The sequence below is a fragment of the Paractinoplanes toevensis genome, from assembly GCF_018332695.1.
GTDB classification, from domain to species: domain Bacteria; phylum Actinomycetota; class Actinomycetes; order Mycobacteriales; family Micromonosporaceae; genus Actinoplanes; species Actinoplanes toevensis.
In genome coordinates this window covers 1-56990 of sequence record NZ_BOQN01000071.1, presented here as the reverse complement: position 1 = coordinate 56990, position 56990 = coordinate 1, and the positions used below count along the sequence as shown (strand labels likewise).

Below are 56990 nucleotides of genomic sequence, written 5' to 3'. Positions count from 1 at the left end.
GCCGGGGTCGCCAAGGCGTCCCTCTACAGCTCCTTCGGCAGCAAGGAGGAGCTGGTCCGGGCCTATCTGGAAAACCGGCACCAGCTGCGCCGCACCCGGCTGCTGGCCGGGCTCGAGCGGTTCGACAACCCCCGCGACCGGCTCCTCGGTGTCTTCGAAGTGCTCGCTGAGGTGGCCGCCACGCCCGGGTTCCGGGGCTGCGCCTTCTACAACGCCAGCGCCGAGTCGGTCGACGAGGGCGGCGCGGTCGAGCAGGTCACCAGCGCCAACCGAGCCTGGACCAGGGGCCTGTTCACCGAGCTGGCCCGGGATGCCGGCGTCGCGGACGCACCGGCCCTCGCCGCCCAGCTGGTGATCCTCTACGACGGCGCCTCGGTCGGCGGGCGGATGGACAAGCAGGCCGGCGCCGCCGTGCTGGCCCGCTCGATCGCCGAGCGCCTGCTCGACGCCGCCATCACTGCCGCCGCATAGAACGAGGCCCGGCGAACCGCCGGGCCTCGCTACGTGCTTGCCCATTGCTATGCCCGGTCCAACGGCTCCGAAACGCCGGTCGCCGGACTCAGTGGCTGCGCGTCGGACAGCTCGGCCTTGACCTCGGCCTCGTGCGCGACGAACTCCGCCGCGGGCGCCACCTTCCGGCTACGCAGCAGGGAGAGCAGCGCACCGGCCACGGCCATCGCGATCGCCATCCAGAAGACGATCACCAGGCCGTCGTGGAACGGTTCGGCGATCAGCCGCGGGAAGAACTGCAGGCCGGTCAGGTTGGCCGCGTTGGCGGCCGGCAGCGCGCCCAGCACGGCCGGGCCGAGCAGCTCGCCGATCGGGTTGAAGCCGAGGAACGCCGCGAACAGCGTGCCCACCGGCGGCAGCTGGGCGATCGTGTTGGCCGTGTCGACCGGCACGCCCTGCGAGGTCAGGCCGGTGCTGAGGGTGCCCGGCAGCGAGTCGGCCAGGCCGGCCACCATCAGCGAGAAGAAGACGCCGATGGAGAGCACCTGACCGGCGTTCTGGAAGGTGGCCCGCATGCCGGAGGCGGCACCGCGCATGTTGGCCGGCACGCTCGACATGATCAGCGACGTGTTCGGCGCCGCGAACAGGCCACCGCCCAGGCCGTTGATGAAGATCAGGGTCGCGAAGACCGCGTAGTTGAAGTCGCCCGGCAGCAACAGCAGTCCGACGAAGGACACGGCCATCACCAGCAGGCCGCCGGACGCGAACAACCGCGGCCCGAACTTGTCGGAGAGGTAACCGGCGAGCGGGCCGGCCGCCAGGAAGCCGATCGTCATCGGGACCAGATAGATGCCGGCCCACAGCGGGGTGGACTCGTAGTCGTACCCGTGCAGCGGCAGCCAGATGCCCTGCAACCAGATGATCAGCATGAACTGGAGGCCACCGCGGGCGATGCTGGCCAGCAGGTTCGCTGCGTTACCGCTGGTGAAGCCGATGTTCTTGAACAGGCCGAGCGGGAACATCGGCTCGGCCACCCGGGTCTCGATGACGCCGAACGCGACCAGCACGAGCGCGCCACCGATCAGGCCGGTCAGCACCCACGGATTCGACCAGCCCATGGTGTGGCCGCCGTACGGCTGGATCCCGTACGTGATGGCGGCCAGCACGGCCGTGAGGCCGACCGCGAAGGTCGCGTTGCCCCACCAGTCGATTTTCGCGGGCCGGCGGACGCCGGTGTCGTGCAGCGACCGGTACGCCCAGACGGTGCCGAGCACGCCCAGCGGGATGTTGACCCAGAAGATCGAGCGCCAGTCCCACTCGGCGAGCACGCCACCGAGCACCAGGCCGATGAACGAGCCGGCCAGGGCCGAGACGATGTTGACGCCGAGCGCCATGCCGCGCTGCTCGGCCGAGAACGCGTCGGTGATGATCGCGGCCGAGTTGGCCATCAGCATCGCGCCGCCGACCGCCTGCAGCACCCGCCAGCCGATCAGCCAGAGCGCGCCGCCACCGCCGTCGAACGGGTCGAGCGACAGGATGATGCTGGTGATCGTGAAGATCGCGAAGCCGGCGTTGTAGATCTTGACCCGGCCGTACATGTCGCCGAGCCGGCCCAGCGTCACCACCAGCACCGCGGTGACCAGCATGTAGCCCATCAGCATCCAGAGCAGATAGCTGACGTTGCCGGCGTCGAGCGGGTCGACGTGGATGCCCTTGAAGATCGCCGGAAGCGAGATCAGGACGATCGACGAGTTGATCGTGGCGAGCAGGTTGCCGAGCGTGGTGTTCGACAGCGCGACCCACTTGTACCGAGGGTGGTCGACCGTGATCAATCGAGTACCCCTTTCACTTTTCCGAGGGAGGCTGCTCGGCCATCAGGTCGCCGAGCCGCTCCAGCGCCGGCAGCACCGCGACGATGGCCGCGTGATCGGCGGCCGGGAGCTGCTCCAGCAGGGCGGACAGCGCCCGGGTGCGACCGTCCCGGCGGCGCGCCACCGCGGCCCGGCCGGCGTCGGTGATGGTGACGATCACGGCCCGGCCGTCGTCCGGGTCGCTGCCGCGCTTCGCCAGCCCTTCCTTCTCTAGCCGGGTGATCAGCTGCGTCATCGCGGGCTGGCTCACCCCTTCGGGCGCGTGCAGCTCGCAGAGCCGGTGCGGGCCCGACCGCTCGAGGCGGCGCAGGGTCGAGGCGGCGGTCAGGCTCAGCTCGGAACGCGGCGTCAGCCGGCGAAGCACCTCGTAGAAGCGCTCGAAACCGCCGGCGATGGCCAGGTCTTCGTCCGAAACGATGTCTGTATCCCGCACCCAATTTTTATATCACGCACTTATGAAAGCCCACCGACGAGGTGACCAAGGGCTCGTTACTCTCCGGTAGTCGCCCAGACGTGCCGAATTGTCCTGACTAGCGGAGCGTGCCCCGGGTGACAGCATGCCGTCATGGACGAGCAGACCTTCTGGGAACTGGTCGACCGGACCGGCCCCGACCCGGCCAACCTCGAACGCCTGGCCGACGAGCTCTCCGACCACGGCGCCGCAGACATCCGGGACTTCGCCGACCACCTGGCCCGCGCGCTGCACGCGCTGGACACCCCCGCGCACTATCGCGCGGTGGCGACCTCCGGCGCGTCGTTCCTGGGCGTACGCTGCGCGGCCGTCGCCGCCGGGAAGCGGGCCTACCGGAGGGTTCTCGGTGCCCCGGGGGTGCTCGCCTCCTACACCCGCTCCCCCGGCGCCCAACTGCTCCCGGTCGCCGAACGCGCCTACCGCACGTCCACCCGGGCCGACTGGAAGCACCAGACCGCGGTCAGCGTCCGCACTGGCTCCAACGTCGCGGCCTGGGGCGCCTCGTGGCTGCACCCGCACATGGGCACCACCACCGTCGAGCGCCACGCCCCGCAGGACTACATGATCGCGCTGCGGCACGTGGCGCTCACCCTGGACGCCGACCCGGCCTGGCGCTCCTGGTGGCGGCAGTCCGGGCTGACCGCCTGCGAACTGGGCATCGTCGCCGAGGGCAAGCTCGACCACCTGCGGCCCAGCGCCGACATCCGCCGCTGCTCCGACCGGCTGCGGGCCAACTTCACCTGCGCGTCGCCCGGCGGCGGCGCCGACCTCTCCGCCCGGGCGGTCGCCGAGGTGCGGTCCATGTTCGAGGTGATCCGGCAGGCGATGTCTCTGCCCGGTCTCCCGCCCACCCCGCCCGTGCCGACCCTGCCGGCCGACGTGCCCGAGGTGCCGGTCACCACCAAGCCGCTGGCCGCGATGCCGGCCGAGCTGGAACCGCAGGGCTACCTGACTCTCGCCCAGATCCAGGAGTTCTTCGGCTGACCGTTCACCCGCCGTACACCGGCGGCGTTTAGCGTGCCTCCACGATGGAAACGGTCGCCGGTTCGGATGCTCGAACGACGGTCATCCCCCGGCAACGGGCGGTTCCGCCCGCCGTGCCGCGATCTTCGTGGCTCACCTGGGTAGCGCCCGCGCTGGTCGCCGCGGTGCTCGGCGGGTGGCGGCTGACCGGGCCGGCACTCTGGGCCGACGAGCTGGCCACCTGGGGAGCCGTGCGGCTCAGCTGGGGGCAACTGCGGGAGCTGACCGGCACCGTCGACATCGTGCTCGCGCCCTACTACGCGGCCATGAAGGCGTACGCCTCGATCGCCGGCACCTCGACGGTCGCCCTGCGCCTCCCCGCCCTGCTCGCGATCGTCGCGACCACCCTGCTCACGACGGCGCTGGGGCGCCGGCTCGGCGGCCCCGCCGCCGGCCTGGTCGCCGGGCTGATCTTCGCGGTCCTGCCGGCCACCTCCCGGTACGGCCAGGAGGCGCGCTCCTACGCGTTCGCGATGCTCGCCGCCACGCTCGCCCTGTTATGCCTGATCCGGCTGCTGGACCGGCCCACCGTGCCGCGGGCGGCCGGCTATGCGGGCGCGTTGGTCGTGACCGGGCTGAGCCACCCGCTCAGCGCACTGCTGGTGCCGGCCGCGCACGCCGTGGCCGTGGCCTGGCGGCGCAGTCCGCGGATCGCGGCCTTCTGGACCCCCGCGGCCGCGCTCGGCGCGCTGCCCGCCCTCGTGCTCACCGCGCTCGGCGCCCGGCAGCGCGGCCAGCTCTCCTGGATCAAGGTCCTCACCGCCGACCTGCTCCAGGTGGTCCCGGAACGGATCTTCCTGTCCGGCGCGGTGGCCGGCATCGTCCTGGGCCTGGCCGTCCTCGGCGTACGCGGATCGGCGGAGTCGGTGAGCCTGGCCGCGGCCGGCTTCGGCCCGATCCTCCTGCTGCTGGCCGCGGGCCTGGTCGAACCCATCTGGAACGCCCGGTACGTGCTGGTGGCGCTGCCCGTCCTGGCCGTCCTGGCCGCCCTGGCCGCGGTGCGTTCCGGCGCCCGCCCCGCCGCCGTGGTCCTGCTGCTGCTCACCCTGATCGGCTGGCCCGCCCAACTCGCCGCCCGCGGCCCGGCCGGCCACTCCGAGGACTCGGCGAAGGTCGCCGCGGTGATCGCCCCGCTCTACCGCCCCGGCGACGTCGCGGTCTTCCCCGACACCCACCCGAGCATCCCGTGGGCGCCGCGCGACATCTACGAGCGCTACCTGCCGGCCCCGCGCCCGCCGGACGTGCTGCGCGTCGCACCACAGAGGACCGACGGCCACTTCCTGGCCACCGAATGCCCGGCGGCGGCGTGCCTGGGCTCCCCGCCACGGATCTGGGTGATCCGCGTTGACAACAGCGCCGACCCGTACGCCAATATGGATGCTCCCAAGCGGAAGCGCCTCGCCGACAGTTACCACCCGGTCCGTCGCTGGCAGTATTCGCTCCTCGGCATCACCCTCCTGGAACGGAACCCCAGCCGATGACCCCGGTCGACGCGCCGACCGCCCGGCCCCCACGTGAGTGGGAGGCGCGCACCTTCGCCCTGATCGCCGCCATCGCGGCCGCCACCCTGCTCGGCATCCTGCTGCTGGTGACCGATCTGGCCCTGCGCTCCTACCTGGTCGCCGAGGGCGCGGACGGCCTGTCACCCCTGGTCGCCTGGATGGTCGAGCACTGGGAAGCGATCAGCGTGCTGTTCCTACTCCTCGGGTTCGGCTACCTGGCCGGCTTCTACTGGTGGCGCAGCAGCACCCGGGCGATGCTGCGCTCGGCCGGCGACGAGACCGGGAAATCGGTCGTGCACTGGACGGTGGCGGCGTTCTACCTCGCGCTCACCGGGTCGTTCACGCTCGCCCTCGCCGGTGAGTCGACCGACGACCCGGTCGAGTTGCTGCAGTGGGACGCCGTACGGATGGGCCTCCGGCTCGTCGGGCTGGCCTTCCTGCTGACCGCCGTCTGGCAGATCCGCGACCAGGTGCGTACCCAGGTGGCCGGTTCCGGCATCATCCTGCGCCCCGCACGCCGCCGACTGGAACCGCTCAACCTGGCGGCCTCGGCCCCGGCCCTGGCCGCGGTGGCCCGGGCCGATCTGCCGTCCGCCGACGACGACTTCTGGCTGGGGGTCGCCGCGCTGGGTGACGGCGTCGCGGTGCTGGAGACCACCGACGCGGTGGCCCGGCGCTGGCTGCTCGTCGACGGCGACCTCGACGCCGTCCGCTCGGCCCTGCCCGCCGGAGCGGTCGTGACGGTCTTCCCCCAGCCGCCCGCCGCCACCGAGACCGAGGGCTTCACCCCGCCGCCCGCCGAGGAGTATTACGGCCTCCTCGAGGACGACGGTGCCCTCTGGTATCAAACCGTTCGGCCCAACCGGGTCGAGGCGTTCCTGGCCCGGGCCCGCCGGGCGCGGCGCTGGGCGCTCTACCCCACCGAGAGCCCCGACGCCCTGGTCGCCGAGGTCCGATGACCGGCGTCCTGGTCGTCGGGCTCGGCGGGACGATCGCGATGACCGGCGCGGCCGGTGTCGCGCCCGACCTGACCGCGCAGCAGGTGGTCGACTCCGTGCCCGGCCTGACCGGCGAGCTGGAGGTGCACGACTTCCGGAGCAAACCCGGCGGCTCGCTGACCCTGGCCGACCTGATCGACCTGGCCGAGCTGATCCGGCAGCGTTCCGCCGCCGGGGCGGTGGTCACCCAGGGGACCGACACCATCGAGGAGACCGCGTACGTCCTCGACCTGCTGCACACCGGCTCCGAGCCGATCGTGGTCACCGGCGCCATGCGCAACCCCACCCTCGCCGGTGCGGACGGCCCGGCCAACCTCCTGGCCGCCGTCACCGTCGCCGCCGACCCGGCCGCCCGCGACCTCGGCTGCCTGGTGGTGCTGGCCGACGAGATCCACGCCGCGGCCCGGGTGCGCAAGACCCACGCGACGCACGTAGCCGCTTTCACGTCGCCGAACGGCGGCCCCCTCGGCTACCTCGCCGAAGGCCGGCCCCGCATCGTCAACCGGCCGCCGCACCGCTATACGCTGCCGTCGCCGCCGACCCGGGAACCGGTGCGGGTGGGCCTCTGCACCGCCACCCTCGGCGACGACGGAACCCTGCTGGCGACCCTGTCCCAGCAGGTCGACGGCCTGGTCGTCGCCGCCTTCGGGGTCGGGCACGTGCCCGACTCGTGGGTGCCGCACCTGGCCGAGGCGGCGACCCGCATCCCGGTCGTGCTGGCCTCGCGCACCGGCGCCGGCTACGTCGGCACCGACACGTACGGCTTCCCCGGCTCCGAACGAGACCTCCTCGAGCGGGGCCTCATCCCGGCCGGCAGCCTGGACCCGTACAAGGCCCGCCTCCTGCTGCACCTGCTGCTGACCACCACCGCGAACCCGGCCCAGATCCGTGCCGAGATAATGGCCGCGGCCGCCGCTTGAACACGTGAGGAGCCGCTGGTGAACACCAACCTGGTGGTGGTGCGCGGCAACTCCGGCAGCGGGAAGACCACCGTGGGCGCTGTCCGAGCTGATCGGCACGCACGGTGGGCCGAGCTTCGTGTTCTACCTGGACGTGTCGTTCGAGGAGACGGTCCGGCGGCACGCGGGCCGGGCGGCGACCGCCGGGTTCGGCGAGCGGGAGATGCGCGACTGGTACCGGCGGCTGGACCTGCTCGGCGTCCCCGGTGAACAGGTCATCCCGGAGGCGTCCGCCCTGGACGACACGGTGGCGACGATCCTGCACGCCGGTGGCTTGTCGGGAGCGGTGCCGGGGACGCCGTGCCCGACGCGCTGCCCGCACTGCGCCGGGACTTCGGTCCCGCCGAATGTGCCTTGACCTCGAGCGAGGTTGAGGTTCTACGTTTCCGGCCATGAAGACCCTTTCCGATGCTGAGCTGGCCGCTCAGCCGGCTGCCTACTGGACCGGCGTCGCCTATGCGGCGCTGATCGCCTTCACCCGGGCCTGTCAGGCCGAGCTGGGTTTCACCCAGCCGCAGTTCTGGATCCTGCGTAACCTCTCGAAGAACGACCTGTCACCGGACGGCCAGGGCCGGTCGATCCCGGAACTCCGGCAGGCGATGACCTCCTATCTCCGGCCCGAGGACGATCTGGCGGCCGAGGCGGAGGTCCTGCTGGAGCGCGGCTGGCTGACCTGTGACGACGGCCTGTGCCGAATCACCGATGCCGGCGACGCGGCGCGGGCCTATCTGGCGTCGCACGCCCCGCGGATCCGGGCTCTGATTCACCGGGGTGTCGACGACGCGGACTATGTCGTCGCGCTGAAGGTGCTGCGGCAAATGATCGAAAATGTCGAGGGGGCGCAGGTCGAACTTGCTTAACCCGGTGACCACTAGTATCACTTAGGCCAGACATCCGGGTAGCGCTCACCTTCGGGGATTCTGGGTGGCACATCGACGCCTCGCAGTGATCATTGGAGTCAATGGGGTCGGCGTTCGAAGCTCAATGTCACCCCTTCGCTACGCCGAGCGAGATGCTGTCGCGGTTCACGATGTTCTGGGCGATGCGTACGAAATAACGTTGTTCGCCGGATCGCGGGTGCGGGCCGCCGAGATCAAGCGGACCCTTCGCCGCATCGCGCTCGAGTCCGACGAGTCCGATGTCCTCCTGGTCTATTACGCCGGCCAGGTGGTCGAGCCGTCCTGGAGTCGCGGCACGGAGTTCTATCTGGTGACGCCGGACCTCGATGAGTCGGCGCTGCCGGAGCGACCGGACGCGGGCTTGCGCATGACCTTCCTGAACCGGGACGTCCTGCCGCACTTCCGCGGGACGGCCGTGGCGATCCTGGACTGCTGCCGGGCCGACGATTCCGCCACGTTCCAGGGCACCGACCTGGTCAACGCCGGTGGCCGCGACGACCCGCGGCACGGCGTTCTGGTCGCCTGCGCGCCCGACGCGGATGCTCGCGAGGATGCGACGCTTCAGCACGGGGTCTTCACCCACCACGTCCTCGAGGCGTTGCGCGACGGCGCGTCCGTCGAGACGCTGAGCGGTCTCGACCCGCGGCACGCGGGCGCGGACCAGGTGTCGATCGTTCCGCTGGGCAACCCGCTCGACCGGCACGCACCCCAACTGACCCGGCTGATCCGGCGGCTGGCGCGCAACGGGCCGATGGTCGGCCACGTCGAGCGGGTGCGGTCGGCACTCGGGGCCGGTGCGGTGGCCTATCTCGGCAGCGGCGAGGACGGATACGTCGCGGTCGACGCCACCGACGGGTTCGACCTCGACGCCGTACGCCATCTGCTGCAGGCCGCCTGGCCCCGGGGATTCGGGCACACCGCGAGCGAGGGGCCGCGCCGGCTGTGGTGCGCCCCGCTCGGACCGGCGTCGAGCACGGCCCGCCTGCTGGCCGTGGTCGATCCGCCGGAGTGGCTGGTCGAGCTCGGCCAGACCGGCGCCAAGGTGCTGGAGACCATCTGGCACACCAACACCGCCGATTCGCCGCAGGAGTCGGAGCTCCACTTCCTCAGCGCCCTGCGTTCGGTATTCGGACGGCTCCCGGACGAGATGTTCGAGCGGGCCCTGGACCTCTACCGCGAGGTGCTCGAGTCGTTCCGCATCGTGTTCCAGCCGGTGGTCACGATCGGCGAGGCGTGGACCCAGGTGGGGGTGTACAGCTACGAGGCCCTGGCCCGTCGTTCCCTGGACGACCAGCGCGCGCCGGTCGCGATGCTGCAGCTCGCGCACACCTGGGGCGATCACTTCGTGGTCGAGCGGGACCGGTCGATCCTGGGCCGGGCGCTGACGGCGTACAAGCTGGCCCATGCCGACAGCCCGTGGAGCGCGGACGAGCCGAAGCCGGTCTCGGTGAACGTGTCGGTGCGCTCGCTGCTCGACGACTCCTACGTCGACACACTTCGCCAGTTGATCTCCGAGCTGGAGTTGGACGCGGGCGCCGTCACGCTGGAGATCTCCGAGCAGGACGCGATCGAGCCGTGGGCCGGCGAGCAGTGGGGCGAGGCTCCGCACGACTACTTCAACAAGCGGCTGGCGGCGATCGCCCAGGACGTCGGGGTCGCGTTCTCGCTCGACGACTTCGGGGTCGGGCACGCCTCGCTGGCCCGGATGGTCGACCTGCGGCTGACCCACATCAAGGTCGACCGCGCGATCCTGCAGCATGAGCTGGCGACGCGGGAGCTCGAACTGGTCGTGGCGGTGGCTCGCCAGACGATGGACGCTCCCCGCGCGGTGGTCGTCGAGGGAGTGGACGAGGAGTCCCTGGTCACCCTCCGGCAGATCTATCGCAGCGGCATCCGGCACGTGCAGGGCTACATCACCGGCGAGCGCGGCGCACCGGAGCTCCGGCCGCTGGCCGCCGAGGTCCGCAAGGAGATCGCGGCCCGGGTCCGCGGCGACGACGAGACCCGGCCTACCTCGATCCGGCCGGCTCTGCGCCGGAGTGCGTGACCTCAGGGCGAGTTCAGCTGGGTCTGGATGGCGTGGCGGTCGATCAGGGAGGACACGGCGGCTATCCGGCCGTCGCGGAAGTCGTAGAAGACGTGTTCGGCGAAGGTCAGGCGGCGGCCGTCCGGGGTGAAGCCGAGGAAGTCCCGCTGCGGCGTGCAGCTGAAGAGCAGGCGGCAGGCCACCCGGGTGTCGTCGGTGACGATGATGCGGGCGTCGTAGAACAGGTCGGGGACCGCCTCGATGTCGGCGGCGATCAGGTCTCGGTACTGCCCGCGGGTCATCGGCTCGCCGTTGTAGGTCAGCTCGTCGTGCACGAAGCGATTCAGGTCGTCCAGGCGTCGTTCGTTGAGCGCGGCGAGGTACTCGCGGTAGATGGACTCGAGCATTCCCCGACGTTAGGCCGGTCGCGGGTCAATCGCACTCGCCGGGCACGTCGATCGGGAACAGCAGGTCGTCGAAGTCGGAGCGGGTCAGCGGCTCGGCGAAGTAGTAGCCCTGGCCCAGTTCGCAGTTGCCGCCGGCCAGCGAGGTCAGTTGGCCGGCGTGTTCGATGCCCTCGGCGATCGTCGACAGGGAGAGGGCCCGGCCCAGCTGGATGATGCCGTGGGTCAGGGCGGCCGCGGTCGGCTCGTCGACGACGTCGTCCACGAAGGACTTGTCGATCTTGATGATGTCGACCGGGAACTGGCGCAGGTAGGCGAGCGACGAGTAACCCGTACCGAAATCGTCGATGGCCAGGCGTACGCCCAAGGCTTTGATGTCATGAAGGCGTTGCAGGGTCTCCGGGCGGTGGTCGACGAGCAGGCTCTCGGTGAGTTCGAGGGTCAGCCGGTCGGCACGCAAGCCGGACGCGTCCAGCGCCGACTGCACGATCTCGGGCAGCACGCTGTGTTCCAGCTGGACGGCGGAGATGTTCACGCTGACCGTCAGCGGGCGCCCGGAGCGGCGGGTGTTCCAGGCGGCCACCTGCTGGGTCGCCTCGCGCAGCACCCATTCGCCGATCGGCACGATCAGGCCGGTCTCCTCGGCGAGCGGGATGAACTCGACCGGCGGGACGACGCCGCGCTCGGGGTGCATCCAGCGGATCAGCGCCTCGACGCCGGTGATCTCGCCGGAGTTGAGCCGGACGATGGGCTGGTAGCGCAGTTCGAACTCGTGCCGGACGACCGCGCGGCGCAGGTCGCTCTCCATGTCGATGGTGGCCTGGAAGGCGACCCGCATGCCCGGCTCGAACATCTCGAATTTGTCCTTGCCGTGCTTCTTCGCCTGGTACATGGCGAGGTCGGCGTCGACCATCAGGTCCTGCGCGCTCGGCGGCTCGGGCGAGCCGGCCGGGCAGTACGCGATGCCGATGCTGGCGGTCACGTACGCCTCGGCGCCGTTGAGTTCGAAGGGTGCCCGCAGCTGTTCCAGCACGCGGTTCGCGATCGGCACCGCCTCCGCGGGTGAGCCGAGGCCGGGCAGCAGGACGGCGAACTCGTCGCCGCCGAGGCGGGCCGCGATGTCGTCGTCGCGCAGGCAGACCAGGATGCGCTCGGCGACCCCGGCCAGCAGCTGGTCGCCGGCGGCGTGGCCGAGCGAGTCGTTGACCATCTTGAAGCGGTCGAGGTCGATGAAGAGCACGGCGAGGCCGCCGTGGTCGGCGGCCAGGGTCTCCTCCATCCGGGTCTGGAAGAGCGAGCGGCTGGGCAGCCCGGTCAGCGAGTCCAGGAAGGCCTGGTTCATCGCTTCCAGGGTGCGCGCGTCGGTGATGGCCAGGCTGATGTGCTCGGCGAACGCCCGCAGCATCTCCTGGGCCGGCTTGTCCCACTCGCGGGCTTCGCTGTACATGCCGACGGTGAGGCTGCCGACGGCGTGCCCGTTCTCGTGCACGGGGGTGGCCATCACCGAGCGCAGCCGCGCTTTCATCATGGTCGGCATGGCGATCGGGGAGGCCTGGTAGTCCTCGACCATGACCAGTTCGTCGCCCAGGATGGCGAGGCCGGAGACACCCCCGGCGGCGAGCGGCATGCGGTCGACCTGCGCCACGACCTCTTCCGGTACGCCGGACGCGGCGGCCATGCTGCCGGTCGTGGGGTCGTCCCGGTCGACCAGGTTGAGACTGGCCATCTCGACGTTGAGCAGCTCGCGGGCCGAACTGGTGACGGTTGCCAGGATCTTGTCGAGCGGGGACCGGCGGGCGATGGCCCGCTGCACCTCGGTGAGCTTCTCGAAAAGGCGCTGCCGCTGCTGGAGCGAGTCGAGCAGGCGGTCGTTCTCCTCGGTGTAGCGGCGTTCGTTCGCGAACATCTGCACCGAGCTGAGGCTCAGCTGAAAGACCCGGGCCATGTTGCGTAGCAGGCAGACCTCGTCGACGGTGAACGCCCGGTCGTCCGGCCGACCCAGCACGAGTACGCCGTTGACCCCGCCGTCGAGCAGGGCGAACGTCACCGCGTAGCGGCGGCCGGCCAGGTCGAGGCTGTTGCGGTGCCCGGCGGCGACCTCCCCGAGCGCATAGACGGGTACGTCGTCGGCGTTCACCCCGACGGTGGCGGCCACGCCCTCGTCGATCAGCAGGACGGCCACGTCGGCGTGGAGGGCCCGAGCGGCGCAGCCCACGGCAGCATGCTGCACGGCCGGGCTGTCGGGCCGTTCGGCGACGACGGAGAGGAACTCCGTCAGTTGCTGAGTTGCTAGCACGCATCCCATGTCGGCCGGGACCTGTGGCACTTGAGGAAAGCCCGGGTTGCACACCTCGGGCAGGAACCGGTCACGCTTCTGGAACAAACGGTCAGATGATTTGCCGGATTTATACCCCAGAGGGGGCAATGTACCGCGAACTCATGATGGCCAAGCGGGCAAGTAAACAACTAACTTGCCTGAGTGGTGATGCGGACCACAAGTTTCTCCGGTGTTACAAATAGTCCACGGTTAATCGAGTCGAGGGGTGCGGATGAATGGGGACGAGCGACAGCATCAGATCGTCGCGCTGGCCCGCCGACACGGCGAGGTCAATGTCGCCAAACTCGCCGCCGAACTGAACGTCTCGGCCGAAACAATTCGCCGCGATCTGCGGCTGCTGGAAAAAAACGGCCTGATCCGTCGTACGCATGGCGGTGCGTACCCGGTGGAGACCGCTAAATTCGAAACCGATCTGGCGATCCGCACCACCCGCGGGGTGCCGGAGAAACGCCGGATCGCGGCCACCGCGGCCGGCCTCATCGGCGACGCCGAGACCATCTTCATCGATGAGGGCTTCACGCCGCAGCTGATCGCCGAGGCGCTCCCGACCGACCGGCCGCTCACCGTGGTCACCGCCTCCCTGAACACCGCGGCCTGGCTCGCCGCGAACTCGCCGGCCACGGTTCTCCTGCTCGGGGGCAGGGTCCGCGGTCGCACGCTGGCCACCGTCGACCACTGGGCGGCCGGGATGCTGTCCGGGTTCGTCATCGACCTGGCCTTCGTCGGCGCGAACGGCATCTCCCGGGAGGCGGGGCTCACCACCCCGGACCCGGCCGTCGCGGACATCAAGGCACATGCCGTCCGGGCCTCCCGCCGGCGCATTTTCGCCGGCTTGCACACCAAATTCGGCGTACGCACGTTCTGCCGTTTCGCCGAGATCTCTGATTTCGAGTCACTGATCACCGACACCGCCCTGCCGGTTTCCGAGGCCCACCGCTATTCCCGGCTCGGTCCGCAGGTAATTCGCGTCTGATTTTGCCAGAAAACCCCGAAGCCGTTTTCGAATAAAACGGAGGTTCCACTATGCCCAAAAAACTTGCCATAGCGGCGGCCGGCCTGTTGCTGCTGACCGCCGGCTGCTCCGGCGCCGGCTCGACCGGCGGCGACAGCGGCGACTCCGGTGCCACCACCATCACCGCGCTGATGGTCGGCAACCCGCAGATGGAAGACATCCAGAAGCTGACCGCCGACAACTTCACCAAGCAGACCGGGATCACCGTGAAGTTCACGATCCTCCCGGAGAACGAGCTTCGCGACAAAGTCACCCAGGACGTAGCAAACCAGGGCGGACAGTACGACGTGGCCACCGTCGGCGCGTACGAGGTGCCGATCTGGGCCAAGAACAACTGGCTGCACGAGCTGTCGACGCAGGCCCAGGCCGACTCCGCGTACGACTCCGGCGACCTGCTCAAGCCGATGGTCGAGTCGCTGACCGGCGAGGACGGCAAGATGTACGCCGCACCGTTCTACGGCGAGTCGTCGTTCCTCATGTACAACAAGGAACTCTTCGCGGCCAAGAACCTGACCATGCCCGAGCACCCGACCTGGGCGCAGGTCGCCGACTTCGCGGCCAAGCTCGACGACAAGAGCAAGGGCGTCGCCGGCATCTGCCTCCGCGGCCTGCCCGGCTGGGGTGAGCTGTTCGCGCCGCTCACCACCGTGGTCAACACCTACGGCGGCACCTGGTTCGAGAAGGACTGGACGCCCAAGGTCAACTCCCCGGAGTTCACCGCGGCCACCAACTTCTACGTCGACCTGGTCAAGAAGCACGGCGAGGCGGGCGCACCGCAGGCCGGCTTCACCGAGTGCCTGAACACGTTCGGCCAGGGCAAGGCCGCCATGTGGTACGACGCCACCTCGGCCGCCGGCACCCTGGAGGACAAGAACGCCAGCAAGGTCGCGGGCAAGGTCGGCTACGCGTACGCGCCGGTGAACAAGACCGAGTACTCGGGCTGGCTGTGGACCTGGGCGTGGGCGATGCCGAAGACCACCAAGAAGGCCGACGCCGCCTGGAAGTTCATCTCGTGGGCGACCAGCAAGGACTACGAGAAGCTGGTCGGCGAGAAGCTCGGCTGGTCCCGGGTGCCCTCGGGTAAGCGCACCTCGACCTACTCGATCCCGGAGTACAAGGCCTCGGCCGCCGCGTTCGCCGACATCACGCTCGGCTCGATCGAGCACGCCGACCCGACCAACCCGGGCGTGCAGCCCCGGCCCGCGCTGGGCGTGCAGTTCGTCGGCATCCCCGAGTTCGCCGACCTCGGCACCAAGGTGTCGCAGGAGGTGAGCGCTTCGATAGCCGGCAGCAACACGGTCGACAAGGCGCTCGCCGACGGTCAGAAGCAGGCCGAAGATGTGGCGAAGAAGTACAAGTAGATGACCACGATGGTGGCCCGGCGGGACGAGCGCACCCAGGCGCCCGTCCCGCCCACCAAGGGCGGAGCCAAGGATCGCTGGGTGCGCCGGGCACCGCTGCTGCCTGCGCTGATCTTCGCGCTGGTCGTCACGCAGGTGCCGTTCCTCTACACGCTCTACCTGTCCACGCTGAGCTGGAACGCGCTGCGCCCCGGTGACAAGCCGTTCGTCGGGCTGGACAACTACATCACCGTTTTCAACGACACCCGGCTGCGGTCGGCGCTGTTCAACACGGTCCTGCTGACGGCCGGGGCGGTGCTCTTCTCGATCATCCTCGGGCTGATGCTGGCCCTGCTGCTGGACCGGAAGTTCATCGGCCGCTCGATCGTGCGGACCCTGCTGATCACGCCGTTCCTGATCATGCCGGTGGCGGCCGCGCTGCTCTGGAAACATGCGATCTTCAACCCGGCGTACGGCCTGATCAACGGCATTTTCGGCGGGTCGACCGACTGGATCTCGTCGTACCCGAAGGCGGCCGTGATCGCCACGCTGGTCTGGCAGTGGACGCCGTTCATGATGCTGATCCTGCTGGCCGGCCTGCAGTCGCAGTCGACCGAAGTGCTCGAGGCGGCCCGCGTGGACGGCGCGAACGCCTGGCAGATCTTCCGCCGGATGACCCTCCCGCACCTGCGGCAGTACCTGGAGCTCGGCGCGCTGCTCGGTTCGATCTACCTGGTCAACACGTTCGACGCGATCTTCACGATCACCCAGGGCGGTCCGGGCACGGCGACCACCAACCTGCCGTACGAGATCTACCTGACCACGTTCCGCAAGTTCGAGTACGGCGAGGCATCGGCGGCCGGCGTGGTCGTGGTGATCCTGACGATCATCGTGGCGACGTTCGCGTTGCGGGTCATCTCCAGCCTCTTCCGGATGGAGGACAACCGATGAGGGCGAGGCTGCACAACACGATCTGGGGCACGGTCGCCTGGATCGCCGGAATCATCTTCGTCTTCCCGGTCATCTGGATGGTGCTCACCAGCTTCAAGCAGGAGCAGGCCGCCGCCAGCAACCCGCCGAGCTGGACCTTCACGCCCACGCTCGACCAGTACGCGCAGATCTTCGACCGCAACATCACGCCGTACCTGCTGAACTCGCTGATGGCCAGCATCTTCTCCACCCTGCTGGTCATCCTGCTGGCCACCCCGGCGGCGTACGCCCTTTCGCTGCGCCCGGTGGCGAAGTGGACCGACACGCTGTTCTTCTTCATCAGCACCAAGATGATGCCGGCCGTGGCCGCGCTGCTGCCGGTCTATCTGCTGGCCAAGCACCTCGGCATGCTCGACAACATCTGGACCATGGTCATCCTCTACACGTCGATGAACCTGCCGCTCGCGGTCTGGATGATGCGGTCCTTCCTCCTGGAGGTGCCGCGCGAGGTCCTCGAAGCCGGCGAGGTGGACGGCGCCGGCCTGATCACCTCGATCCGCAAAATCATCATGCCGATCGTCTCGCCCGGTCTCGCCGCCACCGCGCTGATCTGCTTCATCTTCGCCTGGAACGAGTTTTTCCTGGCGGTGAACCTGACCGCCACCGCGGCCGGCACCGCGCCGATCTTCCTGGTCGGTTTCATCTCGTCCGAGGGGCTCTTCCTGGCCCGGCTGTGCGCGGCCGCGACGCTGGTGTCGCTGCCGGTGCTCATCGCCGGATGGCTGGCGCAGAACAAGCTGGTCCGCGGCCTGTCGATGGGAGCCGTCAAGTGAGGGCTGCCGTCGTCGTCACGCCCGGGATCCTGGAGATCTCGGAGATCCCGGACCCGGCGCCCGGCCCGACCGACGTGGTGGTCAAGCCGGCCGCGGTCGGCATCTGCGGCACCGACCTGCACATCATGGACGGCGAGTTCGCCCCGTCGTTCCCGATCGTGCCCGGCCACGAGATGGCCGGCGAGATCGTCGCGGTGGGGTCGGCGGTCACCGGCTACCGGGTGGGCGACCAGGTGGCCGTCGACCCGTCGCTGTACTGCGGGTACTGCTACTACTGCAAGCGCGCCCGCGGTAACCAGTGCGAGAACTGGGCCGCGATCGGGGTGACGGTGGCCGGCGGCGCGGCCGAGTTCGTGGTCGCGCCGATGGCCAACCTGTTCGCCCTGCCGGCGCACCTGGCCGCGCGGGACGCCGCCCTGATCGAGCCGCTCTCGTGTGCGCTGCGCGGCTTCGACGTGCTGCCCCGGCAGATGGCCTCGTCCTACCTGATCTACGGCTCCGGAACGATGGGCCTGATGATGCTCGAGCTCGCGAAACGGGCGGGCGCCGAGTCGGTCTCGGTGGTCGATCTCAACCCGGAACGACTGGCCACGGCGTCCCGGCTCGGCTGCTCCGCAGCCGTCGCGTCCGCCGACGAGTTGGTCGCGCCCCGCGGATTCGACGTGGTCATCGACTGTACGGGCGTGGAGGCGGCGATCCGGGACGGGTTGCCCCGGGTCGGCCGGGGCGGGACGTTCCTCCAGTTCGGAGTGGCGAGTTACGACGCGCGGGTGGCGATCGAACCGTACGAGATCTATCGGCGGGAGATCACCATCACCGGTTCGATGGCCGTGCTGCACAGCTTCGACCGGGCCGGGCAGATGCTCGCCGCGGGGGTGCTGGATCCATCGATCTTCGTCTCTCATAGATTCCCGCTGACCTCGTACTCCACGGCTCTGGAACAGTTCCGCGCGGGCGTCGGTCGGAAAATTCTCATAGAACCCTGAGGTCAGGGCGGGTCTGTGCCAACCTACTGACCGAAAGTGAGTGAAACAACACGGGCTGTTGTCAGTTCGGGGCCGATCAGGCTCAATGGATCCGTGGGAACCCCCGAGGTTTTGCCGACCCTCGCCCCCAGCCGCATCGGCGCGGCCGCCGTCACGTTCTTCGCGCTTGCCGCGACTGCGCCGCTCGCCGTGTTGACCAGCGTCGTGCCCGCCGCCTACGCCCGAGGCGGCGGGCCTCTCATCCCACTGACCTTCGCCGCGATCGCGGTCGTCCTGCTCCTGTTCGCCGGCGCCTACGCGGCCATGGTGCACCGGGCGCCGTACGCCGGTGCGCTGTACACCTACGTCTCCCGAGGCCTGGGCCGCCCGGCCGGCCTGGCCGGCGCCTGGCTCGCGATCGCCTCCTACCTGGCCGTTCAGCTCGGGATCTACGGCGTCGCCGGGGTCGCGGCGGCACCTCTGCTGCACAGCTGGTTCGGCGTCGAGGCCGCCTGGTGGATGGTGGCCGGGGTCTGCTGGCTGCTGGTCACGGTGCTCAGCACGGTCCGGGTCGAGATCGCCAGTGGACTGCTCGCCCTGCTCGTGCTGGCCGAGCTCGCGGTCGCCGCCGGGTTCGCCACCGCCAACCTGCTCGACCCGGCCGGCGGCCGGCTCAGCGCCGACTCGATCCTGCCGTCGAGCGCCGTCGACCGGCCCGCCCTGGGCCTGCTGCTCGCGGTCGGCGTGCTGGCCTTCATCGGGTTCGAGACCGCCGGCACGTACGCCGAGGAGACCATGCGCCCGCGGCGGGAGGCGGGCTACGCCGCGTACGCATCGGTGGTGGTCCTGGCCTTGTTCCTGGGTGGGGTCTCCTGGTCGTTCAGTGCCGGGGCCGGCCCCGGCGAGATCACCGCCCTCGCCCGAGCCCGCGGCAGTGAGCTGGTCTTCGACCTGGCCGCGGCCCGGCTGGCGCCGTGGGCCGTCACCGCCGGCCGGATCGTGCTGCTCGCCGGCCTGATCGCCGCGATGCTCGCGCTGCACAACCCGATGTCCCGATATCTGTACGCGATGGGCAAGGAACACGCCCTGCCCCGGGCGTTCGCCCGCACCGCACCCCGCACCCACGTGCCGCGCACAGCCGCGCTGACCCTCTCGGCGGTGACCGCGATCGCGCTCGCCGCGGCCTACCTGGCCGGGGTGCGCACGCCGTCGATCCTCGCGCACCGGCTCGGCGTGATCGGCGGGCTCGGCATCCTGGTCGTCCTGCTGGCCACCGCGCTCGCCGCCCTGCTGCACCTCAACCGGGTGCCGAACGGCGAGGGCACGTGGGGCCGGTTCGTCGCCCCGATCCTGTCCACGGTGGCTCTCGGCACCCTCGGCTACCTGGCCTTCTGGAACATCCCGTCGCTGCTCGGGGTGCCGGCCGACTCCGCCCTGGTGTGGTCGGTGCCGGCCGCGTTCGTGGCGGTGGCCGGCATCGGCCTGATCCACGGCGCGGCGCTGCGCGGCAGTCGTCCGGTCATCTACGCGGGTGTCGGCCAGGGCGGATCGCCCGTGGTGGTCACCCCGATCCCGCCCACCGTGGCGCGCACCATCCCGCAGCAGCGGGAGCCCGGAGCACATCGACCAGAGCGAGTAAAGCGCTGACCAACCCGGAGGTGGCGGATGACGATCATGCTCTTGGACACGGATCGCATACGCGCGCTCGGGATGGATACGGCAACCGGCCGATATCGCCACAACGAGGCGATAACGGCTGTACGCATCGAAGCGGCGCTCGGGGTCAGGCTGACCCGAGCGCCGCGTTGGTCTCGGGCCGACTGGTTCGACCAGTTCGGCGTCTCCTACGACGCGGTGGGGCCGTTCTCGGCGTTCCGCTTCGAGCGACAGTGGCGGCGTTTCTCGGAACAGATCCTGCTGCACCTGAACAAGGCACAATTCGTGCCGGTGGACGTCTCGCTGTTCACCCCCACTCAGATCGAGGTCATCGAATTGTTCATCGCGGAACACCGGCTGTCCCCGCGCGTCTTCACCCTGGGGCACTGATGGCCGCGCTGATCATGGTCCGCCCCGGCCGGGACTGGCAGTCCTCCGGCGGCCTCTTCGACTGGACCCTGGAATACCTGATCCCCCGCCTCTCCGACGCCGCGACCGCCGAATGGCTGCGCACGGTGATCGAGGAGAACCTCGGCAGCCTGTGGATCCCCGACCTGCCGTCCGACACCCAGACGGAGATCTACGACTTGCTGCGAGCGGGACTGCTGCGAGCCGCCGAAAAGGAGCTGTCGCCGGTCGCGGTGGAAGAGCTTCGGGAGCTGATCGCGCTTACCTACTAGATGTGACCCACATCACGCGTTCCTGGTGTAGTAAAACCAGTCCTCGAACCGGTGTGGAGCATCCTCGAGGCCGGGGACGCGGGGCAGGGTGTCGGGCACCTGCGCCGCCTCGGGGCCGCCAGTGCACACGACGACATCGAGAAGCTCAATGACGAAGTGCTCGCCGAGGCCGCCGACGCCTACGGGCGACTGAACCTGGTTGCGCCGCCGGCGGGTGCGGTCTGGCGCGCGTTGAGCCGGCCCTCGGTGGCCCTGGTCCGATCGGTTGGCGCACAATCTCGGGACGCCACCGCGGCCACCCTGGAACCGACCGTCCGGCCGGCGATGCCGATGAGGCTGCTCGCCGGTCAGAACGACGTCAGCATCGTGCCTGCGCTCCGGGCGGTTCTGCGGCGATGGTGTGATCTTGTTCGGCACACCACCGGCGAACAGCGGGAGGTCGCCCGGCTCACCCTCGCCGCGGCCATGCTCGCTCGTGGAGCCGTGCTCGACGGCGACACCGACACCGTGGCCTGGTTCGTCGAACGCTGGCTTGGCCTCACGCCGACCGGCTATCGCGTCGATGGCACGAGCGCGGCCCTGCTCGAGGGCGGATGGGTTCGGCGGCGGGTGGACGAGGAGTTCTCCGCGGTCCGAGACGCGGTCACCAAACTGCGGACCGAGTCCCTCGACCAGCACCGCCTACATCGGCCCGTGTGGCACACGCAGCTTCGCGGTCGGCCGGTCGCCCTGCTCTACGACCCCATCGGCAGCAGCGCCGAACTGATTGACACCATCGGTGCGACCGACCAGGCGCTGCTGGCGATCGAGACCGCTGACGTCATGCGTCACATCGGCGGAATGGTCCTTGTTATCCATCTGGCCGGCCTTCCGGGCGCGGCGATCGTGGCCGGCGGCGAGGTGGCGGCCGTTGCCGCCCGCCGCCATCCGCGTCGCCGTCGACGGAATTAGGAGAGGCTCGGCAGGTCGCGGGCGCGGCTCGGCGTAGTGGTCATCGGAACCTCCGGTGCTCGGTGTGTCGTCACCGTCATCCGATCTGTCCGGAGTGGAGTCCGGCGAGCTTTTCGGTGGGATCCGGCCGGATCCGGATGCGATCTCTAGACTGTGACGGGTGTCGACCTTTCCCCGGCCGGACGAGACGGTCGATGTCGCCGGATTCGTCCGTGCGCTGCGTGACGCCAAGGTGTGGGGCGGCAATCCGTCGCTGGACGTGTTGCGCCGGCGCACCGGGGTGGCCACCAGCACGCTGTCCGACGCCTTCAACCTGAACCGGCGGCGGCTACCGTCGCTGGAGATCGTCCGGGCGGTCGTCATCGCCTGCGGTGCCCAGCCGGCCGACGTTGCCGCGTGGGAGCGGGCGTGGCGCGCGGTTTCCGCCACTTTCCTGCCGCCTGACCCGTCGCCTTTTCTGCCGCCGGAGCCTGCCGCCGAGCACGGCTGGACGCCGCGGCAGCTGCCGTCGGACGTGGCCGGTTTCGCCGGGCGGCGGGACGCACTCGACGCGTTGCTCGCCACGTCCGGGCAAGCGCCGGCTACCATCATCACCGGGACCGCCGGGGTCGGGAAGACCGCGCTGGCCGTGCACTGGGCGCACCGGATCACCGAGCGGTTCCCGGACGGTCAGCTCTACCTCGACCTCCGCGGACACTCCGGCGACCCGACCATCGCGCCGGTCGAGGCGCTGTCGCTGCTGTTGCAGTCGCTCGGGGTGCCGGGTGAGCGGATCCCGGCCGACCTGGCGCTGCAGACCGGCCTCTACCGGTCGATCCTGGCCGGCCGCCGGGTGCTCGTCGTGCTGGACAACGTCGTGGACACCGCGCACGTGCGCCCGCTGGTGCCCAGCGGGGCCGGCTGCCACGCGCTGATCACCAGCCGGGACGCCCTGACCGGTCTGGTGGTGCGCGAGGGCGCGGCCCGGGTCACGCTGGACACTCTCGCCGCGAGCGAGTCGATGAACCTGCTCGCCACCCACCTGGGCGAGGCCCGGGTCAGCGCGGAACCGGAGGCCGCCGCCGAGCTGGCCGGGCTGTGCGCGCACCTGCCGCTCGCGCTGCGCATCGTCGCCGCCAACCTGGCGGCCCGGCCCCACCACACCGTCGCGGCCGCCGTGCGTGAGCTGCGCGGCACCGACCTGCTCGGTCGGCTGCAGGTGGTCGGCGACCCGGAGAGCGCGGTCGCCGCCGCCTTCGACATCTCCTACCGGGCCCTGCCGGGCGAGGCGCAGCGCCTGTTCCGGCTGCTCGGCCTGGTCCCGGGGCCGGAGGTCAGCCGGGAGGCCGCCGCGGTGCTGCTGGACCGGGATCTGAGCGACCCGGTGCCGGAACTCGACGAACTCATCGCGGCCCACCTGGTCGCGGAACCCGCGCCGGACCGGTTCCGCAGCCACGACCTGCTGTCGCTGTACGCCCGGCGGCGGGCCGCCGGTGAGCCGCCGGAGGCTCTCCACCGGCTCTTCTCGTGGTACCTGCTCAGCGCCGACGCCGCGGTCGAGACGATCTTCCCCGGTCGGTGGATCGAGGACCGCAGCCCGCTGGGGATGACCGGCACACCGCACCGGTGCACCGGCCCCGAGGACGCCGGTGTCTGGATCGAGACCGAGCTTGCCAACCTGACCGCGGCCGTGGCCCACGCCGCCGAACACGGCCCGGCGCCGTTCTCCTGGCACATCGTGCAGAGCCTCGGCTACTTCCTCTACACCCGCGGCGCCGGCGTCGCGCAACTCGCCCTGGCCCGCACCGGGCTGCGCGCGGCCGAGGCCGCCGGCGACACCGTCGGCCGGGCCCAATGCCACATGTGCCTGGGCTTCGCGTGCATCAACCTGCGGCTGCTGGACGCGGCGGTCGACGAGTACGCCGCCGCCCGCGAACTCTTCCACCTGGCCGGGCACGCGCACGGCAGTCAGGTCGCCACCGGCAACCTGGGCGACGTCTCGATCCGGACCGGCGACATCAACCGCGCCCTGCGCCTCTTCGAGGACGTTCAGCCGGACGACATGATCCGCACCGCGGTCGAGGGCATCGCCTGCAGCAACCTGGCCATCATCCGGCGGATCCGCGGCGACCACGCCGAGGCGCTGCGGCTCGACGCCGCCAGCCACCGGTTCGCCGAGCGCACCGGTGATCCGATGCTGGTCGCGACCGCCCAGGTCGGCATGGCCCTGACCCACCTCGAACTGGGTGACCCGGCGGCCGCCGAACCGCTGCTGCTCAGCGCGCACGTCGCGGCCGGCGAGGCGGGCAGCGAACTCGACGTGTACGACGCGCTGTCCGGGCTGGTCCTGGTCTGCGCCCGCACCGGCCGGGCCACCGAGGCCGAATCCTGGGCGACGGCCCTGGAGGAGTTGCTGAGCCGGGGCATGTCCAGCTATACCGGCGACGATCTGGCGTACGCCGCGATCGTCGAGGCCCACCTGGCCGCCGGCCGCCCGGAGAAGGCCCTGGAGGTGGGTCTCGCGGCGCTGGCCGAGCACGAGAAGGCCGGTTACCGCCTGCCCGCGATGCGGCTGCGCATCCTGATCGGGCAGGCCCACGCCGCCCTCGGCCGGCTCGGTGCGGCCCGCGACCTGTGGGCGGAAGCCCTTCCGTACGCGATCGAGCAGGAACTTCCCGACCGCGCCCGACTCGAGACCCTGCTGGCATGAACTACGACGACGAGCTTCGGCGGCACAACGCCGTGCTGCACCGGGCCATCGGCGTCCGGCCGGGCGACCGCGTCCTCGACATCGGCTGCGGTGCCGGCGCGACGACCCGGCAGGTCGCGCAGACCGCCCGGAGTGTTCTCGGCGTCGACATCTCGGCGGCCGCGATCGAGCGCGCCCGCGCGGAGCCGCACCCTGACGTCACCTTCGAGCAGGCCGACGCGCAGCTGTACCCGTTTCCGCCGGCGCACTTCGACCTGGCGATCAGCCGGTTCGGCACGATGTTCTTCGCCGACCCGGTCGCCGCGTTCGTCAACATCCGGCGCGCGCTGCGACCGTCCGGACGGCTGGTGATGATGGTCTGGCAGGCCGCCGACCGCAACGAGTGGGCCGTCGAGATCCGCCGGGCGCTCGGCGCGGCCGGTGCCGGCGCGGGGCCGAACCCGTTCTCGCTGGCCGACCCGCCGACCGTGACCGGGATTCTGCAGGCGGCCGGCTTCACCGGCGTCACCTTCACCGAGGTCGACGAGCCGGTCTACTACGGCCCGGACGTGACCGCCGCCCTCGACTGGGTCCACGGCTGGGTCCCGACCACCGCGGACGACCATCTACGCCGGACATTCACCGCCCATCTGAGAGAGGACGGCGTCTGGCTCGATTCCCGTGCCTGGGTGGTCGAAGCCGCCCCGGACGGCGGTCCCGATCCTCAGCTCGGCGTTACTTGAGCCGGCGAACCTCCTGGGGCCAGCCACACGCTTCCGCGATCTTGCCGGCCCACATCCGGGCCGCCGCCTCGTCGGGCACGTCCACGATGGTCAGTCCGCCGAGGAACTCCTTGGTCTCGACGTAGGGCCCGTCGGTGAACAACACGGTGCCGCTCGTGGCGTCGGCGCTGAAGACCGGGCCGTCCTCCTCCAGACCTCCCGCGGCGACGAGCGCTCCGGCGTCCTTGATCTCGTCGACCACCGCCCGGGCGAGTGGCCCGCGGCCGCGGAACCACTCCTCGGTGTGGTCACCCACCCATTGCTGGTTGAAGTAGATGAGGTACTGGGGCATGGTCGCTCCCTCTGCTCGGCCGGACCCGGTGTCCGCCTTCGCCTAGGCTACGAACGGCGTCCGGCGGATCCGACACTCTCCGGCCGGAAAAATCATCAGGGTCGTTCGAGCACTCGCAGGACCATGTCGACCAGGGCGTCCACGTCGGCGGCGACCATCGGCTCGCCGGTCATGCCCATGCGGTGGATCAGGGTTCCGATGACGACGTCGATGAAGAACAGGACCCGGGTCTCCGGCTCGTCCAGCGCCTCCTGCAAGGCGATCCGATAGGGGTCCTGCAGCTGGGTGGAGAGAATCCGCCGCAGGTCGGGGTCGCTCACCGCGTCGGTGAAGACACCGGCGAAGGCTGCTCCGATGCCCGGTTCGGCGATCTTCGCCGCGGCCCAGCGGATGGCCGCCGCCAGGATCTCCGCGCGGTCGGCGCCGGTCAGCGGCACCGGGCCGAACGCGTCGACGAGGCATGCGGTGATCAGCGCGCCCTTGGACGGCCAGCGGCGGTAGATCGTGGTCTTCGCGACGCCGGCCGCGGCGGCGATGCGGTCGACCGTGGCGTTCGCATACCCGAGGTCGGTGACCGTGGTCAGGGTGGCGGCGAAGACCGTGGCGTCGATGCCGGCTCGCGGGCGGCCGGGTGGTCTGGCGGTGACGGGCATGGCCCCATTATGCTACCTCTAGTATCGATACCTTGAGTAGCGTAATGGGGAGGATCCATGAGTCACAGCATCGGCATCCGGCTGCTGCACGCTCTGCGCAAACAACCGGACTGGCTCGCCATGTCGGCCGCCGAGCTCGACGCCTACCGCGAGGCGGAGAACCGCAAGCGGGCCTCCCGCGCGATGCGGCTGGTCACCGGCTTTCCGCGGCGCGGGGTCACGATCGGCTGGCACCACGAGCTCCCGGTCCGGGTCTATCGTGACGCCGGCCCGAGCCTGGCCAAGCCACTGGTGCTCCACGTGCACGGCGGCGGGTTCGTGGGCACGGCGGCGCAGAGCGACTGGATCAACAGCCACCTGGCCGGCCGGCTGGGCGCGGTGGTGGTGTCGGTCGAGCACCGCCTCCTCGCCCCCGGCACCCCGCTGTCGGCGGCCGTCGACGACGGCTGGCAGACCCTGCGCCACGTGGTCGACCACGCGGCCGAGTGGGGAATCGACCCCGACCGGGTCGCGGTCCTCGGCGAGAGTGCCGGCGCGGTGGTCGCTGCCCTGGCCGCCATCCGGGCCCACGACTCCGGCCTGCGGCTGCGGGCTCAGGTGCTGGTCAATCCCTGTGTCGACGTGACCACCACGGCGTTCGACCATCCCTCGATGGCGGCCTACCCGGACGACCTGGCGCTGCTGGAACTGTTCTGCCGCCTGGCCGTTCCGGACGGTCACGATGCCCGCGCCGTCTCCCCGCTCTACGCCGACGACCTGGGCGGGCTGGCCCCGGCGCTGGTGGTGGTGCCGACCGCCGACCCGCTGGCCGACCACGGGCGCACTTACGCCGAGCGGCTGCGGGCGGCCGGCACGCCTGCGCGGGTCACCGAGCATCCGGGTGCACCGCACGCGTTCCTCAGCATGCCGGGCCTCGTGCCACGGCGGGCTCGGGCCGCCCGCGCCGAGATCGTCGAATTCCTGCGGGATCAGGCGGCCATCGGCGTACCCGCCAGCAGTTCGGAGAATTTCTCCGGCGACACCGGCCGCGCGAAGTAGAAACCCTGGGCCGACCGGTAGCCGAGGTCCTGGAGCCGGCTCGCCTGGTCGGGGGTCTCCACGCCTTCGGCCACGGCCGTCATGCCCAGGCTGTTCGCCAGGGTCAGCACCGTTGCCGCGGCCGGACTGCCGGCCTGGGTGAAGGAGCTGTCCAGCTTCAGTTCGTCGACCGGGCAGTCGGTGAGCATGGTCAGGGACGACGGGCCGGTTCCGAAGTCGTCGAGGGCCACCCGCACGCCCATCGAGCGCAGCGCCGCCACACTCGGCCAGGACTCACCGGGGTCGATCGAGGTGGCCTCGAGGGTGAGCCGGTGCGGGGCGATGCCGAACTCGGCCAGGACCGCGGCGACCGAGTCGGCGAAGTCGGGTTCGCGCAGGTCCCGCGCGGAGACGTTGATGCTGAGCGTCAGCGCGGTGTCGGTCCAGGTGGCCAGCCGGCTGACCGCCGCGCGCAGCACCCACTGGCTGAGCGGGACGATCAGGCCGGTGCGCTCGGCCAGCGGGATGAAGCTGTCCGGCGGCATCGTGCCGTGGGTCGGGTGCTGCCAGCGGACCAGCGCCTCGGCCCCGAGGACGCGGCGGTCCGGGAGCGCGACGATCGGCTGGTAGACCAGGTACAGCTGGCCGCCGTCGATCGCCTCACGCAGTTCCGCCCCCAGGTCGTGGTGGTCGGCGCCGGGCGTGAAGTGCAGGGCCGCGGTGCCGGGAATGCCCTTCGCGCGGTACATGGCGATGTCGGCCTGGCGCAGCAGCAGGCTGGCGTCGTCGCCGGAGTGGCCGTCGGCGATGCCGATGCTGGCCCGAATCGGGAGCTCGTGCCCGTCGGCCTGGACCGGCCGGCGGAGCGCCTCGATCATGCGCTGGGCGGCGAGGTCGGCGGCCTCCGGATCGGCACCGTCGAGGACCACCACGAACTCGTCGCCGCCCAGCCGGGCGACCGTGTCCTCGGCCCGGATGCAGGCGTCCAGGCGCTGGGCCACCGCGATCAGCAGCAGGTCGCCCACCTCGTGGCCGAGGGTGTCGTTGACCTCCTTGAAGTCGTCGAGGTCGATCAGCGCCACCGCGACCGGCCGCTCGCCCGGCATGCTCAGCGCCTTGAGCAGGCGCTCGTGGAACAGCACCCGGTTCGGCAGCTGGGTGAGCCCGTCGTGGGTGGCGCTGTGGTCGAGCCGGCGCAGGAGACGCCCGTTGTCGATGAACGCGGTCATCTGGCGGAGCACCACGAGGGCGGTCAGCGCGACCGCGCTGATCACCACCACCCGGCGGTCCGGCGCGCCGGCCGGCAGGGCGACAGCGAGCAGCAGGGCGTCGACCCCGGCCACGGCGACGTAGGGCAGCACGCTGAAGCTGCGGCGACGCGGTTCGCGTACGCCCCGGCGCGGGCTGTAGTCGGCCTCGCGTTGCCGCTCGGCGGCCCAGGACCCGAAGAAGAACAGCGCCGGCAGGGTGACCATGTCGGGGAACAGGTGCGGGTCGATCGGCTCGAGCACCGGTCGCAGGATCGGGCCGACCGCGCCGATCGCGACCGCTATCCCGATGAACCGCATGGCGCCGCGGTCCAGGAACGACGAGTTCGGGGTCAGCATTACCTTGGCGACGGCGAAGACGGCGAGCAGGGCCAGCACCGTGATGGCCAGCGTGCTGAAGACGACCCGCGGGTCGTCGGCGACGATGGCGTGTCTCGCCGAGAAATGCCAGACGAAGACGGCGCAGGCCAGCATGACGGTGCCGGCGTCGAGAACGACGCGGAACAGGTCGCCCCGGGTCTGTCGGCCGAACGGCAGCCGCAGCAGGGCGTAAATGATCATGATGACGGCGGTGCCGTCGAAGACGAGTTGGCCGTTGCTGATGTGCGCACCGGACAGGTCGGCGGCGGTGACGACGTCAGCGGTCTGCGCGATGGTGCCGAGGCCGACCAGCACGGTCACCACGAACAGATGCCGCCAGAACCGTAACGTCGGTGCCGGCAGGTGATCCGACCGGGAAGTTCGCCAGAAGTTCACCGCCAGCAGACCGGCGCCGGCGATACACGGGAGCCACAGCAGCAGCCAGGGCAGCACGGGGTGGATCGCATTGCCGACCAAAAGGGCGAAAGCCACCGCGGCGATCGCGGCTGAGGCGCGCAGCAAACGGCCTTCCGGCCGCCGGGACCAGGGCAACATCAGCCTCCTCGACTAGATCTGCCCGGCTTGGATCGGCCGGCCGACGGCCGAGATGAGGAATTGCCCTGTGGCGCAGGTTCCGGCCACCCGCGGTTTGCTGGGATTTCACGCGTGTAAACCAGCGTGGGTGGATGCCCGTTTCATTGAGCATTGTCGTACCGGTCTACGCGGTCGAGGGCTACCTGTACCAGTGCCTCGACTCCCTGCACGCCGGGCTGACCGCGGACGAACGCGCCCGCGTCGAGATCATCGCGGTCGACGACGCCTCCCCGGACCGCTGCGGCCGCATGCTCGACGACTATGCGAAAGACCATTCGGGCGTACGGGTTGAGCACCTCTCCGCCAATGTGGGCCTGGGCCTGGCGCGCAACGCGGGTCTCGCCGCCGCCACCGGCGACTACGTCTGGTTCGTGGACAGCGACGACTGGCTGCCGCCCGGTTCCGTGCGGGCGGTCCTGGCGGCACTGGCCGACGAGAAACCGGACGTGCTGCTCATCGACCACCTGCGGGTGCAGGACGGCCGGCCGAAGATGGACGCCAGCTCGCACCTGCTGGCCGGGGCGCCGACGCTGGACCGGATGCTCGGCGTGCAGCACACCGCCTGGAACCGGATCGTCGGCCGGGAGTTCCTGCTGCGCCACGGCCTGCGGTTCGGCTCGGGGTGGTACGAGGACGTCTCGTTCAGCCACCCGGTGCTGCTGGCCGCCGACCGGATCACCGCCCTGAACCGGGTCTGCTACCACTACCGCATCGGCCGCCCGGGCGCGATCACGTCGACCCGCAGCCACCGGCACTTCGAGGCGTTCGAGCAGTACGACCGCCTGCAGGAGTGGATGGACGAGCACGGCGTCGACCCGGCGATCCGCCGCCGGCTGTTCGTCCTGATGATCAACCACCTGCTGGTGGTGGCCGGCAACGACGGCCGGATGCACCCGGGCCACCGGCGGAACTTCTTCCGCCGGCTGGCCGCGCTGCACCGGCGGCACCGCCCGGCCGGTTATCGCCCGCACGGCGTCAAGCACCGGCTGGTGGCGGCCGGAGCGTACGGGCTGTACGCGCTGCTCCGGGCCGGTTACCGCCTGGCCGGGATACGGGCCGGCAACCCCGAACGGACACTCCCGGTTTCCGCGGACGTCGTTTCTCCGCCATACCGGGCACAGGCCGCGTCCATAATTTGAGGTTGTGCTTCGACCCGCGGCGTACGCCGAACGAGATCTGATCCTGCCCTGGCGCAACCATCCGTCGGTTCGTGCGGTCAGCATGACCACGCACGAGATCCGCCCGGAGGAACACGCGGCCTGGTGGGAGAAGAAGTGGGAGAACGTCCTCATTTACGAGGACGAGGGCGTCCCGGCCGGAGTAGTGATCTTCAATCGGGAGACCTGGTCGTTCTATCTCGACAGCCAGGGGCTCGGCCGGCGCATGCTGCCGGCCTGGATGCGCCTGGAGAAGGAAGCCATCGAGTACGCCTTCGGCACGCTCGATCTCGAGCGCCTCGACGGCGAGACCCTCGAGGAGAACAAGCAGGTCCTGGCATTGCACCGGCGCTTCGGCTTCCGGGAAGTCCGTCGATACGAGCGCTCCGTCGACGGCGTCATGAAGACCGTCGTGGTGACGGAGAGAGGCAAAGATGACTAAGTTCGGGCCCGACAAACGGCCATACATCGTTGCGGAGATGTCCGGCAACCACAACGGCTCGCTCGACCGGGCGCTGGCGCTGGTCGACGTGGCGGCGGAGGCCGGCGCGGATGCCATCAAGATCCAGACCTACACGGCCGAGACGATGACCGTGGACGTGAAACACCCCCGGTTCCAGATCTCCCAGGGCCACGAGCTCTGGGGCGGCGAGTACCTCTACCAGCTGTACGAGCGGGCGCACACGCCGTGGGACTGGCACCAGCCGATCTTCGAGCGGGCCCGCGAGCGCGGCATCGAGGCGTTCTCCAGCCCGTTCGACCGCACCGCGGTGGAACTGCTGGAGAAGCTGGACGCACCGATGTACAAGATCGCGTCCTCCGAGATCACCGACCTGCCGCTGATCCGGCTCTGCGCGAGCACCGGCAAGCCGGTGATCATCTCGACCGGCATGGCCTCGGTGCGCGAGATCGCGGCCGCGGTCGAGGCCGCCCAGGGTGCCGGCGCCACCGACGTGACCGTGCTGAGCTGCACGGCGTCCTACCCGGCCCCGCCCGAAGAGACCAACCTGCGCCGCATCCCGGTGCTGGCCCAGATGCTCGAGGTGCCGATCGGCCTCAGCGACCACACGCTCGGCATCGGCGTGCCGGTCGCGGCGGTCGCGTTCGGCGCCTGCCTGATCGAGAAGCACATCACGCTGGACCGCGAGGACGGCGGCGTCGACTCGGCGTTCTCGCTGAACCCGGCCGAGCTGAAACTGCTCCGCGAGGAGTCGGAGCGGGCCTGGCAGGCGCTCGGCACCACGCACATCGGCCCGACCGAGCACGAGAAGGAGGGCCTGCGGTTCCGCCGGTCGCTCTACGTGGTCGCGGACGTCAAGGCCGGCGACCGGGTCACCCCGGAGAACGTGCGCTCGATCCGCCCGACCGGCGGCCTGGAACCCGACGCGATCGGCCTGGCCCTCGGCCGCACCTTCACCACCGACGCACCCAAGGGCACCCCGCTGACCTGGGACCTCATCTAGCGGAGAGGAGGGGGCCACGGCCCCCTCCGACTAGTTGCCGGCCTTGCGCTCGCGGCGCTTGCGCAGGAGCTTCTTGCCGTCGCGGCCGACCACCCGGTACGCCTCCCGCGCCATCACGATGGCCTTGCCGGCCGGGCCGCTGCGGTAGAACTGGATCTCCCGGTCCATCCGGCTGAGTGCGTTGTCCCGGGACTGGATGATCTGCTCGGTCCATTCCATCAGCGCGAGCAGGTGACTGGCCTGGTAGCGCTGCCGCCACAGTGCCTCGGACAGCTCCCGGAAGCCCTCGATGTCGACCGGGGCGGTGCCCGGCGTCACGGCGAGCAGCTGCAGCGTGAGGGCCTGCTGGGCGGCCAGGCTCAGGTCGAGGTCGGCGGCCTCCCGCAGCACGTGCAGGTCGACGGCGGCACGGACCTCGGTGTCGGAGATGCCCCGCCCGACCATGCCGAGCATGGTCGCGGTCAGGTCGACGGCGCTCGAACTGATCGGCCAGGGGTGCGGCTGGGCTGAGGTGATCAGCTGGACCGCGAACTCCCAGAGCGCCCGGACCAGCGCGGTGTCCAGCGGCACCGGCTCGATCGGCTCCCACCGGGTGGGCAGCAGCGTCAGCCCGGACGGGGTGATGAACACGTCGGCCAGACCGGCCAGCGCGACCGGGCCGGACAGCGTGTCGTCGGCGGCCTGTCCCCGCAGCCACGACTCGAAGCGGGCCAGTTCGCCGCGCAACTCGGCCAGGCCGGCCGTCGCGCACAGGTGCAGCAGTCGCTCCTCCAGCACGTAACCGGTGTCGGCGCCGGGGGCGCTCGGCTGCGCGACGCGGCGCAGGCCGTCGCGCTCGGTCGGCTCCTCCAGGGAGGCGAGCACCTCGGTGCGGACCTTGCCGTCGTCGGCGGTGCTCACCGCGTACGCGAAGGTGCCGCGCACGTCGCCCACCAAGAGCTCATCTCCGGGGATGGGCGGGGCGGCGCTCGCGCCGGGCGCCCGCGCGATGACCAGCCACGACGGTGCGATCGTGCCCTCGGCACCGGCCCGCAGGGCCCGGTGGACCAGCCGGCGCGGGTCGCTGAGGACCGCGCGGCCGCGGTAGCCGAGGGCGAACGCCTGCGCGAGGGCGGTCCCCAGGCGCGGGCGCAGCGGCGAGCCGATGTTGCCGAGCAGCGCCGGTCCGACCAGGACGGTCGGCGCCGCCGGCTCGGGAAACGCGGCGTAGGTGACGTCGACGGTCAGGCCGGCGGCGGTCAGACGGTCGGTGAGCTGCTCGCTCGACGCCGGGCGGTGCGGGTCGTGGTCGTCCAGCGGGTACCACGCCGCGGTCTCCGCCTCGCGGGCGCCGGGCTGGAGCCGGACGGTGTGGTGCACGCCGAGGTGGTTGTCGTGCGCGAGCAGCAGCACGCCGTCGGGGCGGACCGCCTCGGCGAGCCGGTCGAGCAGCTCGCCGGCGGACATCTGGTCGCCCTCGGTCGAGTTCAGCCGCTCGACGCCGTCGGCCGCCACGACCAGGTCGAACTTCTCCTCGGGGTCGAGCTTGACGATGGTGCCGGCCAGCACGGTGACCTTCGGGTGCTCGCGGGCGGTGTTCTCGGCGTCGCCGAGCGAGCGGATCAGCCAGGAGACCGTCGCGCCGCCGTCGGTCAGCGCCGTGACGAGGTCGTCAGCGTGCGGACCGGCGACCAGCACGCGGCGGCCGGGGCCGGCGAACTGGGTGGCCAGGTGACGTAGGAGGGCACCGCGCACCGGGTTGTGGTCGGTCCAGGCGAACATCTCGCCGCCGATGCGCCGCAGGTTGGACACCGGTGGGGCCGCCAGGGCGGCGGCATAATCGGTGCCCTGGGTGGGGACCAGAGCAGCGGTGTCCGACATGCATCTGCCTCTCTGTCTTCAAGGGGCGAGAGCCCCACATAACAATTACGCTTCCGCCCCGAATGAAGCCCGTCAGGTCGACGCGGAAACGTACCACCCAAGGGTTAATTTTTGCCGAACTGCAGATTTAATGGCTTTTGTCGATTGCCGGATCTGTCGGTTTGCCCACCCACTTTCAGTGGACGTTCAGCAATATGAATAATCCTCGTAAGCGCCCGTGGACCGACCCTCCCCCAGGGCCGATCCGCGGTCGGATCGGGGTCAGCGCCGCCATGACTGCCCCGATCGCACCAAGCCGATCCGGTGCGAGATATGCCCCCATCTCGCACCGGATCGGTCCGTGCTGGTCAGACCCCCGCCAGCGCACGCTCCCGGTCCGGCGTGGCCGCCGGCGGCGGCTCGTGCGCGATCTGCGGCAGCCAGCCCAGCCACCGCGGCAACCACCAGTTGCGCTCGCCGAGCAGAGCCATCACGGCCGGCAGCAGCACCGCCCGGATGATCGTCGCGTCCAACAGGACCGCGGCGGCCAGGCCGATGCCCAGCTGCTTGGTCGAGGCCAGCGGAAGCGTCGCGAACAGCGAGAACACCGCCACCATCACCACCGCGGCGCTGGTGATGACGCCGGCCGTACGGCCGATGCCCTCACGCACCGCCTCCCGGGTGGACAGGCCCCGGTCGTGCCCCTCGCGGATCCGGCTCAGCACGAAGACGTGGTAGTCCATCGAAAGGCCGAACAGGATGATGAAAAGGAAGAGCGGCATCCAGTTGGTGATCCCCGGCGAGGCCTGGAACTGCAACTGCTTCTCGAAGTGCCCGTACTGGAAGACCCAGACCAGCATGCCGTAGGCGGCAGCCACCGAGAGCAGGTTGAGCACCACGCCGGTGATCGCCACGACCACCGAGCGGAACGACACCAGCAGGAGCAGGAAGGCCAGGCCGAGCACGAAGCCGAACACCCACGGCATGCTCGCGTCGAGCCGCGCGTTGAAATCGGCGTTCCCCGCCCTCTCCCCCGCGACCAGGGCATCCTTACCGAAGGTCGTCGGCACCACCTGCTTGCGCAACACGTCGAGCGCGTCGTCGCCGACCAGCCCGAGCGAGATCACGGTTACCGTCCCGGCCGGGTTGACCCTGGTCTCGACCGGGCCGGTGAGCTTCCCCCCGCTGTTCTCGACCGCCTTGGTGAACGTCGCCAACTGCTGCTTCGGTACCGCGGCCGGCACCACCACCTCGGCCGGTGACGTCTTGCTCGGGAAGGCCTCGTCCACCGCCTTGAACGCCTGCACGATCGACGCGTTCGGCGGGAGGTCCTCGATGCCCTCGGCCTTGGTGCGCAGGTCCAGCGCCGGAGCGGCGATCGCGGCCAGCGCGCCGACCGCCACGATCGTCGAGATCAGCGGCTTGGCCAGGACCAGGCCGAGGAACGCGTTCCAGAACCGGCCGTCGCTGCGGCGACGGTAGAGCCCGGGAATCTTGACGGCGTCGACCTTGTCGCCGAGCGCCGACAGCATGGCCGGCAGCACGGTGAGCGAACCCAGCACGGTCGTCGCGACCACCAGGATGGTGCCGATCGCGAAGCTCACGAAGGTGGTGTCGAAGGTCAGGAACATGCCGGCCATCGCCACGATCACGGTGAGACCGGAGATCCAGATCGACCGGCCCGAGGTCTGCGCGGCAATCAGCAGGGCGCGATGCGGATCGGCGCCGTTACGCCGCTCGTCCCGCTCCCGCCGGATGTAGAAGAGGCAGTAGTCGACCCCGACCGCCAGCCCGACCAGCAGCATCACGTGCATCGTGGTGTCGACCGTGGGCGCGAACCGGCTGGCCGCGGCGAGCAGGCCGACCGCCGCTACCACGGCCGTGATCGCCAGCGCGACCGGCAGCAGCGCCGCCACCACCGCGCCGAAGGCGATCAGCAGAATGCCCAGGGTCACCGGGATGGACAGCATCCCCAGCCGGGACAGACCCTCGTCGAGGTCGTCGCCGATCAGCTTGTCACCGCTCGCGTCGCCGCCCTCGGCGATGTAGAGATCCGGATGCGCGGTCTGCACCTTGGCCACGGTGTCCAGGGCCGGGGAAACCCGGTCCTTGGCGGTGTCGGGGTCGCCGGAGATGCTGAAGGTGATCAGCGACGACTTCTTGTCGGGCGACTCGATCGGTGCCTGCACGCCGGTCACGTTGCTGGTGACCTTCAGCTGCCTGGCGAGGTCGGTGAGCGCGGCGGCCCGGTCGCTGCCGGTCCGATTCTGCACGATCACCATCTCGCCGGCCGGCTGCACCGGGAAACCGGCCGCCGCCACGATCCGGTCGGCTTTGCCCGAGTCGCCGTGCCCCTGGTCGGCGTCGGTCGCCTGATGGGTGCCGATCTGCCCGCTGAGGACGGTCACGCCGATCACGAAAGCGATCCAGCCGAGGATCGCGAGCGCCCGGTGCCGGGCGCTCCACATCGCGGCCCGAGCCGCGATTCCCTTTACGTTCTCCCCCTGCGTCATGGGGAAAACGCTATGGATCGGGGAGACCAGTCTCGATGAAGCAGGCTGCCGTCTTCGTGGTGGTGCTAGCACTACCCCTGCAGGTAGGCCAGCACTGCCAGCACCCGGCGGTGCTGTTCCTCGTCCTGGTGCAGGTCGAGTTTGGTGAAGATGTTGCGGACGTGCTTCTCCACCGCGCCGTCGGTGACGACCATCTTGCGGGCGATCGCGGTGTTGGACATGCCCTCGGCCATCAGGCCCAGCACCTCGCGCTCGCGCGGGGTGAGGCTGGCCAGCGGGTCGTCCCGGCGACGGCGGACCAGCAGCTGGCCGACCACCTCGGGGTCGAGCACGGTGCCGCCGGTAGCCACCCGGCGCAGAGCGTCGAGGAACTCGGCGACCTGGGAAACCCGGTCCTTGAGCAGATAGCCGACCGCGCCCGCGCGGTCGGCCAGCAGGTCATCGGCGTACGAGACCTCGACGTATTGGGAAAGCACGAGAATCGGGCTGCCCGGGATCTTGGAGCGGGCCTCGACGGCGGCACGCAAGCCCTCGTCGGTGTGCGAGGGCGGCATCCGAACGTCCACGATGGACACGTCCGGCCGGTGCTCGAGGATCGCCGACACGAGGGCAGGCCCGTCGCCGACGGCCGACACCACGGTGTGGCCGTTCTCCTCGACGAGCCTGATCAGTCCCTCGCGCAACAGCACCGCGTCATCGGCAATAACCACTCGCATGCCGCCATGCTGTCAGATCGGCAGCGCCGCGGTGAGCCGTGTCCCTCCACCGATCGGGCTGTCCACGCCCAGGACGCCACCCGCGGCCATGACCCGGTCCTCCAGCCCGGCGAGGCCGTGCCCCTTGGCCAGGCTGGCGCCACCCACGCCGTTGTCGGCGACCTCCACCAGCAGGCCGGCGCTGGCCCGCTGCACGCTGACCTGCACCTCGGTGGCGTTGCTGTGCTTCGCCACGTTGGTCAGGGCCTCGGCGACCACGAAGTAGGCGGTCGACTCGACGGCCGGGTCGAGCCGCTCGAACTGCGGCGCGTCCAGATCGACCGGGATGGTGCAGCGGCCGGCCAGGGCGGTCAGGGCGGCCTGCAGACCACGGTCGACCAGGATCGGCGGGGCGATGCCGCGGGACAGGGCGCGCAGCTCGTCGAGGGTCTCCCGGGTCTGGGTCAGCGCCTCGGCGACCGTCGCGCGGGCCGCGTCGGGGTCGGTGGCGAACTGCTGCTCGGCTCGGCCCAGGTCCATGGCCAGCCGGACCAGGCGCTGCTGCGGCCCGTCGTGGATGTCGCGTTCGAGCCGGCGCAGCGCGGTGGCCTCGGCCGAGACGGCGGCGGCTTTCTGCTGCTGGGCGACCTCGCGGGCGGCGTTCGCCGCGGCGACCTGGTTACGCAGGTCGTTGACCCCACAGAGCAGACCCTTCGCGAAGTACGCCTCCAGCAGTGCCGCCGCGCGAACCACCCAATACAGCGTGCCGGCGAAGAAGACGCCCATGGCCAGGTAGAACGCGACCCGGGTGCCATAGCTGCCGTCGAAGCCGAGCAGCTCGGGCAGGTCCTGGTCGTCCGGTCCGTCCGGCAGCGACCATCCCCACAGGCCCCAGGAGAGGCCGCCGATCGCGCCCGACCACCAGGTGATCACGAAGACGAAGGCGATCGTGCTGGGGATGAACCGGAAGATGCCGTGCACCAGGTCGAGCCAGCTCTGCCCATCGGTGAGCGGGGTGAGCAGCTTGCCGATCGGGGTCGCGCCGGGCCGCTTCTTGTAATACGGATGCTGGATCTGCCGCTGGAAGATCGGGCCGATTCGGGCGCGTTCGAGCGTGGCCAGGCCACGCGCCACATACATGGTCGCCATCAGGATGGGCAGGCCGATCCAGATGATGCTGGTACCCACACCGAGCCAGAACAGCGGCATGCACAGCGAGATCGCGATGATGCCGAGCGGGAAGCCGAGCAGAACGTACTGGGTATCGAGGCCGATCTGGCGCAGGACCCCGGCGCGACGGACGGGCGCGGCAGCGGCTTCGGCGTAGGTCGTTGTCATGTCTTCGACGCTAGGCATCGGTGGCCTCCCATCCGATCCCGCTGCCTGCCGGATCCTCGGTAGGGCTAACCCTACGTTCGGGGGCCTGTTTTGCGGGGGCCCTCCTTCGGAGCGCTGCCCCGGACCCCGGCCGGGCGCTCGGAGATCCGCCTGCCGGAGGGCTTCCGGTCCGTTTGTGGCTGGGCTTTAGAGCGGGGCTTGGGGATCTCCTCGCGGGTGAGGCAGCGGGGGACCCCTGGGTCAGGCGATCGTGGTCAGGCGGGTGAACTCGTGGGGCAGGTCGTAGCCGTCCCAGATCGAGCCGAAGGTCAGGGCCTGGCCGAACGGGACGATTCGGTCGACTCCGCGCCCTCCCAGGGCCAGGGCGAACTCCCGCAGTTGGCTGGGGGTGAAGCCGAAGTGGCTGAACGTCTGGTCCTGCCGGTTCATCGCCGGCACCAGGTCGAGCAGCGAGCCGACCTCGGCGAACGGGAACGCGCCGGCGCCGATCCAGCGCCGCGGTGCGTCCGGCACCGCGGTCAGGGACATCTCGGTGACCGCGTTGGCCGGGAACGACATCGCCGAGATCGCGCCGGTGGCGGCCATCCCGTACGCGTTGACCCGCTTCTCCACCGCCATCGCCGCGTCGACCGCCCAGCCGCGCTGGTCGACCACCTCCAGCAGCAGCTCGACGAACTCGGCCCGCACGTCGCCGGTGTCGGTGCCGACCAGGAAGATCGTGCGCGGGGACGAGCAGGCGGCCTGGTCGAACCAGTAGGCGTCGTTGGAGAAGCCGACCACGGCGTCACGGCGGGCCGCGGGCGAGGCTGCCCGCCAGCCGTCGGCCGAGAGCGCGGCCCACGACGTACGGTCCGGGAAGGTGAGGTCGCGGGCCGACGGCCGCAGCGGGTGCTTGCGGATCGCCTCGACCGCGGTGTCGCCGCCCCAGATCACCCGTAGGTCGCACCACCGGCTCAGCGCCGCGGTGATCGCGTCGTCCCGGCCGTAGGTGATCATGCGCTGGGTGCGGCCGATCACCGGGTCGGCGTCGGTCAGCACCTCGTTGAGCGCTTCGAGGATGGTGTCGGCCGCGGTGGCCGAGCGTTCCGAGATGCGTACGACGTTGTGGTTGCCGGCCAGCGCGGACAGCGCCCATGAGTACACGAAGATGGTGTCGACGTTGGCCGGCGGCACGTGGAAGACGTTGCCGCGCGGGAAGGTGATCGCGTCGTCCCGCTGCATCCGGGCGATCGCCCGGTGCAGTTCGGCGGGGCGCAGGAAGTAGCCGAGCGAGCCCAGCTCGGGGTGCCGGCGGGCGACCGCGGGCGCGAGCAGCTTGCGGGCGACCTTGGCCAGGAAGTCGACGACCCGCTGGTCACCGACGGTGAGGCGGTCGTCGACCGGGGCGGTGAGGTCACCCTGAGCACCGAACCTGAACTTGATCACGCCGTCCTCCCTTCGGGAAAAACCGAAAGACCAAAACCGCGATCCTGACGCTCGCTTCGCTCGGTCATGCCGCCTCCCGGTACGTGTCGGAGCAGCCGCGCGCCTCGGCCCGGGGCAGTCGCCCGAGCACCGAGAAGCGTTTGCCGGGCCAGTCGCCGTCGTCGATGCCGTGCACCACGCCGAGGTCTTCGGTCAGCAGCACGTGCCCGGGGTACGAGGTGGGCAGCGTGCTCAGCACCTCGAGCAGGCCGGGCTCGCCGGGCGGGAGTTCCCGCCAGGTCTGCGGGTCGCGAACGACCACGTCGGCGAAGTCGGGGCAGTAGAGCGAGCCACCCGAGGGTCCTTCCAGGAAGACCGTGCCGATCTGCTCGACCATGCCGTAGTAGTTGTGCACGTTGGTCAGGCCTACCCCGGCCAGGCGCTCGCGAAATTCTGACGGTGAGACGGCCTGGTCGATCAGCTTCTTCCAGCCGCCGGAGTGGATCAGGATGCCGTTGCTCAGATCGAGCCCGTTGTCCCGGGCGACCTCGTAGAGGTGCAGCCAGACCAGGTAGGTGAAGCCGAAGATCAGGAACGGCTGGGCGCCGTGCTTCTCCAGGAAACCGCGGATGGCGTCGAGGTCGACCTGCCCGTCGTTGTCGAGCGCCCACACGTGGTCGCGCCCGAAGGTGGACATGCCGAGCACGCCGGCGCCGCGGGCCGAGAACGAGCGGCGGTCCTTGAGCATCGCTTTGGTGTCGACCAGCAGCATCGGCAGCCGTTTGGGGCCGAGCACGGTCTGCACGGTGGCGCCGAGCCGGCGGGTCTGTTCGGCGGCCGCGTGCTTGTCCAGGTAGATCTTGCTGACCTCGCCGGTGGTGCCGCTCGAGGTCAGCACCTTGAAGACCTCGTCGTCCGGGATGCTTTTGAGCTCGAGGTTCTTGAACAGCCGGACCGGCAGCCAGGGCAGGTCGGCGACCGTCTCCGCCTTCTCGAAGCCGGCGGCGGCCAGGATCCGGGCGTAGGGCTCGCAGGCCAGGCGGTGATGCTCGGTCAGGGCCGAAAGCTGCGACACCAGCGCCGCTTCCTTGGCCGCCTGCGGAAGGGTGAAGACACTCACAGCGACGCCTCCAGGGCGCGGTAATCGACCTTGCCGGTGGGGAGCAGCGGCAGCGATTCGATGCTACGTACGACCACGCCGGAGAAATGTGTCCCGAGCCACTCGGAGATCTTCGTGCGCAGGTCCCGGGCCTCGTCATCGGTGGCGCCGAGGGCGAAGACGGTGAGCTTGTCGTCGCCGGCCACCGCGGTGACCGGGAAGTTCTTCTCCACGTCGTCCAGGTTGATCCGGACGCCGAAGACCTTGCCCATCCGCTTGATCCGGCCGGTGATGAACAGGAAGCCCTCGTCGTCGAGCCGCCCGAGATCACCGGTGCGCAGCACGCCGTCCATCTCGTCGCCCTTGGCCAGATCGGCGGCGGTGTCGGCGTACCCCATCATGACGTTGGGGCCGTGATAGACGACCTCGCCGTCGGGCGCGATCGCGAAGCGGCCGCCCGGCAGCGCCAGCCCGACCGAGCCGAGCTTCTCGGCCAGGCGCGCGGGCGGCAGGGTGGCCATCCGCGGTGCGGCCTCGGTCTGGCCGTACATCACGTAGAGCGAACCGCCGACTGTCGCCATCCGGTCGGCGAAGTCGGTAACCAGCTCGGCGCGCAATCGCCCGCCGGCCTGGGTGAGCTTGCGCAGCGCCGGGTATTTCGCCGGGTCGAAGCGCAGCCGGCGCAGCATCTCGTACTGGTACGGCACGAAGGCCATCGACGTGACGTTGTGCTCGACCGCCGCGGTCCAGAAGTCGCGCTGCATGATGCCGGTGCGCTCGAGGATCACCGTGGCGCCGCGCAGCAGATGCGAATTCAGGACCGACATGCCGTACGAGTAGAAGAGCGGCAGCGTCGTGATCGCGACGTCGTCCGCGGTGATGTCGAGGACGTCGGCGATCTGGCGAGCGTTGGCCAGCACCGCGCCGGCGGAGAGCCGCACCAGCTTGGGGTTGCCGGTCGATCCACTGGTGGTGAGCAGCAGTGCGAGGTCGGGATGCACGTCGTCGGTGGCGAACCGCTCGGCCCAGTGCGTGTTGTCGCCATCGGGGTCGAGCAGCACGACCGGGCGCCCCACAAGCAACGCGGCCAGATAGCGCGCTATATCCGAAATGGTCGTCGAGAAGGGCAGGAAGACCGCGCCACCCGGCCCGAGTTCTTCAGCGGCGGCGTCAACCATCGAGGCCGTGAGCGTTTCGCCGGTCGCGGCGTCGATCACGCGCGCGCCAGGGTGGAGCAGGTTCACAGCGTCAATCCTCCGTCGACGCCCAGCACCTGGCCGGTCACGAACCGGGCCTGCTCGGAGAGGAGGAAAGCGATCACGTCGGCGACCTCGTCGGCCTCGCCGAGGCGGCCCAGCGCGGTGTCGCCGATCCGTTCCGCGCGCCCCTTCTCGTCGAGCGAGTCCAGCATGTCGGTGGCGATGAAACCCGGCTCGACGGCGTTGACCCGGATCCCCTGCGGGCCGAACTCCTTGGCGGCTGATTTGGCCAGGGCCGCCACGGCGGCCTTCGACGCGGCGTAGACGGCCTGGCCGGCGATGCCGCGCGTCGCGGTGATCGACGACACCAAAACCACTGCGGGGGTACGCCCACGGGCGAGCAGCCGGGCCGCGCCGCGCAGGGTGTACGCCGCTCCGGCCGAGTTGACCGCGAACAGCCGCTGGATGGTGGCGTCGTCGATCATGCCGAGCATCCCGGCGGCGTGCGTGCCGGCGTTGACCACGAGCGCGTCGAGCCGCTTGAAGTTGGTGAACGCCAGCTGCATGAGCGCCTTGCTGGTGGCCGGGTCGCCGATGTCACCGCTGCCGGTGAACACCGTCCCGCCGAATTTCCCGGCAAGCTCTTCACCTACCGCGACGACGGCGTCGCCGTGCCCGTGCAGCACGAGGTCGTAGCCGCGCTCGGCGAGCTTCGTCGCGGTGGCCCGGCCAATTCCGCGGGAGGCCCCGGTTACCAAGGCCACCCGATCATTCATTGCCATCTAGCCTTTCGAGGTTGGCCACCCCGTATTTACCGAGAATTCGCACAGCCTCCGCGAAGCTCGACAAGTTGATCACGTCATCGGTGTCAATCATGACGGAGAACTCATCCTCGATGGTCGCAATCAGCGACATGTGCGCGAGGGAATCCCACTTCTCGTTGTCCTGATACTGCAGGTCATCCACGGGCGCATCCGCCGGCAGATCCAGGGCGGCTCGGAAGGCTTCCCGCAGTCTCTGCAGCTCAGTCACAGGTTGCTCCAAGTCGGGGTCGATAGAGGCTTCCTACCTTCTTACAGCCTGATGATCCCCGTGACCAATCTCGTCTTAACTCGAGTTGAACGGTTGTTGTCCTTTTTAATCTGCCCTGGAAATGGCGCCGATCGTGGTTATGCTTCCGCCTCGTACTGCCTTATGGCCCACCCCCGGGAGCTCAATCGTGTCTGAAATCAGCGGGTCCTCGATCCTCATCACCGGTGGCACCGGATCGTTCGGGAAGGCGTTTCTCGACCACGCCCTCAACCACCTGGATCCGGCCCGCATCGTCGTCTTCTCCCGGGACGAGCTGAAGCAGTACGAGGTCCGCCAGATGTTCGGTGACGACCGTCGCCTCCGCTTCTTCCTCGGCGACATCCGCGACCGCGACCGCCTGGCCCGCGCCATGCACGGCGTCGACTACCTCGTGCACGCGGCCGCGCTCAAGCAGGTCGACACCGCCGAGTACAACCCGTCCGAGTTCGTGAACACGAACATCAACGGGTCGCAGAACGTGATCGACGCCGCGATCAACGCCGGCGTGAAGAAGGTCGTCGCGCTCTCCACCGACAAGGCGTCCAGCCCGATCAACCTGTACGGCGCCACCAAGCTGGTCGCCGACAAGCTGTTCATCGCCGGCAACCACTACGCCGCCACTCACCCGACCCGCCTGTCGGTGGTCCGCTACGGCAACGTGATGGGCAGCCGCGGCTCGGTCGTGCCGCTGTTCCGCAAGCTGGCCGCCAACAGCCAGAGCCTGCCGATCACCGACAAGCGGATGACCCGCTTCTGGATCACGCTGCCGGCCGCGGTGAAGTTCGTGGTCGACTCGTTCGACCGGATGGAGGGCGGCGAGCTGTTCGTGCCGCGCATCCCGAGCATGCGCATCATGGACCTGGTCGAGGCGGTCGCCCCCGGGTCACCCACGCACGAGACCGGCATCCGCCCCGGCGAGAAGCTGCACGAAGAGATGATCGCCTCCGACGACAGCCGCCGCACCCTTCGCTTCCCGGACCGTTATGTGGTGCAGCCGGTCGCCGCGAGCTGGGGCTACCGGGCCCCGGTCGGCGGCGACGAGGTCGCCGACGGCTTCAACTACCGGTCCGACAACAACGACCTGTGGCTCTCCGTCGACGACATGCGTGCGCTGATCGAGGCCGAGGAGAAGTGATGCTGCCGTACGGACGGCAGTCGATCGACCGGTCCGACGTCGAGGCGGTGCTCGCGGCTCTCGGCAGCGACTGGCTGACCACCGGCCCGCGGGTGGCCCAGTTCGAGGCGGACGTCGAGGCGGTGGCCGGTGCCCCGGCGGTGACGGTCACCAACGGCACGACGGCGCTGCACACGGCGTACGCGGCGGCCGGGGTCGGCCCCGGCGATGAGGTCGTCACCACCCCGATGACGTTCGTGGCCACCGCTTCCTGCGCCAACCTGCTCGGCGCCACGGTGATCTTCGCGGACGTCGAGGACGAGACCGCCAACCTGGACCCGGCCGCGGTCGAGGCGGTGGCCACGGCCCGCACCCGGGTGATCGCGGCGGTCGATTACGCCGGCCATCCGGCCGAGTACGACCCGCTCCGCAAGATCGCCGAGCGGGTGGACGCCGTGCTGGTCGGCGATGCCGCGCACGCGATCGGCTCGACCTACCACGGCCGTCCGGTCGGCACGCTCGCCGACCTGACCACCTTCTCGTTCTTCCCGACCAAGAACCTGACCACCGCCGAGGGCGGCGCGGTCGCCTCCACCCGGCCCGACCTGCTGGCCCGGGCCCGCACGTTCCGCAACATCGGCATGGTCCGCGAACCCGATCGGCTGCGGAACCCGGACGAGGGCGGCTGGTACTACGAGGTGCAGTCGTTCGGGCTGAACTTCCGGCTCCCCGACCTGCTCTGCGCGCTGGGCAGCTCGCAGCTGGCCCGGCTGGCCGACTTCAAGGCCGCCCGCCAGCGGCTGACCGCGCGCTACGACGAGCTGCTCGCCGACGTGCCGGGCCTGCGCCTGCCGGTGCAGCGCGACGGCGTCGACCCGATGCGCCACCTCTACCCGGTGCGCGTCCTCGACGGCCGGCGGCGCGAGGTGTACGACCGGCTGCGCGCGGCCGGGATCGGCGTGCAGGTCAACTACATTCCGGTCTACTGGCACCCGGTCTACCAGGACCTGGGCTACCGCCGCGGCATGTGCCCGGTGGCCGAGGCGTTCTACGCCGAGCAGCTGTCGCTGCCGCTCTTCGTCGATCTCACCGACGCCGACCAGGACCGCGTCGTGGAGTCCCTGCGTCACATCCTGGGGAGTTAGCGGAAATGACCACGCTCGGCATCGTTCAAGCCCGGATGGACTCCTCCCGTCTGCCCGGCAAGGTTCTCCTGAAGCTCGGCGAGCGCAGCGTGCTCGAGCGCTGCGTGCGCGGCGCCCAGCTGAGCGGCGTCCTCGACGAGGTGGTGGTGGCCACCACCGTCGAGGAGACCGACGACGTGATCGTCGAGGAGTGCGCCCGGATCGGGGTGCCCTGCCACCGCGGGCCGGTCGACGACGTGCTCGCCCGGTTCCTGGGCGTGCTCGACGAGTACGACAGCGACATCGTGCTGCGATTCACCGCGGACAACCCGCTCGTCGACCCGGCGCTGATCGCCCGCGCCTACCGGGTCTTCGTGGCGGCCGGGGCCGACTACCTGACCACGTCGATCGCGCACACCCTGCCGCGCGGGATGGACGTCGAGATGGTCCGCACGCCGGTGCTGCGGGCGATCGACCCGCTCGCCACCGACCATCACCGGGTGCACGTCACGTCGTACATCTACACGCACGCCGACGACTTCGACGTGATCGGCCTGACCGTCCAGCCCGACCTGTCCCACCTGCGGCTGACCGTGGACACCGAGGACGACTGGAAGGTGGTCTCGGCGATCGTCGACCGGTTCGGCGACGAGCCGGTCCCGCTGCGCACGATCACCAACTGGCTGACCACCCGGCCCGACCTGGTCGAGCTGAACGCGCACGTCCTGCAGAAGGCCCTCGTGCAGGCGTGACGATCGTCGGGATTCGCTGCGACGCCGGTCCCCGCACCGGCGTCGGGCATCTGGTCCGGTGCGTGGCGCTCGCCGAGGAACTGGTCGCCCGTGACGTCGGGGTCCGCTTCCTGTCCGACCTCGGCGGTGTCGCCTGGGCCGAGGCCCAGCTCACCCAGCGCGGGCTGCCCTGGCATCCACCGCCGTTCGACCCGGTCGGCCTGGTGGCGGCGGTCGAGCGACTCGAACTCGACGCGCTGGTGATCGACTCGTACACGCTGCCGCCGCTGCACAGCGTGGCCGTCCGGAAGGCCGGTCGGCCGGTGCTGGCCATCGTGGACGGGGCCTTCCGCGGCCAGTCCGCCGACATCTACGTCGACCAGAACCTGGACTCGGTGATCACGGCCGAGGGGGTGGTCGGGCTGGCCGGGATCGACTACGCCTTGCTGCGCGGCTCGGTGCGCCAGTTGCGGCCACTGTCCGCGCCGGTGCACAGCTCCGTCCGTACGCCCAAGGTGGTGGCCTTTTTCGGCGGAACCGACGCCTACCGGGCGGCGCCGCAGGCGGCCGCCCTGCTCGCCGCGACCGGCGTGCCCTTCGACGCGACGATCATCGGCGCGAACGAGGATCTGCGGGCCGAACTGCGGACCGTGGCGGCCGGGCCGGGCCAGCGCTTCGAGATCATTCCACCCACCGACGACCTGCCGAAACTCCTGGCCGGCGCCGACCTGGCGGTCAGCGCCAGCGGCACCTCGACCTGGGAACTGCTGTGCCTCGGCCTGCCGTCCGCGCTGGTCTGGGTGGTCGACAACCAAATTCTTGGGTACGAGCGGACGATGGCTCGCGGCTTTGCGGCCGGGCTCGGGCAGCTCGGCCACCTCGGTCCGCCGGCCGTGGAAACACTGCGGGCGCTGCTCACCGACGCCGGCCTGCGCACCGCCCTGGCCGCCCGGGCGTGGGCGGCCGTGGACGGGCGCGGCGTCGAGCGGGTGGCCGACGCGCTGTTGTCTAGGGTTCGGTCACCTCGATGACGACCTTGCCGATCGCGTTCTGCTCGACGGCCTCGTGCGCGTCGCTCACCCGCTCGAACGGGAACCGCAGGATCGGCAGCCCGGCGTCCTCGCCGACCTTGAACACACCGGCGTTGACCGCCTCGGCGACCGCCGCGACCGCGTTGTCCTTCTCCTCGGTCGAGGTCGTGTAGGTCAGCACGAAGTCGAGGCTGACATTCTTGAGCATCGCCTTGAAGCTCGGGATCGTCACCTCGCCGGCCACGTAGATGGCGATGTTGCCGCCCGGGGCGATCACGCTGAGGTCGATGCGCAGGTTTTCCGTGTTGACCTCGACGACCACCTGCACCCCACCCGGGGCCAGCTCCTTGATTCGCGCGACCGCGTCCTCCTCGCGGTAGTTGATCACCGCGTCGGCTCCGGCCGCGACCGCGAGGTCGGCCTTCTCCTTGGAGCTGACCGTGGTCAGCACGGTCGCGCCGGCCCACTTGGCCAGCTGGATGGACGCGTTGCCGACCGCACCCGCACCACCGGCCACCAGCACCGTCCGCCCGTCGAGGGCGCCCGGCTCGAGGCGGGCCGGCCCGTCGCTGGCCAGAGTGAGGCAGCGGTGCGCGGTGAGCGCCGGAATGCCCAGGTCGGCGCCGACCTCGAACGGCACGTCCTCGTTCATCCGGACCACCTGGCGGCGGGGCAGCACCACGAACTCCTGGGCGGTCCCGTTCTCCCGGGCGTAACTGGCGTCCCAGACCCAGACCCGGTCACCCGGTTCGAGCCCGTGGACCCCATCACCCACGGCGTCGACGACGCCGGCGCCATCCTGGTTGGGCACCCGGGGCGGGCTCACCCCGTCCGGGACGCCGCGCCCCGCGCGGGTGCCGGTATCGGTCGGGTTGACGGCGGACAGCACGATCCGGACGCGGACCTCACCGGTCCCGACCGGCGGCACCTCCCGCTCGACGATCTGCAGGACGGCGGCGGGCCCGGGTTCTTCGAAGACAGCAGCACGCATAGACCCCACCCTAGGCCAGGTTTTTCCGGCACCGGGCGGCATGATTCTCGACGGCGGCGGCCAGCCGCTCCGGCAGCGCGGATTTCAAGGCAGCGACCGGGGTCGCGCTCGCCGCCTCCCGGAACGCCGCCGGCAGCCGGGCGGCCAGCTCGTCGATCCGCGCGACGGTCCGGTCCAGATCGAGGCCGTTCTGGCTTGCGAAGGCCCGCCAGCGCCGCCCGGTGATCGTCTCCACCCGGTACTCCGACCCGATCCGCATGGCCAGCCGGAGCCGCGGCAGGTACATGTCGCCGTAGGGCAGGCTGCTCGCCACGTCGTACAGCGGAGCGAGCCGAATCTGCCCGCCGGCCAGCAGCAGGGAGTAGTTCTTGGCGGTCCTCGCCGACGTGGGTGAGCAGCGCGAACGGGTTTCCGGCCGACACCTGGAACTCGCGGGTCATCACTGGCCTCCGAGCGAGTCGAGGTAGGCATCGAGATCAACCGCCGGGGTGGGCTCGGGGCGGCAGTCGAGGTAAAGGCCCAGCGCACCGACGATCTTGAAGACCAGGCCGATCTCGGCGGTGGGCTTGCCCGACTCCAGGTCGGAGAGCCAGCGGCGGCTGACCGTCGCGCGGGTGGCCAGGTCGGCCTGACTCAGCCCGGCGGCCCGTCGGCGGTCGCGCACGTAGAGGCCGAGATCCCGGGCGTTGCTGACACGCATGGCACCTCCCGCTGTGCGCGTACGCGCACATCCTAGCCGTTGTGCACGTACGCGCACAATCGCCTTGGTGTGCACGTACGTGCGCATCAGGGGAAACGGCTCAGTGGTTTCGGGCGGGTTGCCGAACATCAGGATGTTCGAGCTTTCCGTTCCTGGAGGCCCTCGTGTCAACCGTGCTCATCGCCGACGACGACGCCGACCACCGCGAGCTGCTCACCCTCGCGCTGCGCCGGGCCGGGCACGAGGTCGTCGCCGCCGAGGACGCCGCCTCCGCGATGGCCGCGCTGCGCGGTGGCGGCATCGACGCCGCGCTGCTCGACGTGCGGATGCCCGGCGAGTCCGGCATCGAGCTGTGCCGCCGGTTGCGATCCGAGCCGGCCACCGCGCTCCTGCCGGTGATGCTGATCAGCGCCGACGTCAACGACCAGCGGATCCTCGCCGCCCTGGACGCCGGCGCCGACGACTACCTGACCAAGCCGTTCCAGCGCGCCGAGCTCTGCGCCCGCCTGGACGGCCTGATCCTGCGCAGGCCGTACCTGGCCGGCCAGGCGAGCGTGTCGGCGGCTGTGGCGAGCGCGGCCTTCCGGCCATCCACCCGAGCCGTACGCCCGACCGCCACCCACGCTTCGGAGCCGCGCAGCCACACCGTGGCCTGACCGCGCGTAGCCTCGGCGCATGGCCCAGGACGAGTTGATCAAATACCGCAGCGCAACCGGCCGCTGGGTCCTGCTGGCCACCGTGCTCGGCACCAGCCTGGCCTTCGTCGACGCCACGGTGGTGAACATCGCGCTGCCCGAGATCGGGCGCAGCCTGTCCGCCGAGGCGTCCGGCCTGCAGTGGACCGTCAACGGGTACGCGTTGAGCCTGGCCTCGCTGATCCTGCTGGGCGGGTCGCTGGGTGACCGGTTCGGCCGCAAGCGCGTCTTCATGATCGGCATCGCCTGGTTCGCCACCGCCTCGCTGCTGTGCGGGCTGGCGCCGAACATCGAGCTGCTGATCGGCGCCCGGGTGCTGCAGGGCATCGGCGGCGCCCTGCTCACCCCGGGAGCGCTGGCGATCCTGGAGGCGTCCTTCATCCGCGACGACCGGGCCCGGGCGATCGGCGCCTGGTCGGGGCTGGGCGGCATCGGCGGTGCGGCCGGGCCGTTCCTCGGCGGCTGGCTCGTCGAGGCCGGCAGCTGGCGCTACATCTTCCTGATCAACGTGCCGGTGGCCGCGTTCGTGCTGTGGGTCGCGGCCCGGCACGTACCGGAATCGCGTAACCCGTCGGCCGCTCGCCGGATCGACGTCGCCGGGGTGCTGACCGGCGCGGCCGGGCTGGGCGGGCTCACCTACGGTTTCACCGCGTGGCCGATGCGCGGCCCCGGCGATCCGGTGGTGCTGCTCGCGCTGGCCGTCGGGGTGGCCGGCCTGCTGGCGTTCGTGCTGGTCGAGCACCGGTCACCGGAGCCGATGGTGCCGCTGTCGATCTTCCGGACCACCGCGTTCGCGGGCGCCAACCTGGTGACCCTGCTGGTGTACGCGGCGAACGGCGGCGTCTTCTTCCTGGTCGTGATCAATCTGCAGGTGGTGGCCGGGTTCACGCCGCTGGCCGCCGGCATCGCGATGCTGCCGGCGACCGTGCTGATGCTGTTCCTGTCGTCCCGCTCGGGCGCGCTGGGGCAGCGGATCGGACCGCGGATCCCGATGACCGTCGGGCCGCTGGTGTGCGCGGTGGCGCTGGTGCTGATGTCGATGATCGGGCCGGGCACGTCCTACCTGACCGGCGTGCTGCCCGCGGTGATCATCTTCGGGCTGGGCCTGTCCCTGCTGGTCGCGCCGCTGACGTCGACGGCGCTGGGTTCGCTGGACGACGCGTACGCGGGAATCGCCTCCGGGGTGAACAACGCGGTGGCCCGCGCGGCCGGTCTGCTGTCGGTGGCGATCCTGCCGCTCGCGGCCGGTCTCGGGGCTGGCAGCCTGACCGTTTCCGACCAGCTGCACCCGGTCTACCGGCACGCGATGTTGATCTGCGCGGGGCTGATGGCGAGCGGCAGCGTGATCGCGTTCATCCTGATCCCGAGTCGGCTGGCCGCCCACGTGCCGGCCGACACGTTCTGCGACCCGTGCTCCCCGCCGCTGCGGCGGGCGGACGCCGTCAAAAGTGCGCGATGATCCGCCGGGCCGGGCCGTCGATGGTCATCCGGCCGCCGTACGGGAGGATCCACTGCGGGGCCGTGTGTCCGAAATCGACACCGAAGACGGCCATCGCCGACGGATGGTAGGCGGCTAGCGCGCGAATGACCGCTTCCCGCTGTTCGTCCCGATACCGGGCCCGCTCCGACTGCGGCGGCCGGTTGCCGATGTTGCTGGCCTTGGCGGTGGCGACGACGACCGCCGGGAACTGCTGCAACAGGCCACGCTCGCCGGCGTTGCGCAGCATCCGGAACACCTCGTCGGCCGGCGGCATCTCCTCCGAGGTCTCCAGCAGCAGGATCGAGCCGGCGTAGGAGTCGGACGGCCCGATCCACCGGTTCGCGGCCAGGTTCCAGTGCAGGATCTCCAGGTTGCCGCCCCAGGTCGGCCCGGTGACCACCCGGTCGGCCCGGTGCCACCCGAAGCCCGGGCTCGGGATCTTCGGCACCGAGGTGGTGAGCGACACCGGGTCGGCCCAGCTCATCTCCTCGTCGCTGAAGGCGGCGACCGGCGTGATCTCCAGATCGGTCGTCTCGAAGAGCGCGGCCCGCAGCGACGCCAGGTGCTCGGGGTCGACCGCGCCACCCCGCGCGAGGTGCACCATCGTGGAGCCGCCGTGGTAGCCGGCCACGCCGTGCCGCCACAGCCAGTTGAGCAGGTTGGTGTTGTCCGAGTAACCGAAGAAGGGCTTCGGGTCGGCCCGGAACGGCGCCGGGTCGAGGTGCGGCAGCACGGTGATCTGGTCGTCACCGCCGATCGTGGCGAAGACGGCCCGGATGCTCGGGTCGCGGTAGGCGGCCATGAGATCGGCCGCCCGCTCTTTCGGCTGGCCCTGCCGGCGAGTGGTGGGAAACTCCACCGGCTCGAGTTCGAGCAGGTCACGGATGCGGCTCAGGGCCAGGTCGTGGGTGGCCGGAAACGTGCCCGGCCCGGCCCACGACGGCGAGACGACGGCGACCCGGTCACCACGCTGAAGTTTTGGGGGGTTTTCCACCCCGGTATCAGATCATCCCGGCCCGCAGGGCGTAGGCCACCGCGTGCGAGCGGTTGCGCAGCTTCAGCCGGTGGGTCACGCCGTAGATGACGTTCTTGACGGTCCGCTCCGAGTAGCAGAGCTTCCCGGCAATCTCGTTGGTGTCGAAGCCGTCCGCCATCAGCCGCAGCACGTCGATCTCCCGCGGGGTCAGCCCCGACGCGTTCAGCCCGTTCGGCGCCAGCACGTCCCGCTGCATCCGCTCGACCTGCTTGAGCAGCTCGCCGACCAGGTTCGGGGGCATCACCCCGCCACCGGCCGCGGCGGCCCGCACGCTGTGCGCCAGCCGCTCGGCGGTGACCGCCGAGCGCGGCAGGATGCCCACCACCCGGCACTCCACCGCGGTCATCAGCTCGGCCTCGAGGATCTCCTGGCAGACCAGCACGATCGGCGCACTCACGTCGGCGCCGGTGCGGCGCAGGGCCGCCACCACGTCCGGGGTCAGCCGCTCGGCCGCCGCGACCAGCACGTCGGCATCGTGCCGCTGGTTGCTGCGCAGCACCACCATGTCGTTCCGGAACTGGAGCAGCGCGGCCAACCCGGCATGACTGACCGGATCCATCGCCTGCAACGCGACCTTCACCTGTTCCACGGCCCGCTCCTCCCACGAGTGCCCACGAGTTCCTCGAGGTGTGGGAGCAAGTGTCGGAAAAGGTTCTTCAGAGAACCTTCAGAGATTCTTCAGGGCGTGATAGAGGCCGATAGGCCAGTTCACCAGGGGGTCGTCGGGCGGGGAAGGGCTGTGCCGGAGGACTGCCCGTAAGGACGGTTTCTGTTATCCATTGACACCCGGCCCGTCTCCCTCGAAGTTGAGGACACCCGACCCGGGAGGACACGTGCCGGAAGTCTTGCGCGTCAGCGTGCTCGGGCCGGTCCGTGCCTGGATCGCCGACCGGGAGATCGAGCTGGGTGCGGCCCGGCAGCGCGCGGTGTTCGCGGTGCTCGCCGCGCACGCCGGCCGGCTCGTCGGCCGGGATGAGCTGATCACGGCGATCTGGGGCGACTCGCCGCCGGCCACCGCAGCCGGCAGCGTCTACACGTACGTGTCGGGCCTGCGCCGGGCCCTGCCGCCGGGCCTGCTGACCACCGCCTCGGGCGGTTACCTGCTCCGGGTCGAGCCGGCCGACCTGGACGCGGCCCGGTTCCAGCAGTTGCGGTCGGCCGCGGCGGAGCTGATGCACGCCGGTGACGACCGGGCCGCCGCCGAGCGACTGGACGAGGCGCTCGAACTGTGGCGCGGTGACGCGTACGCGACGCTGGCCGGCCCGTTCCTGGAGCTGGACCGGCAGCGCCTGGCCGAGCTGCGGCTGAGCACCGCCGAGCAGCGGGCCCGGCTCCTGCTCGACCGGGGCGGTGATGACGGCCTGATCGCCGAGCTCACCGGCCTGGTCAAAGACAACCCGCTGCACGAGCCGCTGCACGAGTTGCTGATGCGCGCGCTGCACCGGGCCGGCCGGCACGCCGAGGCCCTCGAGGTGTTCCGCGCGGCCCGCCGCACGCTGGTCGCCGAGCTGGGCATCGAGCCGGGCCCGGCTCTGCAGGAGTTGCAGCGGCAGGTGCTGGCCGGCTCGGCCGAGCAACCGGCCGCGCTGCCGGTGCCCGAGCCGCTGCGCACGGTGGTGCCGACCGCGGTGGCGAAGGCGTTGCGGGACGGCCTCACCAATCGGGGCTGGTTCGGTCGCGAGGCCGAGGTCGATCACCTGCGGGGTCTGGTGCGGCAGGTGGCGGCCGGTGCCGGCGGGTCGATCTGGATCGAGGGTGAGCCGGGCATCGGCAAGACCGAGCTGCTGACCCACGCGTTCGCCGACGCGGCCCGCTGCGGTTGCCGGGTGGCCTGGGGTGCGGCCGATCAGCTCGGCTCCCGCGTACCCCTGCAGGTGTTGTCCCGGGCCCTCGGCCTGGAATCCGCCTCCCGCCGCCCGCGCAGCCCGGTCGCCGAGCCGGAGGTGGCCGAGGACCAGATCGTCGCCTCGGTCCGGGCCGCCTGCGCCGCGACGCCGCTGATCCTGATCGTCGACGACATGCAGTGGGCCGACAGCGCCACGGTCCGGGTGTGGGAACGGCTGCAGGGCCTGGTCGGCCGGCTGCCGTTGCTGCTGGTCGCGGCCGCCCGCGCCACCGATCGCCCGCGGCACACGCCGGGCCTGCGGCTCGGCCCGCTCCCGGCCGCCGACCTCGACCGCCTGGTGGCGGCGCAGGTCGGTGCCCCGCCCGGCCCGAACCTGCGGGCGCTGGTGACCCGGTCGGGCGGCAACCCGCTGTTCGCCCGGGAACTCGTCGGCGCGCTGCGGCAGCGGGACGTCATCGAGGTCGCCGGGGGCCGCGCCGACATCGGCCCGGACGTCACCGTGGCACCGCCGCGCACCCTGCTCGCGGCCGTGCACTCCACTCTGGACCTGCTCTCCGGGCCGACCCGCGAGGTGCTGCGGCTGGCCGCGCTGCTCGGGGCCGAGTTCTCGGTGAGCGAGGTGGTCGCGGTGACCGGCCGGTCGGCGCTCGACCTGGTCGGCGCGCTGGAGGAGGCGCTGACCGCGAACGTGCTGGTGGACAGCGGCACCGACCTCGCGTTCCGGCACGGATACCTGCGGCAGGCGCTGGTCCAGAGCGTTCCGCCGGCGCTGCGGGCCGGGCTGCACCGGCACGCGGCCGAGGTGCTCGCGGCCGGCGGCAGCTCGGTCACCCGGGTCGCCGAGCAGCTCAACGCGGAGACCCCGGCGGTCGACACCTGGGTGCTGAATTGGCTGCTCGCACACCACGCCGAGGTGATCCGGCGTACCCCGCAGATCGCGGCCGACCTGATCCGCCGCGCGCTGCGCACCGACCTGCCGTCGGCGGCGCAGCGCGGCGTGCTGCTGGTCGCCCTGGTCCGTCTCGAGTTCCGCCGCGACCGTTACCCGATGACCGAGGCCGAGGAGGCGATGAGCCTCGCCACCGACCCGGCCGACCGGGCCGAGATGCGTCACCTGCTGGCGACCATGCGCTACCGGCGGGGCGAGTCGGCCGAGGCGGTGGCGATGCTGCGGGAGGCCGTCGACGACCCGCGGGTGCCGACGATCTGGCAGACCCGGCACCGGGTGCTGCTGGCCAACTTCCGCCGCGGCGACCTCGACGACCTGGATCAGGCCGAGAAGCGGGCGGAGGCGGTGCGCGCCGAGGCGGAGGCGGCCGGCCAGCCGTACGAGACGGCGTTCGCGCTCCAGACGATCTGGCTGACCAGCTCGATCCGCCGTGATCACGAACGCGCCCTGGACCACGTCGACCGCGCGCTGGCCGTGGTCAAGGGCCGCGACGACCTCACCGGGACGTACTTCGACCTGCTCGACAATCGGCTCTTCTCGCTGCAAAATCTGGACCGCCTGGACGAGGCGCAGCGCACCCTGCGGACCGCCGCCGAGTTCGCGGCCGCGCACCGCCTGGCGGCGAACATGCAGGTCGCGACGGCGGTGCAGGACTACTGGCTGGGCCGGTGGGACGACGCGCTGGCCGAGGTGTCGGCGGTGACCGAGGACGGCCCGGGCATCCTGTTCCACGGCCTGCGCGAGCCGGGCGCGGTGACCATGCTGATGCACGGGGTGGCCGCGCTGATCGCGCTGCACCGGGACGCCCGCGACCTGGCCGCCGCGCACCTGGACGCGGCCGACGCGGTGCCGGCCAGCGAGGCGGAACGGGAGAACTGCGACTTCCTGCTGGTGGCCCGCGCGCTCGCGGCCGAGCAGGAGGGCCGGCCGGCTCTCGAATTGCTGGCGCCGCTGCTCCAGCCGTCGTACGCGCCGATGATGCTGCGCCACCAGTGGCTGCCCGACGTGCTGCGGCTCGCCCTGCGGGAGTCCCGGATGGACATCGCCGAGCGGGCCGCCGAGATCTGCGCGACCGAGGCCGCCAAGGAGGTGCGGCCGGCCCGCGCGCACGCCGCCCACCTGCGTTGCCAGGCTCTGCGCACCGGTGATCCGGCCCCGGCTCGGGAGGCCGCCGAGCACTACCGACGGGTGGGCCGCCGCTTCGAGCTGGCCGCGGCTCTCGAGGACGCGGCCGTGCTCAGCGGCGAGCGGCCGGACGAGGCGCTGCGCCTTTACACCTCGATGTCGGCGCGCTGGGACATGGCGCGCACATCGAACGCCGTCGTTTAATCCTTCGCACGGGACGGTCGGCGCGTGCGTCCTTGACAGGAAAAGTTCGATAGTGCGTGAATGTGTTTCCAGGCGGTTACTCCCCGATGTCTCATCACCGCTAAGGAGCACAAAATCATGGGTCTTTTGCGCCCAGCGGCCGCTACTCTCGGTGCGGCCCTACTAATTCTCAGTGCCGGAGCCTGCGCGAAATCCGAGGACGACGGTTCCTCCACGGGCTCCGCGGCCCCGGCCTCGGCCGGCGCCCAGGTCGTCGCATCGGCCTCGGCCGGCGCCGCCACCTGCACGATCGACCAGTACGGCGGCACCAAACTGGACCTCAAGACGGCCAAGGTCGGCTTCTCCCAGTCGGAGAAGGAGGCCAACCCGTTCCGTATTGCCGAGACCCAGTCCATCAAGGACGAGGCGGCCAAACTCGGCATCACCAACCTCACGACAACGAACGCAAACTCCCAGTTCAACAAGCAGATCAGCGATGTCGAGCAGATGATCGACTCGGGTGTGCAGCTGCTGGTGATCGCGCCGCTCAACTCGGACGGCTGGGATTCGGTGTTCGCCAAGGCGTCGGCCAAGAAGGTCCCGATCATCACGATCGACCGGAAGATCAACGCCACGCCCTGCAAGGACTACCTGACCTTCATCGGGTCGGACTTCGCTGAGCAGGGCAAACGCGCCGCCGACGAGATGGCCAAGTCGCTGGGCAACAAGGGCAAGGTGGCGATCCTGCTCGGCGCGCCCGGCAACAACGTGACCACGCTGCGCACCAGCGGCTTCAAGGACGAGATCGCCAAGGTCGCCCCGGACATCAAGATCGTCTTTGAACAGACGGGCAACTTCGCCCGCGAGGACGGGCAGAAAGTCGCCGAGCAGCTACTGCAGTCCAACCCGGACATCAACGGGATCTACGGCGAGAACGACGAGATGGCGCTCGGCGCCATCACGGCACTGAAGAGCGCCGGCAAGAAGGCCGGCGAGGTGAAGGTGGTGTCCATCGACGGCACCAAGGGCGCTGTGCAGGCCATTGTGGACGGCTGGGCGTCGGCCGTCATCGAATCCAACCCGCGCTTCGGGCCACTCTCCTTCGCCACGGCGCAGAAGTTCTTCGGCGGTGAGCCGGTCGACCAGGACGTCATCATCTCCGACCGGCAGTACAGCGAGGACAACGCCAAGGCGGACCTCGCAAGCGCGTACTGAGATCTCGGCGGCGGTGCGCGGCTGCGCACCGCCGCCGGTAAATGTTCGT

Annotated in this window: 51 protein-coding genes and 1 pseudogene (1 of these 52 running past the window's edge); 31 read left to right on the top strand and 21 right to left on the bottom strand. The window is 70.6% G+C overall.

All coding sequences use genetic code 11. The features are described from left to right. Nucleotides 1-471, top strand: the 3' portion of a protein-coding gene (locus Ato02nite_RS28190) for a TetR/AcrR family transcriptional regulator (protein WP_213009661.1). Its footprint begins 126 nt before the window's first position; 471 of the gene's 597 nt are visible here — the last part of the coding sequence; its start codon lies off the left edge, out of view; its stop codon occupies nt 469-471. A 47-nt stretch (nt 472-518) separates the two neighbouring features. Here Ato02nite_RS28190 and Ato02nite_RS28185 read toward each other — a convergent pair whose 3' ends face one another. Together Ato02nite_RS28185 and Ato02nite_RS28180 are read right to left on the bottom strand one after the other, a co-directional pair. Next, the gene (locus Ato02nite_RS28185; protein ID WP_213009660.1) at nt 519-2282 is read right to left on the bottom strand and encodes an MFS transporter; all 1764 of its coding nucleotides are present in this window, start codon (nt 2280-2282) and stop codon (nt 519-521) included. A 13-nt stretch (nt 2283-2295) separates the two neighbouring features. Further along, entirely contained in the window at nt 2296-2754 is a 459-nt protein-coding gene (locus tag Ato02nite_RS28180; protein WP_213009659.1) for a MarR family winged helix-turn-helix transcriptional regulator, read from the bottom strand. 132 nt (nt 2755-2886) lie between these two features. On the opposite strand from Ato02nite_RS28180, the gene Ato02nite_RS28175 reads away from it, so the two are divergent. The 7 genes from Ato02nite_RS28175 to Ato02nite_RS28145 all read left to right on the top strand — a co-directional run bounded on the left by Ato02nite_RS28175 (nt 2887) and on the right by Ato02nite_RS28145 (nt 10221). Next, complete coding sequence (locus tag Ato02nite_RS28175; protein WP_213009658.1) at nt 2887-3777, top strand: DUF4240 domain-containing protein; 891 nt, start codon at nt 2887-2889, stop codon at nt 3775-3777. A gap of 113 nt (nt 3778-3890) precedes the next feature. After that, a complete protein-coding gene (locus Ato02nite_RS28170; protein ID WP_213009657.1) occupies nt 3891-5297 on the top strand; it encodes a glycosyltransferase family 39 protein in 1407 nt (468 codons plus the stop codon). Continuing rightward, the gene (locus Ato02nite_RS28165) at nt 5294-6277 is read left to right on the top strand and encodes a hypothetical protein (RefSeq protein ID WP_213009656.1); all 984 of its coding nucleotides are present in this window, start codon (nt 5294-5296) and stop codon (nt 6275-6277) included. The genes Ato02nite_RS28170 and Ato02nite_RS28165 overlap by 4 nt, the downstream gene beginning before the upstream one ends. Next, nucleotides 6274-7236, top strand: a complete 963-nt coding sequence (locus Ato02nite_RS28160) for an asparaginase (RefSeq protein WP_213009655.1) — start codon at nt 6274-6276, stop codon at nt 7234-7236. The genes Ato02nite_RS28165 and Ato02nite_RS28160 overlap by 4 nt, the downstream gene beginning before the upstream one ends. 118 nt (nt 7237-7354) lie before the next feature. Beyond that, nucleotides 7355-7633 carry a P-loop NTPase family protein gene (locus Ato02nite_RS28155; protein ID WP_213009654.1) on the top strand — a complete coding sequence of 93 codons (279 nt, stop codon included), beginning with the start codon at nt 7355-7357 and terminating at the stop codon, nt 7631-7633. A 34-nt stretch (nt 7634-7667) separates the two neighbouring features. Continuing rightward, complete coding sequence (locus Ato02nite_RS28150) at nt 7668-8135, top strand: MarR family transcriptional regulator (RefSeq protein ID WP_213009653.1); 468 nt, start codon at nt 7668-7670, stop codon at nt 8133-8135. 64 nt (nt 8136-8199) lie between these two features. After that, nucleotides 8200-10221, top strand: coding sequence for an EAL domain-containing protein (locus tag Ato02nite_RS28145; protein WP_307854016.1), 2022 nt, complete (start codon nt 8200-8202; stop codon nt 10219-10221). A 2-nt stretch (nt 10222-10223) separates the two neighbouring features. Here Ato02nite_RS28145 and Ato02nite_RS28140 read toward each other — a convergent pair whose 3' ends face one another. Next, nucleotides 10224-10607, bottom strand: a complete 384-nt coding sequence (locus tag Ato02nite_RS28140; RefSeq protein WP_213009652.1) for an ester cyclase — start codon at nt 10605-10607, stop codon at nt 10224-10226. A gap of 25 nt (nt 10608-10632) precedes the next feature. Further along, on the bottom strand, nt 10633-12909 hold the full coding sequence (locus Ato02nite_RS28135) for a putative bifunctional diguanylate cyclase/phosphodiesterase (protein WP_213009651.1): 2277 nt from the start codon (nt 12907-12909) through the stop codon (nt 10633-10635). 244 nt (nt 12910-13153) lie between these two features. On the opposite strand from Ato02nite_RS28135, the gene Ato02nite_RS28130 reads away from it, so the two are divergent. From Ato02nite_RS28130 to Ato02nite_RS28080, 11 genes are all read left to right on the top strand, one after another. Beyond that, the gene (locus Ato02nite_RS28130) at nt 13154-13915 is read left to right on the top strand and encodes a DeoR/GlpR family DNA-binding transcription regulator (protein WP_213009650.1); all 762 of its coding nucleotides are present in this window, start codon (nt 13154-13156) and stop codon (nt 13913-13915) included. 50 nt (nt 13916-13965) lie between these two features. Next, on the top strand, nt 13966-15315 hold the full coding sequence (locus Ato02nite_RS28125) for an ABC transporter substrate-binding protein (protein ID WP_213009649.1): 1350 nt from the start codon (nt 13966-13968) through the stop codon (nt 15313-15315). Beyond that, nucleotides 15316-16245 carry a carbohydrate ABC transporter permease gene (locus tag Ato02nite_RS28120; RefSeq protein WP_213009648.1) on the top strand — a complete coding sequence of 310 codons (930 nt, stop codon included), beginning with the start codon at nt 15316-15318 and terminating at the stop codon, nt 16243-16245. It begins immediately after the preceding gene. After that, entirely contained in the window at nt 16242-17057 is an 816-nt protein-coding gene (locus Ato02nite_RS28115; RefSeq protein WP_203804106.1) for a carbohydrate ABC transporter permease, read from the top strand. The genes Ato02nite_RS28120 and Ato02nite_RS28115 overlap by 4 nt, the downstream gene beginning before the upstream one ends. After that, nucleotides 17054-18043, top strand: coding sequence for a zinc-dependent alcohol dehydrogenase family protein (locus Ato02nite_RS28110; RefSeq protein ID WP_213009647.1), 990 nt, complete (start codon nt 17054-17056; stop codon nt 18041-18043). The genes Ato02nite_RS28115 and Ato02nite_RS28110 overlap by 4 nt, the downstream gene beginning before the upstream one ends. A gap of 93 nt (nt 18044-18136) precedes the next feature. Continuing rightward, nucleotides 18137-19669: an APC family permease gene (locus tag Ato02nite_RS28105; protein WP_246607485.1), complete on the top strand. Its 1533-nt coding sequence runs from the start codon at nt 18137-18139 to the stop codon at nt 19667-19669. Between the two features lie 18 nt (nt 19670-19687). Further along, nucleotides 19688-20068 (top strand): hypothetical protein, encoded by a 381-nt coding sequence (locus Ato02nite_RS28100; protein ID WP_213009646.1) that lies wholly within the window; start codon nt 19688-19690, stop codon nt 20066-20068. Continuing rightward, complete coding sequence (locus Ato02nite_RS28095; RefSeq protein ID WP_213009645.1) at nt 20068-20358, top strand: hypothetical protein; 291 nt, start codon at nt 20068-20070, stop codon at nt 20356-20358. Before Ato02nite_RS28100 ends, Ato02nite_RS28095 begins: the two co-directional genes overlap by 1 nt. A gap of 51 nt (nt 20359-20409) precedes the next feature. After that, nucleotides 20410-21309, top strand: coding sequence for a hypothetical protein (locus Ato02nite_RS28090; RefSeq protein ID WP_213009644.1), 900 nt, complete (start codon nt 20410-20412; stop codon nt 21307-21309). Between the two features lie 160 nt (nt 21310-21469). Next, nucleotides 21470-23998 (top strand): ATP-binding protein, encoded by a 2529-nt coding sequence (locus Ato02nite_RS28085; protein ID WP_213009643.1) that lies wholly within the window; start codon nt 21470-21472, stop codon nt 23996-23998. Next, nucleotides 23995-24720 (top strand): class I SAM-dependent methyltransferase, encoded by a 726-nt coding sequence (locus tag Ato02nite_RS28080; protein WP_213009642.1) that lies wholly within the window; start codon nt 23995-23997, stop codon nt 24718-24720. The genes Ato02nite_RS28085 and Ato02nite_RS28080 overlap by 4 nt, the downstream gene beginning before the upstream one ends. Here Ato02nite_RS28080 and Ato02nite_RS28075 read toward each other — a convergent pair. Next, nucleotides 24713-25051, bottom strand: coding sequence for a YciI family protein (locus Ato02nite_RS28075; RefSeq protein ID WP_213009641.1), 339 nt, complete (start codon nt 25049-25051; stop codon nt 24713-24715). The two genes, Ato02nite_RS28080 and Ato02nite_RS28075, sit on opposite strands and share 8 nt — an antisense overlap. 95 nt (nt 25052-25146) lie before the next feature. Beyond that, nucleotides 25147-25704, bottom strand: a complete 558-nt coding sequence (locus Ato02nite_RS28070; RefSeq protein WP_213009640.1) for a TetR/AcrR family transcriptional regulator — start codon at nt 25702-25704, stop codon at nt 25147-25149. A 57-nt stretch (nt 25705-25761) separates the two neighbouring features. Between Ato02nite_RS28070 and Ato02nite_RS28065 the strand changes: the two genes are divergently transcribed. Beyond that, nucleotides 25762-26742: an alpha/beta hydrolase gene (locus Ato02nite_RS28065; protein WP_246607484.1), complete on the top strand. Its 981-nt coding sequence runs from the start codon at nt 25762-25764 to the stop codon at nt 26740-26742. Here the strand turns inward: Ato02nite_RS28065 and Ato02nite_RS28060 are convergent. Then, on the bottom strand, nt 26673-28904 hold the full coding sequence (locus tag Ato02nite_RS28060; protein ID WP_213009639.1) for a putative bifunctional diguanylate cyclase/phosphodiesterase: 2232 nt from the start codon (nt 28902-28904) through the stop codon (nt 26673-26675). The genes Ato02nite_RS28065 and Ato02nite_RS28060 overlap by 70 nt on opposite strands. 131 nt (nt 28905-29035) lie before the next feature. Between Ato02nite_RS28060 and Ato02nite_RS28055 the strand changes: the two genes are divergently transcribed. From Ato02nite_RS28055 to pseI, 3 genes are read left to right on the top strand one after another with little or no spacing between them, the layout of a single operon-like run. Continuing rightward, nucleotides 29036-30082, top strand: a complete 1047-nt coding sequence (locus tag Ato02nite_RS28055) for a glycosyltransferase family 2 protein (RefSeq protein ID WP_213009638.1) — start codon at nt 29036-29038, stop codon at nt 30080-30082. Nucleotides 30083-30086: 4 nt separating this feature from the next. Beyond that, nucleotides 30087-30542, top strand: coding sequence for a GNAT family N-acetyltransferase (locus Ato02nite_RS28050; protein ID WP_213009637.1), 456 nt, complete (start codon nt 30087-30089; stop codon nt 30540-30542). Next, nucleotides 30535-31563, top strand: coding sequence for a pseudaminic acid synthase (gene pseI / locus Ato02nite_RS28045; RefSeq protein WP_213009636.1), 1029 nt, complete (start codon nt 30535-30537; stop codon nt 31561-31563). Before Ato02nite_RS28050 ends, pseI begins: the two co-directional genes overlap by 8 nt. A gap of 30 nt (nt 31564-31593) precedes the next feature. On the opposite strand, the gene Ato02nite_RS28040 is transcribed toward pseI, so the two are convergent. The 9 genes from Ato02nite_RS28040 to Ato02nite_RS28000 all read right to left on the bottom strand — a co-directional run bounded on the left by Ato02nite_RS28040 (nt 31594) and on the right by Ato02nite_RS28000 (nt 42682). Beyond that, the gene (locus Ato02nite_RS28040; RefSeq protein ID WP_213009635.1) at nt 31594-33423 is read right to left on the bottom strand and encodes a hypothetical protein; all 1830 of its coding nucleotides are present in this window, start codon (nt 33421-33423) and stop codon (nt 31594-31596) included. A 347-nt stretch (nt 33424-33770) separates the two neighbouring features. Next, a complete protein-coding gene (locus Ato02nite_RS28035; RefSeq protein WP_213009634.1) occupies nt 33771-35915 on the bottom strand; it encodes an MMPL family transporter in 2145 nt (714 codons plus the stop codon). A 71-nt stretch (nt 35916-35986) separates the two neighbouring features. Next, nucleotides 35987-36631, bottom strand: a complete 645-nt coding sequence (locus Ato02nite_RS28030; protein WP_213009633.1) for a LuxR C-terminal-related transcriptional regulator — start codon at nt 36629-36631, stop codon at nt 35987-35989. Between the two features lie 12 nt (nt 36632-36643). Then, nucleotides 36644-37948 carry a sensor histidine kinase gene (locus tag Ato02nite_RS28025; protein WP_213009632.1) on the bottom strand — a complete coding sequence of 435 codons (1305 nt, stop codon included), beginning with the start codon at nt 37946-37948 and terminating at the stop codon, nt 36644-36646. Between the two features lie 240 nt (nt 37949-38188). Beyond that, the gene (locus Ato02nite_RS28020) at nt 38189-39373 is read right to left on the bottom strand and encodes an acyl-CoA reductase (protein ID WP_213009631.1); all 1185 of its coding nucleotides are present in this window, start codon (nt 39371-39373) and stop codon (nt 38189-38191) included. 64 nt (nt 39374-39437) lie between these two features. Further along, on the bottom strand, nt 39438-40472 hold the full coding sequence (locus Ato02nite_RS28015; protein ID WP_213009630.1) for a LuxE/PaaK family acyltransferase: 1035 nt from the start codon (nt 40470-40472) through the stop codon (nt 39438-39440). Further along, entirely contained in the window at nt 40469-41695 is a 1227-nt protein-coding gene (locus Ato02nite_RS28010; protein ID WP_246607483.1) for an AMP-binding protein, read from the bottom strand. The genes Ato02nite_RS28015 and Ato02nite_RS28010 overlap by 4 nt, the downstream gene beginning before the upstream one ends. Next, a complete protein-coding gene (locus tag Ato02nite_RS28005; protein WP_213009629.1) occupies nt 41692-42426 on the bottom strand; it encodes an SDR family NAD(P)-dependent oxidoreductase in 735 nt (244 codons plus the stop codon). The genes Ato02nite_RS28010 and Ato02nite_RS28005 overlap by 4 nt, the downstream gene beginning before the upstream one ends. Beyond that, complete coding sequence (locus Ato02nite_RS28000; protein WP_213009628.1) at nt 42419-42682, bottom strand: acyl carrier protein; 264 nt, start codon at nt 42680-42682, stop codon at nt 42419-42421. Before Ato02nite_RS28000 ends, Ato02nite_RS28005 begins: the two co-directional genes overlap by 8 nt. 187 nt (nt 42683-42869) lie before the next feature. Here Ato02nite_RS28000 and pseB point away from each other — a divergent pair, with 187 nt between their 5' ends. From pseB to Ato02nite_RS27980, 4 genes are read left to right on the top strand one after another with little or no spacing between them, the layout of a single operon-like run. Then, a complete protein-coding gene (pseB, locus tag Ato02nite_RS27995) occupies nt 42870-43856 on the top strand; it encodes a UDP-N-acetylglucosamine 4,6-dehydratase (inverting) (protein WP_246607482.1) in 987 nt (328 codons plus the stop codon). After that, the gene (locus tag Ato02nite_RS27990) at nt 43856-44980 is read left to right on the top strand and encodes a DegT/DnrJ/EryC1/StrS family aminotransferase (protein ID WP_213009626.1); all 1125 of its coding nucleotides are present in this window, start codon (nt 43856-43858) and stop codon (nt 44978-44980) included. The genes pseB and Ato02nite_RS27990 overlap by 1 nt, the downstream gene beginning before the upstream one ends. Nucleotides 44981-44985: 5 nt before the next feature. Next, the gene (locus Ato02nite_RS27985) at nt 44986-45711 is read left to right on the top strand and encodes a cytidylyltransferase domain-containing protein (RefSeq protein ID WP_213009625.1); all 726 of its coding nucleotides are present in this window, start codon (nt 44986-44988) and stop codon (nt 45709-45711) included. Then, on the top strand, nt 45708-46721 hold the full coding sequence (locus Ato02nite_RS27980) for a PseG/SpsG family protein (protein WP_213009624.1): 1014 nt from the start codon (nt 45708-45710) through the stop codon (nt 46719-46721). Before Ato02nite_RS27985 ends, Ato02nite_RS27980 begins: the two co-directional genes overlap by 4 nt. Here Ato02nite_RS27980 and Ato02nite_RS27975 read toward each other — a convergent pair. From Ato02nite_RS27975 to Ato02nite_RS27965, 3 genes and pseudogenes are all read right to left on the bottom strand, one after another. Continuing rightward, nucleotides 46699-47712, bottom strand: a complete 1014-nt coding sequence (locus Ato02nite_RS27975; protein ID WP_213009623.1) for an NADPH:quinone reductase — start codon at nt 47710-47712, stop codon at nt 46699-46701. The two genes, Ato02nite_RS27980 and Ato02nite_RS27975, sit on opposite strands and share 23 nt — an antisense overlap. Before the next feature lie 10 nt (nt 47713-47722). Then, nucleotides 47723-48073 (bottom strand): annotated as a pseudogene (locus Ato02nite_RS27970) (HipA domain-containing protein); the annotation flags it as partial. Between the two features lie 78 nt (nt 48074-48151). Continuing rightward, complete coding sequence (locus tag Ato02nite_RS27965; protein WP_213009622.1) at nt 48152-48412, bottom strand: helix-turn-helix domain-containing protein; 261 nt, start codon at nt 48410-48412, stop codon at nt 48152-48154. A gap of 164 nt (nt 48413-48576) precedes the next feature. On the opposite strand from Ato02nite_RS27965, the gene Ato02nite_RS27960 reads away from it, so the two are divergent. Together Ato02nite_RS27960 and Ato02nite_RS27955 are read left to right on the top strand one after the other, a co-directional pair. After that, entirely contained in the window at nt 48577-49068 is a 492-nt protein-coding gene (locus Ato02nite_RS27960; RefSeq protein WP_213009621.1) for a response regulator transcription factor, read from the top strand. Nucleotides 49069-49087: 19 nt separating this feature from the next. Then, entirely contained in the window at nt 49088-50566 is a 1479-nt protein-coding gene (locus tag Ato02nite_RS27955; protein WP_213009620.1) for a DHA2 family efflux MFS transporter permease subunit, read from the top strand. Here Ato02nite_RS27955 and Ato02nite_RS27950 read toward each other — a convergent pair. Continuing rightward, nucleotides 50550-51581 (bottom strand): S66 family peptidase, encoded by a 1032-nt coding sequence (locus Ato02nite_RS27950; RefSeq protein WP_213009619.1) that lies wholly within the window; start codon nt 51579-51581, stop codon nt 50550-50552. The two genes, Ato02nite_RS27955 and Ato02nite_RS27950, sit on opposite strands and share 17 nt — an antisense overlap. A gap of 7 nt (nt 51582-51588) precedes the next feature. Further along, nucleotides 51589-52212 (bottom strand): helix-turn-helix transcriptional regulator, encoded by a 624-nt coding sequence (locus Ato02nite_RS27945; protein ID WP_213009618.1) that lies wholly within the window; start codon nt 52210-52212, stop codon nt 51589-51591. A 244-nt stretch (nt 52213-52456) separates the two neighbouring features. On the opposite strand from Ato02nite_RS27945, the gene Ato02nite_RS27940 reads away from it, so the two are divergent. Both Ato02nite_RS27940 and Ato02nite_RS27935 read left to right on the top strand, forming a co-directional pair. Beyond that, nucleotides 52457-55747, top strand: coding sequence for an ATP-binding protein (locus tag Ato02nite_RS27940; protein WP_213009617.1), 3291 nt, complete (start codon nt 52457-52459; stop codon nt 55745-55747). A 117-nt stretch (nt 55748-55864) separates the two neighbouring features. Next, nucleotides 55865-56941 carry an ABC transporter substrate-binding protein gene (locus Ato02nite_RS27935; RefSeq protein ID WP_213009616.1) on the top strand — a complete coding sequence of 359 codons (1077 nt, stop codon included), beginning with the start codon at nt 55865-55867 and terminating at the stop codon, nt 56939-56941. Nucleotides 56942-56990: the final 49 nt, after the last annotated feature.

Excerpts from the sequence above, each read along its gene's own strand:
- Ato02nite_RS28175 (WP_213009658.1), top strand. The coding sequence starts at position 2,887 with ATGGACGAGCAGACCTTCTGGGAACTGGTCGACCGGACCGGCCCCGAC.
- Ato02nite_RS28165 (WP_213009656.1), top strand. The coding sequence starts at position 5,294 with ATGACCCCGGTCGACGCGCCGACCGCCCGGCCCCCACGTGAGTGGGAG.
- Ato02nite_RS28160 (WP_213009655.1), top strand. The coding sequence starts at position 6,274 with ATGACCGGCGTCCTGGTCGTCGGGCTCGGCGGGACGATCGCGATGACC.
- Ato02nite_RS28150 (WP_213009653.1), top strand. The coding sequence starts at position 7,668 with ATGAAGACCCTTTCCGATGCTGAGCTGGCCGCTCAGCCGGCTGCCTAC.
- Ato02nite_RS28140 (WP_213009652.1), bottom strand. The coding sequence starts at position 10,607 with ATGCTCGAGTCCATCTACCGCGAGTACCTCGCCGCGCTCAACGAACGA.
- Ato02nite_RS28135 (WP_213009651.1), bottom strand. The coding sequence starts at position 12,909 with ATGGGATGCGTGCTAGCAACTCAGCAACTGACGGAGTTCCTCTCCGTC.
- Ato02nite_RS28130 (WP_213009650.1), top strand. The coding sequence starts at position 13,154 with ATGAATGGGGACGAGCGACAGCATCAGATCGTCGCGCTGGCCCGCCGA.
- Ato02nite_RS28125 (WP_213009649.1), top strand. The coding sequence starts at position 13,966 with ATGCCCAAAAAACTTGCCATAGCGGCGGCCGGCCTGTTGCTGCTGACC.
- Ato02nite_RS28120 (WP_213009648.1), top strand. The coding sequence starts at position 15,316 with ATGACCACGATGGTGGCCCGGCGGGACGAGCGCACCCAGGCGCCCGTC.
- Ato02nite_RS28115 (WP_203804106.1), top strand. The coding sequence starts at position 16,242 with ATGAGGGCGAGGCTGCACAACACGATCTGGGGCACGGTCGCCTGGATC.
- Ato02nite_RS28100 (WP_213009646.1), top strand. The coding sequence starts at position 19,688 with ATGACGATCATGCTCTTGGACACGGATCGCATACGCGCGCTCGGGATG.
- Ato02nite_RS28095 (WP_213009645.1), top strand. The coding sequence starts at position 20,068 with ATGGCCGCGCTGATCATGGTCCGCCCCGGCCGGGACTGGCAGTCCTCC.
- Ato02nite_RS28080 (WP_213009642.1), top strand. The coding sequence starts at position 23,995 with ATGAACTACGACGACGAGCTTCGGCGGCACAACGCCGTGCTGCACCGG.
- Ato02nite_RS28075 (WP_213009641.1), bottom strand. The coding sequence starts at position 25,051 with ATGCCCCAGTACCTCATCTACTTCAACCAGCAATGGGTGGGTGACCAC.
- Ato02nite_RS28070 (WP_213009640.1), bottom strand. The coding sequence starts at position 25,704 with ATGCCCGTCACCGCCAGACCACCCGGCCGCCCGCGAGCCGGCATCGAC.
- Ato02nite_RS28065 (WP_246607484.1), top strand. The coding sequence starts at position 25,762 with ATGAGTCACAGCATCGGCATCCGGCTGCTGCACGCTCTGCGCAAACAA.
- Ato02nite_RS28060 (WP_213009639.1), bottom strand. The coding sequence starts at position 28,904 with ATGTTGCCCTGGTCCCGGCGGCCGGAAGGCCGTTTGCTGCGCGCCTCA.
- Ato02nite_RS28055 (WP_213009638.1), top strand. The coding sequence starts at position 29,036 with ATGCCCGTTTCATTGAGCATTGTCGTACCGGTCTACGCGGTCGAGGGC.
- pseI (WP_213009636.1), top strand. The coding sequence starts at position 30,535 with ATGACTAAGTTCGGGCCCGACAAACGGCCATACATCGTTGCGGAGATG.
- Ato02nite_RS28040 (WP_213009635.1), bottom strand. The coding sequence starts at position 33,423 with ATGTCGGACACCGCTGCTCTGGTCCCCACCCAGGGCACCGATTATGCC.
- Ato02nite_RS28035 (WP_213009634.1), bottom strand. The coding sequence starts at position 35,915 with ATGACGCAGGGGGAGAACGTAAAGGGAATCGCGGCTCGGGCCGCGATG.
- Ato02nite_RS28030 (WP_213009633.1), bottom strand. The coding sequence starts at position 36,631 with ATGCGAGTGGTTATTGCCGATGACGCGGTGCTGTTGCGCGAGGGACTG.
- Ato02nite_RS28025 (WP_213009632.1), bottom strand. The coding sequence starts at position 37,948 with ATGACAACGACCTACGCCGAAGCCGCTGCCGCGCCCGTCCGTCGCGCC.
- Ato02nite_RS28005 (WP_213009629.1), bottom strand. The coding sequence starts at position 42,426 with ATGAATGATCGGGTGGCCTTGGTAACCGGGGCCTCCCGCGGAATTGGC.
- Ato02nite_RS27990 (WP_213009626.1), top strand. The coding sequence starts at position 43,856 with ATGCTGCCGTACGGACGGCAGTCGATCGACCGGTCCGACGTCGAGGCG.
- Ato02nite_RS27985 (WP_213009625.1), top strand. The coding sequence starts at position 44,986 with ATGACCACGCTCGGCATCGTTCAAGCCCGGATGGACTCCTCCCGTCTG.
- Ato02nite_RS27975 (WP_213009623.1), bottom strand. The coding sequence starts at position 47,712 with ATGCGTGCTGCTGTCTTCGAAGAACCCGGGCCCGCCGCCGTCCTGCAG.
- Ato02nite_RS27965 (WP_213009622.1), bottom strand. The coding sequence starts at position 48,412 with ATGCGTGTCAGCAACGCCCGGGATCTCGGCCTCTACGTGCGCGACCGC.
- Ato02nite_RS27955 (WP_213009620.1), top strand. The coding sequence starts at position 49,088 with ATGGCCCAGGACGAGTTGATCAAATACCGCAGCGCAACCGGCCGCTGG.
- Ato02nite_RS27935 (WP_213009616.1), top strand. The coding sequence starts at position 55,865 with ATGGGTCTTTTGCGCCCAGCGGCCGCTACTCTCGGTGCGGCCCTACTA.